Origin of the sequence: Pseudoalteromonas sp. TAE56 (assembly GCF_000497955.1) — a bacterium.
Lineage (GTDB): Bacteria > Pseudomonadota > Gammaproteobacteria > Enterobacterales > Alteromonadaceae > Pseudoalteromonas.
The window spans coordinates 1-57,671 of record NZ_AUTN01000066.1 but is presented as its reverse complement, the minus strand read 5'-3'; the positions used below and the strand labels follow the sequence as shown (position 1 = coordinate 57,671).

Genomic DNA, 57,671 nt, shown 5'->3' with positions numbered 1-57,671 from the left:
TTTTGTTTAACTCTTCAAGCTCTTTTTTATTTACCGCGACATCCGTTACATCATACAAAATAATACAAATATGGCTAACTTCGCCCATCGTATTTGTAAGAGGGATAAATGTCGCATTTTGATACATGTAATCAGCTTTACCAGTAATAGGTCGATAATTTTTAAACCTAAAAATGTATGGCTGCTGCTCCCAAATCGTAAAAGAGCGGTTTTTTAAAACAAAAACCGATTCTGATTTACTTCTAAACCATTTTTCGTCTATTGCTGGAAATAAATCAAATAGGTCTTTATCTTTTACTGCGCTTGGTAGAAGCCCTGAATGGTTTTCCATAAAACCATTCCATACACACACCTTATAATCTCTATCAAGTACTACAAGGCCTACATCAACGGTATTAAACATATCCATAAGCCAATGGATCTCATTCATTTCTAAATCTGCAGCCATAACTTAATCTTCTAATAGGTAAGCAACTTTATACTTCAAAGTTTTAAGTGAATCTTCAGTAAATAACAGCATGAGGTCGCAATTTATATCATGGTTTTCAATACCGTAACTAATCTCTATAGCAAGGGTGCGTTGCCAACGTGACTTGTTTGATTTAACCAGCTCAGACACATCTCTGTGTTGGCCAAGTACTATTGGGTGCCCTTGGCTAAATGACATATCGAGCTGTTTTGAAAGACCCGTTAAAATAGCGCCTATCAAAATATTACTAATATCCATAAGCAGCTCAAGTTCAATTTTATCGTTTAACTCGCCGTCATAATTCATCAAAGAAGCTATTTCTTTAAAGCTTGAATCATTTAAAAGTAATAACGCCTCGCCCGAAATGCCACCACCAATAAAGCCCTGACACACACCCGATGTAGCTGCATTATTATCTATAGACTGCAGCGCCATATCGAGTTCATTAACTTCCAAAATATTCACATTAGGAATTGGTAGCTCTACAAACACATTAAGAAGGCGTGCAAGTAAATCCCCAGCCTGTCCCATAGCAACGTTAGTGAGCTCTTGGTATATATCCCGAACATCAGGGTCGACTTGCTCTCCTAGCGAATGAGAGAGACGCTCACGCATGGCTTTATCTTTAATCCCATGGTGTTCAATTATGCTGGCTAGTTTTTCGGGGGAACATGGTTTTTGAATGAAATCGATAGCACCAAGTTCAAGCACTCTTTGATGTGCACTTGGCTGTATATCACCAGAGACAACAACAGTGAGTATGTTTAGCCCCTGTTCTTTCATAGCGATTAATACTTCATACCCATCCATTTCAGGCATGTTTAAATCGAGAAAAAGTATTTCTGGTTCAATTAACTTTATTTGCTTTATGCAATCAACGCCGTCGAGTGCAAATTCAACTTTAATATCCCAATCTTCAGGTAATGAACGAGCTAGCTGACGCCTAGCTAATTTTGAGTCATCACATATTAGTACCGATGTTGACATATTATCTCTCTGTTTCTAAACCAGTAATGAGCATTAAAATCATTTTATGATGGTTTTTATTTTTATTATTGAAGATATATTTTGTAACTTCATGTTAATCAAAGTTTAGCACAGTTACAATTTTTATATTGCAGAACTAATCCCAACTTCATTAGGGCGGTATAATCTCTTGGTTACTATAGCGCAGTATAATACACTGACGCCCATTGCGTTAATTTAAAAGGAAATACCTTATGTTACGTTCACTTACCTTTGCTTTGAGCGCATTTTGCTCTGTGGCTATTGCAGCAGATTACCCAGAAAACACGCTAGACATAGGAAAAGTATCTGCACAAGGCAAACCAGTCACTTTATTAGGCAAAGGGATCTCTGTTGGAGATAGCGCGCCAAATTTCAAAGTAGTTGATGACAACTTCATCCCTGTAACGCTTGAGGATTACAAAGGCCAAGCTGTATTGATAAGTGTAGTGCCAAGTCTTGATACAGGTATTTGTAGCCTGCAAACTAAGCATTTTAATGAAAAAGTAGCCTCGCAATTTCCAAGTGTTGTAATGCTAACAATTAGTGCTGATTTACCATTTGCTCAAAAGCGTTTTTGCAAAGCTGAAAATATTGATAAAATCACTACGTTATCAGATTCTGTTTGGCGCGATTTTGGCCAAAAATACGGATTAATTATTAAAGATATGGGCTTATTAACGCGAACTGTATTTATTTTAGATGAAAGCCATAACGTCATTTATAAACAATTAGTTAGTAGCCTTTCAACTGAACCAGAATACAACAGCGTAATTGAGAAACTTAAAACGTTGTAAAGCCGATTAAATAGCACTGATTAAGCAATGCTAAACAGCCTTAAAACAAAAAACCGCCAATTGGCGGTTTTTTAATGTGCTTTTATAATTAACCTAAAAGCTCACCAAGTTGTGAACTTACAGCTTCAACAGCTTGTGTACCATCTAGTTTGTGGTATTGAGTATTACCAGCAGCAGCTTCTGCTTGGTAGTAATCAACTAATGGCATAGTTTGCTCGTGATAAATACCTAAACGTTTACGTACTGTTTCTTCAGTATCATCAGCGCGAACAATTAAGTCTTCCCCAGTTTCGTTGTCTTTACCTTCCACTTTTGGTGGATTATATACAATATGGTAAACACGACCAGAACCAGGATGAACGCGACGTCCGCCCATACGTTCAACAATCACTTCGTCAGCCACGTCAAATTCAATAACGTGATCAACCACTACGCCATTTTCTTTCATCGCATCAGCTTGAGGAATTGTGCGTGGGAAGCCATCAAGTAAAAAACCTTTCTCACAATCAGCTTTAGTAATACGCTCTTTTACTAAACCAATAATAATATCGTCAGAAATTAGTTGACCAGCATCCATTACTTTTTTTGCTTCTAAGCCTAATGGCGTGCCCTCTTTAATTGCTGCACGTAACATGTCGCCAGTAGAAATTTGTGGAATACCGTATTTGTCCATTAAAAACTGAGCTTGAGTACCTTTACCTGCACCCGGCGCGCCCAAAAGAATAATGCGCATATTATTGTCCCCTAGTATGGATATTTATTTTAAAGCCTGAATTCTTCCACAAGCGCCGCCGATACTCAAGCAACTTATACTAATTGATGAGTTGTTGATGTATTTACAGCGCATTAAAAAAGGGAACATACGTTCCCTTTTATTTAAAGTATATAATTTATACTTTTATTAACTAAATAGTTAACTGACTACTTGCTTAGTTCAAGCATTAGTTTGTTTAGGCGAGTAACAAATCCTGTTGGATCTTTAAGTGTACCGCGCTCTGCAAGTAATGCTTGGTCTAATAAAACATGTGACCACTGTGAAAATTTATCTTCATCTTGTTCGTCATTCAAATGCTTAACAAGTTGATGCTCTGGGTTTAGCTCAAACACAGGCTTTGCTTCAGGGGCTGCTTGACCAACAGATTCCATTAGCTTTTGCATTTGTGAGCTCATGTCGTTGTCGTCGCTTACAACACATGCTGGAGAATCTGTTAAGCGGTGCGTAAAGCGCACTTCTTTAACGTCATCACCTAGTGCTGTTTTAATACGCTCAACAAGGCCTGCCATTTCTTTTTCAGACTCTTCTTGTGCTTTTTTAGTTTCTTCGTCGTCCAGCTTACCTAAATCTAAATCACCACGTGTGATTGACTGTAGTTGCTTATCAGCAAATTCAGTTAAGTGGCTCATCATCCACTCGTCAACACGGTCACTTAGTAACAATACTTCAATCCCTTTTTTGCGGAAAATCTCTAAATGAGGTGAATTTTTCGCAGAAGTAAATGTATCAGCTACTACATAGTAAATTTTGTCTTGGTCTTCGTTCATGCGCTCAACATATTGCTCAAGCGACACATCTTGCGTTTCTGAATCAGTATGAGTAGACGAAAAACGTAGTAGCTTACATACAGCTTCTTTATTTGCCGCATCTTCAGCTGGGCCTTCTTTCATTACTTGGCCAAACTCATTCCAAAATACTTGGTAATCGTCAGCTTTGTTTTTAGCCATACGCTCAAGCATTTTAATAATGCGCGATGTACACCCTTTACGAATAGCTTGCGTTACTTTGTTGTCTTGTAGAATTTCACGAGATACGTTTAGAGGTAAATCGTTTGAATCTAGTAAACCTTTCACAAAACGAAGGTAGCTTGGCATGAACTGCTCAGCATCATCCATTACAAATACACGTTGTACGTAAAGCTTTAAGCCACTTTGACGTTCACGGTTCCATAAATCGAAAGGTGCTTTTTTAGGGATGTATAAAAGGCTCGTGTATTCAGTTTTACCTTCAACCTTATTATGTGCCCAGCTAAGTGGATCTTCCCAGTCGTGGCTTACGTGCTTGTAAAACTCTTTGTATTCTTCATCAGAAAGCTCTGACTTATCACGCGTCCACAATGCAGTTGCACGGTTAATGCTTTCCCACTCACCTGGTACTGCTGGAATTTTTTCGCCGTCTTCGCCTTCAGACTCTGGTACTTCTGCTTTAAACATTTGTACCGGTGTTGAAATATGGTCTGAGTATTTAGTAACAATGCCGCGCAGGCGGTAATCGTCAGCAAATTCTTTTTCTTCATCACGAAGATGTAAAATAATGTCGGTACCACGGCCTTCTTTTTCAATTTCTTGAAGCGTGTATTCGCCTTCACCTTGAGATTCCCACTCGTAAGCAGTTGTTTCACCCGCTTTACGTGTACGAACAGTTACTAAATCGGCAACAATAAATGCTGAGTAAAAACCAACACCAAATTGACCAATTAACTGTGAATCTTTACTTTGATCACCCGTTAAGTTTTTGAAAAATTCAGCAGTACCCGACTTTGCAATAGTACCCAATGAGCTAATTACTTCATCACGTGTCATACCAATACCATTATCAGAAATGGTAATTGTATTTGCTTCTTTATCTGCGCTAATACGAACACGTAAATCGGCATCACCTTGGTAAAGGTCGCCTTGAGATAGCGCTAAAAAGCGTAACTTGTCTGCTGCATCTGATGCGTTTGACACAAGTTCGCGTAAAAATATTTCTTTATTAGAATAAAGAGAATGAATCATTAAGTTTAATAATTGTTTTACTTCTGTTTGAAAGCCTAATGTTTCTTTTTGTGCTGCAGTCATTTATATATCTCCAATTTGCAAAGTGTCTGCGTTATGCACTTAATATGGGGTGAGGTGTTAGAACTTCAAGGGAAAAATCAAAAAAAGGTGAAACGAAAAAATAGAATATCTCGTTTATCTAAAATGGGTGCGGACAATTAATATGAATCTTTTCACCTGTTGTTGGATGTTCAAAATATAAATCGCTGGCATGTAATTGTAAGCGTCCTGCCATGTACTCACTTTGTGCACTTTTATATAAATCACAGCCTAAAATTGGATGCCCTATAAACTGGCTGTGTATTCGTAATTGATGGGTACGTCCGGTAACGGGCGTAAATTGCACTAAGGTTCTGCACGGCTGTTTAAGCCGCTCAAGCACACTGTATTCACTCACCGCTACTTTGCCCATCGTTTGGCAAATTTTAACTCGCGGAAAAAGCAGTTTATCTTTTGCTATTGGCGCAGTAATTGACCCCACATCAACAGCTAAGCACCCTTCAAGCATCGCTACATAACGCTTTTGAATAGTGCGCGCCTGAAACTGTTTATTAAGATGCTTTGATGCTTTGGCGTTTAATCCAACAATCATAATGCCCGATGTACCCAAATCTAATCGATGCGGTAACTTTGCCTCAGCAAATGCGGCTGTTAACTCTTTTTGACCATGTACTAAACGGTAATGTACTGAGTCCCAGTTAAGGGGGTTTTTACCAGACAAACTTAATAACCCACTGGGTTTATTGATCAATAAAATATCGTCATCTTGATATAATATTTCAATAAACCCGTCGCATTTAGGCGCTACAAAGTCATCAACTATAATGTGTGGTGCTGAAGGTGTTTGCGATGTTGAGTTAGCCATTAAGTTAATCATTAAATTAGTCACTATCTTTTGAATGAAGTGCTTTTAAAGCCAATACTTGCTCACGTAAATCGTCTGCTACTACTTTGTCAGCAGCAATCGGGGTGCCTACTGCAACCGACACCAAAGACCATTTTAATCGTGGTAGTTGCCACTTAGCTTTTCGGCTAAACATACTTCCCCACAAGCCCCCTAAATGCACAGGAATAACGTGCACAGGTGAGCGCTCAATAATGCGCTCGATTCCACGGCGAAAAATATCGATAGAGCCGTCACTGGTTAGTTTTCCTTCAGGGAAAATACCAACAAGTTCGCCTTTATTAAGCGCAGCAGCCACTTCGTCAAACGCTTTTTTAAACGCTTCTGGATTGGTTTTTTCACTGTTAATGGGAATAGCTTTGGCCATTTTAAATAACCAATGTAGGGCTGACGAATAATAAATAGGGGCAAATACCATAAATCGGATAGGCCTTGGTGATGCTGCTAAAATAAACATCCAATCGACAAAGCTCACGTGATTACACACTATAACGGCAGCGCCTTCATCTGGAATATTACTTTCACCTTTTGTACGCACTCTGTACATACAAATAGCTAAAATATATATAATAAATCGTAAAAAGAACTCTGGTACTTTGGTATAAATATAAACAGATATAAGCAAGTTTAGCCCAGCAAGTAACAGTAGCAACTCTGAAATACTCCACTGAAAAACAGACAACGTTACAATACTTAAAACAGCACTGCCCACCATAAACAGTGCATTTAATACATTGTTAGCCGCTATAACTCGTGAGCGACTCGACTCTTCAGTACGCTGTTGAATAAGCGCATACAGCGGTACAGTGTAAAAACCAGAGCCAATACCAATGCCTGCCATCCATACAAAATGCCACAACATGTCGCCTGTTTTTAATAACTGCTCAAGCGTCAATAATTCAAGGTTTTGAGGTAAATAAGAGCTAATAGCGCTCTCTTGGCTCAGTAAGTATAAAAACAAGGTAATTAAAATAGCGCCAAAAGGCACAATTCCTAATTCTATTCGAGAGCGAGAAAGCTTTTCACATAATAACGAACCAATAGCAATACTTAGTGAAAACACAACAAGCGCGCTAGTTACAACCAGTTCATCGCCGCCCATTGTGTGTTTTACATAATTTGGTAGGGACGTTAAAATAATTGCGCCAATTAACCAAAACCAACTGATCCCGAGGACTGATTTACCAACCGATTCTGTTTGCGAATTAAGTGCTGAAAATACGTTTTTCGTGGATGAAAATATATTATAGGTAAATTTTAAGTTAGGCTCGTTTGCCTCACTAATGGGTATAAAGCGACTGCTCACATAACCCATAACAGCCAGTACTAATACGGCAATACTTATAAGCGTAGGCCCTACTGATTGAGTAATATAATAGGTGCCAAAAATTGTACCAATTAATATTGCTACAAACGTGCCTGATTCAACCAAGCCATTCGCTTTTGTTAATTCGTTAGGGGCTACGTGCTGCGGTAAAATAGTGTATTTTAATGGACCAAAAAACGTACTTTGTACGCCCATTAAAAATACGGTGGCTAACATCAGCCAAACATACTGCGTTAAAATAGAGACAGCCCCTACAACCATAATAGGGATTTCACATAGCTTTACGATTCTGATTAGTTTGGATTTTTCTGTTTTTTCAGCTAGCTGCCCCGCCATCCCTGAAAATAAAAAGAAAGGTAGGATAAATAACCCAGCAGCAATATTTGAATAAAGTGCGCCATCAGCAAGCGTTGCAGCCTGGAATATCAATAAAATAAGCACTGATTGCTTATACACGTTATCGTTTATCGCTGAGAAAAACTGCGTAATAAAAAGCGGTAAAAAACGCTTACTACCCAGTAATGTACCTTGGTAGGGTTGATTATCTTTCATTGTATTCCTTACTAATTAGAGACATAGCCCAAAAATATATTATACCAATTTGTTTAATTAAATGATCTATTTTGAGGGCGAAAAAACGTGTTGATAGCTAGGCAACAAATTCGCTATTTAGTTGTTCTAAATGGGAATTTTTTAACGCAGGTAGCGACACGTTTAGCCCCGTAAAATGATTAAGTATTATTGCGGATTGGTATTTGATTGTTTCTAAGCTTACCTTAAAAACAAAAAAGCCTACATGATTTAATCATGCAGGCCTTTATAATATCTTTTCAAATAGTAACTTAGAGCTAGGGCCTGCTGACCTTTCGTGGTTGAATTTGCAGCAGTATGTTTGGTTTTTAGGCAAGGCAGAGCTTGTGTAGTGTGGTTATTCCCCATAAATAGGCGATAACGCAGCATAAATACCAAACATGCGCTGCCCTTTGGGTTCTTTCTAGGGACGATTAACTCTTTGTTGCTCGATTTTTACTTAGCCCACTAGGTTACAAACCTCGCGCCGCGATTAAACCGCCCCTAGATTGAACAAATTTCAACCCGCAAAGTTCAACACGCCCTAGTCTTGTGTAACTAAACGCCTGCCGCTAAAAGCATGCATAAGCGTTCTACCATCTACTAAATCAAGCTCGCCCCCCACAGGAATACCGTGAGCGATACGCGAAGCACCTACTTTATATTTATGACAAAGCTGAGCAATATAATGAGCTGTAGTATCGCCTTCAACGGTAGGGTTAGTCGCTAAAATAACCTCATTAATACCGCCTTGAGCAAGTTTTTGCTCTAAAACGTCTAAGCCAATTTCTTTAGGGCCGATACCGTCAATTGGCGATAAATGACCCATTAAAACAAAGTATAGCCCTAAATACTGACCTGTTTGCTCAATGGCAAGCACATCAGTAGGCGATTCAACAACACATAATATGCCGCTGTCTTGGCGTTTTGTACTTAAACAAATATCGCACTGAGCTTGTTCGCAAAAAGTACGACAAGACTGACAATGCCCTATGGCTGTCATTGCTTTAGTCAATGCATTGCCCAGCTGAGTGCCTCCTTTTCGGTCGCGCTCAAGCAAGTGAAAAGCAATACGTTGCGCTGACTTTGGACCAATGCCCGGTTGACAGCGCAGTGCTTCTATAAGCTGATTTAAACTATCTGAAAGTTGCATTATTTACTTAAAACGGCATTTTCATACCTGGTGGTAATTGCATACCGCCAGTTACTTTACCCATGCGCTCTTGTGTTTCTTCAGCAACACGGCGTACAGCATCGTTACATGCTGCTGCAAGTAAGTCTTCAATCATGTCTTTGTCGTCTTCCATAAGGCTTTCATCAAGCTGAACACGACGTACATTGTGGTTACCAAGCATGGTTACTTTCACTAAACCGGCACCGGCTTCGCCAACAACTTCTAATGTTGCGATTTCGTCTTGGGCTTTTTGCATGCGATCTTGCATTTGCTGCGCTTGCTTCATCATGTTGCCCATTCCACCTTTAAACATAACTTTCTCTCTTTCTTTTAATACATTAATTAACATGAACATAAGGGCGATTGTAAGTAATTACAATGCCTGAATACTGTTTTCGTCAATTTCGGCGCTAAATACTTGCTGAAATTGTACTATGTTTTCATCAGATGTGATCACATCGATTGCTTGTTGATGACGACCTGCATCAATTTTTTGCTGAATAAGATAAGGAGAGTCAATAACTCCCTTAGCAAAATTAATACTTAACGACACGTTATGCTCATAAATACTCGACAATGCGGCATCTAATCTTTGGCGAAGCATCGGTGTATCTAAATGCTTTTGTGATTCATCAACGTCTATATGTAAACTGTTGCCTTGCTTGGTAAATATTGAATGCAATGCAAATTGGCGCATACGACCACCCAGTCCCATACGTTTAATTAAATAAGCCCATTCATCTTGTTGATGTGCAAATCTAATTTCACTAATTGGGCTTTGAAAATCATCAGGGGCAGGAATACTTACTTCCTCTGGCACTATTTCAGGCGCTTTTTGAGGGTTTATTTGCTCAAGTAATTCTGGCGCAAGATTTTCAGTAATTGTTTGGTGCTTTGCTTTAAAATCAATCTTACTAGTTGGCTTTATGTTGGAGTGATTATGTGCCTGAGTTTGGCCCCCTGTTACTGGGAGCTCATGCTTTTTTTCACTCTCACCTTCGCTATCAGTTGCCCAAGGAGGGATATCGCCAGACCCAGTACTTGAAGGGCTATTAAGCTCACTTGCACTTGTATCTGCACTACCTTGATGAACACTTTGGGCTTTAGGCATTCTTGGATGCTGTTCTGGCTTTTTAGCAGGCGCTTGGCTTGGCTGCACTGCTACATTATTTGCAGATGTACTTGTACTCTTGCCTGATAACCTACCCGCACCCGATATGTTTCTGTCACGTAAAATACGAGCAATGGCAGATTGCGCCTGCGCTTCTTGTTCAGCTATTGGCGTACTTGCATTGTGATTTGCTAAGGGCTCTGGTGAAGACTCTGAGTTTGCAGTAGGTGCAGGTTTAAAACCCTGATCTACAGCGCTACTCATTATATCGTCAAACTGCGAAGCTAACGTTTGCTCAGCATCACTATGTTGCATGTAAGCTTCATCTTCACTTTGGCGCTGGGCTTGAGCATCCGAAACAACATTGGTTTGTGGTTGTTCATTAGCTGAAGCCTGTTGTTCAAAAGCGTTTTCACTTTGTTGAACCGGTTGCTCTACTGCAACTTGGGCAGGCTCATTATTACTTTGTACGACATCATTATTCGATGTCTGAGCAGCAACATTTGGTAAAGGCCCTATCTCAAGGGATTTAGGCTGCTCTGTATTGCTAACTGGCTTAGTATTATTTACAGGGGCACTACTTTGGCTAGCTACAGTGTTTTGCGATGTTTTATTTTTATTTAATATATCTCGCAGTGCATTTGCGCGGCCTTGTTTATTTGGGGCCGGCTCTTCGTTTACTGTGTGTACAGTTTGTTGAGCGTCTGTAGGCTTAAATGCTAATAATCTTAGCATTATCATTTCAAAACCTAAACGAGGCTCTGGTGCCCATTGTAAATCTTTTTTACCATTTAACAGTAACTGATAATAAATTTGAATTTGTTGTGGGCTCGTATGTTGTGCAACATGAGCAATATAATCTACATTTTTTTCATCTAGCCCTGCCGCTTCTGGCACTAACTGGGTTAGTTGGGTCAAATGCGTAAGTGCAATTAAATCATCAAGCAATGCAACATAATTAGGATTACGACTTGCCACCTGTGCAATCTCATCCATTAGCGCAGCGCCATCTTGTGCAAGTAATGCTGCAAGCAAACTTTGGCTATAATGAGTATCCATTAAACCAAGCATTGTTTGTACTGCTTGATTATTAATATCACCATTTGTTTGTGCAATAGCTTGGTCAGTTAAGCTAAGCGCATCACGCATACTGCCATCAGCGGCTTTTGAAATAATGCTAAGTGCATCAGTGTCAAAGCTAAGCTGCTCTTGAGTAAGTACGTGTTCAAGCTGTGTTTTAATTTCACTTTGCGACAAGGCATTTAGGTTGAATTGTAAACAGCGAGATAAAATAGTAACTGGTAGTTTTTGAGGATCGGTCGTCGCCAATAAAAATTTCACATGCTCTGGTGGCTCTTCAAGCGTTTTCAAAAGCGCATTAAAGCTGTGCTTAGAAAGCATGTGAACTTCATCGATTAGGTATACTTTATAACGTCCACGTGTTGGTGCATATTGAACGTTATCGAGTATTTCGCGGGTGTCTTCTACTTTTGTACGAGAAGCCGCATCTATTTCGAGTAAGTCAATGTAGCGCCCTGCTTCTATATCTAAACAGCTGCTACATTGGCCACACGGATTTGCAGATATACCTTCGTCGCAATTTAAGCTTTTAGCAAAAATACGCGCAATAGTGGTTTTACCTACACCGCGGGTTCCAGTGAATAAATAAGCGTGATGCAGTCTATTTTGTGTAAGCGCATTTACAAGCGCTTGCTTAACATGAGACTGCCCAACCAATTCATGAAAGGTTTGAGGACGCCATTTTCTCGCTAGAACCTGATAACTCATCGATTACTCGCCTTCGAATTCAACCAATTTTAGGATTTTAATACCCATTTTTTTGATGCGCTGCTCGCCACCAAGTTCTGGTAGTGATACAACAAATGCAGCATCTGTGGCTTTGCCACCTAGTTTATGAACTAATTTAGCGGTGGCTTCAATTGTGCCGCCAGTTGCTAATAAGTCATCAACTAATAATACTTTATCGCCAGGTACAATTGCATCAACATGCAGCTCTAGCGTGTCTTCACCGTACTCAAGTAAGTAATCTTGACGAATAACTTCGCGTGGTAACTTACCTGGTTTACGAACTGGAATAAACGGAATGCCTAATGCGTAAGACAGTGGCGCACCAAAAATAAAGCCACGTGATTCTGTGCCAATTATTTTAGTAAAACCCTGATCTTTATATTCTGCGATAAACGCGTCAATAGTTGCTTTAAAGGCTTCTGGATTTGCCATTAAAGTGGTTACATCGCGAAACATGATGCCCGGCTTTGGATAATCAGCAATTGTAGTTATGCTGTTTTTGATAATTGCTGGTGTTACTTGAGTCATAATTTTAACTGCTCAATTGTTTATATTACAAAGCAGGTGATTATAACCTTAACTAACCTTTAATTGCGAGTTTGGCGTTACTATAAAAGAAGTATTAACTATGGGGGGGTAATTAAAATAAAGTGGTTCAAGGCTGAAGTAAGCAACAGCCTTAATAAACGCTATGCATTTTAAGTTAAGCTAGTGATCCAGCCTAATATTGCATTTAAACAACCAATCCCTGCAAATACAGCTAAGAAAGCAAGAAAATAAGTAGCATTGAACGGATCTTTAAAGTCTTTATCATCTGACATTGGTACAACCTTTTATTAAGCACGACAAATAAGGCTGCCATAATAGACGATGTAAAATCATCAATAAAGACCTTAATCTTGATTTTTTGTCACAATTACACCGCGTTCAACCATTACATTGAGGGTAACCAATGCGCCTTGAGCAATTTGATCTGCATTAAATTGTGGTGCATGAGCGAATACCTGTTGGCAAACGTCGTCAAATGTCGCTCCATCACTTGCCTCAATAATTGATAGCAACAAAGCAGTCATCGCATTCGTAGCCAGAAATTGAACATCATCATCTTCATCTCTATATACAACAAAATAATTAGGCTGAGGTGATGGCTCTTTTGGTTTAAAGCGATTGCTAATATTTTGAACCGGAAATTGATAACTTAAATTTCTTGCCGTTTTCGATAAATACAAAGCAGAACTAGTAAGCGCTGTTGTTTGTAATTTTTGCTCTTGCTCATCTTCGTGTGCAATCGATACATCTAGCTCTACCCACTCATAATGTGCAAGTTCTAGCATAAACACGGGATCGTATCTTTTCATTTTATAATCACTTGATAAGTAATTAATAAACTCCCCTGCTATATCTAAAAAGTACGGCGAATGACAATCATATTCGCTAAAAAATTTGCGTACAAGGACCAGCCATTGCTTGTCTGTATATAAGGTTTTTAATACCGGAAAACCTGATGATATAAAACCTTCAATGTTATTAAAAAATAGGTCGCGATAAATGGCCATACGTCTGTCTTCGATACCGCTAGGCTTTTTATTTTTTTTAGGCTCGCGAATATGCGCCATAAATTCGTTTTGTATTTCAATAAAGCTCATAACCAGGCACTCTTTTAATATTTATAAAGGCTTATATTAAGCTCGTTGTTTTAAAACAGTTGAAGTAATGTGTTTAGCTTGTAGCTCATGAATTATATCTAACTCTTTGGTTAAAATATTCATGGTAGGGATATTAAAATCGCGCTCAAGCAAGGTTGGAAATACGCCATGCACTTCATATGCTTTATCCAGTAGCTCCCACACAGGATCAATGACATCAGCACCATGTGTATCAACTATTAAGTCATCAGCCTCATTATAATGGCCTGCAACGTGCCCATAGGCAATACGATTAGAAGGCAGCCCAGTTAAAAACGATTGTGCGTTATAGCCATGATTAATCGAATTCACATAAATGTTATTCACATCCAGTAAAAGCTTGCAGTCTGCCTGCTCTAAAATGGTATTTGTAAATTCGAGCTCTGATAATTGCTGTCCAGGAGCGCCATAATAGGAAACATTTTCTATCGCAATTTGCTGCTCAAGTATGTCTTGTACTTGTTTAATACGAGGGACAACATGTGCTATAGCATCTTGTGTAAACGGAATAGGCATTAAGTCATACATATGGCCTGTACCAGAGCAGTAACTTAAGTGCTCACTGAAAATTTTTATATTGTGCTCTTCAAAAAAAACTTTTAAAGATTTAACAAATTCAACATCCAGTGGTTCGGGTGAACCGATAGACAGTGATAATCCATGACACACAAAATTATTTGCATCTGTTAATGTTCTAAATTGCTTTTTAAAGCGTCCACCTAGTTTTAACCAGTTCTCTGGCGCAACTTCCAAAAAATCTACTTGATTAGGTACGTGTTCAAGCAGTTCATCAAGCATTTCTCGTCGTAGGCCAAGGCCCACCATCCCGAAATCTGTACTCTGGATTTGTGTCATAACTACCTCTAACTTATCAAAAAAGGGCCTTAAGGCCCTTTTAGCATAACTTATTTAGAATAAGATATTAACGACCGCCACATTTACCTTCGCCGCACTTACCTTCTTTTTTAGTTTTTTTAGCATCGCCGCCGCATTTACCTTCACCACATTTGCCTTCTGTTTTAGCTTTTGCATCTTTTGCATCGCCGCCACATTTACCTTCACCACACTTGCCTTCTGTTTTAGCTTTTGCATCTTTTGCGTCGCCGCCACATTTACCTTCACCACACTTGCCTTCTGTTTTAGCTTTTGCATCGCCGCCACATTTACCTTCACCACACTTGCCTTCTGTTTTAGCTTTTGCATCTTTTGCATCGCCGCCACATTTACCTTCGCCGCACTTACCTTCTGTTTTAGCTTTTGCATCTTTTGCATCGCCGCCACATTTACCTTCACCACACTTACCTTCTTTAGCGTCTAGTTGGTAACCTGTCACTAATTGTTGAAACTCAAATGGGTTGGCTTGTACATCTGCAGATACAAAGCTTGCAGAGCCAACAACTACTGCACCTAAAGTTAACGCGATTGTATTTTTTTTAACTGTATTCATTTTGTGACTCTCTTTAATCAAGTATTGTAAATCTCAGCAATAAAAATGTATTTTAAATTGCTTGTATGCTTAAGTAGACCTGTACAAGAATAAAAACTTTCATTTATTTTCATAATATTTACTTTTGCGGTTTCTACATTAAATATGGTTGGTAATTACAGATTTATCAATGTGTGATTTACAGGTAAACTATGCGTCCAGTTTTTTATCAAAATTAATCACCTTATGAAACTTGTTTTAGCACCTATGGAAGGTGTCGTTGATTTTAAAATGCGCCAATTACTCACAGACATTGGTGGGTTCGATTTGTGCGTTACCGAGTTTGTAAGAGTGGTTGAAACATGCTTACCTGATAAAGTTTTTCATCGATTTTGCCCTGAACTACATAATAATGGATTTACGCGAGCAGGTACTCCTGTGCGTGTTCAATTACTCGGCCAAGAAGCAAATCCGTTAGCCGAAAATGCAGTAAGAGCAATTGCTTTAGGATCTCATGGGGTCGACCTTAACTTTGGTTGCCCAGCAAAAACCGTTAATCGTAGTCGAGGGGGGGCTGTACTGCTTAAAGATCCTGACCACATGTATACGATTATTAAAGCAGTCCGAGATGCTGTAGATGATAAACATGAAGTAAGTGCAAAAATTCGCTTAGGCTTTGATGACGACAGTAACAGCCAAGAAATTGTTGATGCTGTGGTAAGCGCAGGCGCAAATAGTGTAGCTATACACGCCAGAACCAAACGTGATGGTTATAACCCGCCAGCTTATTGGGAAAAAATTCCACCAATAATAAAAGATAAAAATATTGCCGTTGTTGCCAATGGTGAAATTTGGCAAGTTGAGGACGCAATGCTTTGCCAAAAACGAAGTGGATGTACTGATTTGATGCTTGGTCGTGGCGCCCTTTCGCACCCTGATTTAGCAAAAAAAATTAAAGCTCATGTAAATAATGAACAATATGATGGCCTTCAATGGGAGCATATTATTTATCACTTAATCCACTCTGCTATTCATCAAGACCCTGCAAAAGATGAAAAGTATTTTGCTTCTCGTACAAAGCAATGGCTAGGTTACCTTAAACGCCAATACCCGCAAGCGATCGATTTATTTGATGAAATCAGGCGTTTAAAAAGTAAAGAAGATGTGGCAAGCGTATTAAATAAATACGCCAAAGCACCGCAACTTGATTCAAATCATAACGGCTAACCTAAAGCCTCTAGATAATATCAGTATAACGTGAAGCCAATTTAATAAGGTTGTACTGATAATGCATCATCAAAAAAGACTAAACGATGAAATAGCACAAATTAAATTAAATATATTAACTATGCTTTCTAAATCAGCCTACCCTACACATCAGCATTTAATACAAATTTTAGATAATACAGCAAACAATGAATGGTTAGACTGTGCAGCAGAGAAGCTAGGTCCTGAGTATGCGTTTTTGATCAGTCGCATGACTAAATTAGAAGCGGCGGTCAGCCAAATAGAAATTGGGCAATATGGCTANCTGCTGCGACTGTGAAGAAAAAATACCAGCCAAATCACTTGAACTAGACCCCGCAACTCAACGGTGTACAAAGTGCGCACAATAAGCGCACTTTCAAATCATTATATAATTTGTTGTATAAAGCTAAATGATTGCCCTGGGTAGAGTATTATATCTTCAACTAAATATTGAGCGTCTTCTTGGGTGATTTCTAAGCGCTTCATAAGGTTTACCTTTGCCTGTGGCAAAGTCCACGCATGGTAATGAATGCCAATATCTGATTCCATCATTGCAAGCATCAATGTTTTATCTTTATCAGACATGTTCATATTGCTCGCCATTGCAGGTAAGTCTTGATAATCAGCCTGCCAATCAAGCCCTTCAATTAATTTTTCATCCGATAGATACTGCACTAAAAACGATTTTTTATGAGAAATAGACAATTTACTATCGAATGCAACACGATCTAATGCTTTTATATTTTCATTTAAAATAGTAACCCACTCTAGCGGTGAATGTACTTCGCCACTAAAGTAATTTAGTTTGCTCTGATACCACTGTGACCCATTTGGCAGGCCTCTCAGACCAACACTACCTCTAGGCTTGTAACTAGCTAAATAATCGCTAAAAGCTCTTATATGACTCTTAAGCGCTGGTTGAACGTCATTACTACCTATCGCACTCAATACATAGCTTTGTAGTAGTGTGAGCTCAATTTTATTCAGCTTTAAATTGCTTTGTTTAGCACTGTCTAGCGTATCTTGGGTTAACTTAAGCCAAGTAATAATATTATCCGGCGTACTTTTTGAACCCTCAAAAGCAAGCATGTTTTTTAATACGTCTACTTGAGCCGGCCAATTAAAATAGCGCTCAGGAAAGCGCTCTGCAATAACCAAGTAGTTTACTTGTGCAATTTGATTGAGATTAAGCTCCATACCCATTAGGTTCTGATAAATAGTATGACGTTTAACTAAATACGCATCAGAAAAGACCAATTGCTCTTTAGTAATCCTATCGATTTTTTTAGCGTCTGGTTGTACAAGTGCCATGTTTAAAGTTTTTAAAGCAACTTGTGCGTCTTCAAATGACTCATAAGGTTGAGGCTGCTTTGAACATGCAGCTAAAAATAAGCACAGTAGTAATGAAAAAGAGAGCTTTTTATACATAGTAGTTCCAATAAAAAAAGCCCCAGAGGGGCTTTTTATAAGTTGCTTTAGCTAATTAAAATTAAATTTTAACACCGTTGCGAGCGGCTTTATCTTTAATATATGTAGACCAACCTTTTGCAAACTTACGTGTGCGAGGGTCATCCATAGCTTTAGTAATTGCAGCATATGCTTGCTTATACTTACCTTGATAGTAATACGCTTCAGCTAAATCTGAATAAATAGTACCTTTTTTATCAGAGCCAAGCTCTAATGCTTTGTTCAAACGAACAACAGCAGCACTGAATTTTTCAGATTGTAAAAGTAATGAACCAGCTTTACGGTAAAGTTCAGCGTCGTCATCAAATTTAGCAGCTTCTTCGTAGTACTTAGCAGCTTTTTCTAGATCCTTAGAGCGATGATAGTTACTAGCAATCGCGCTAATATTCTGCTTTGTACGTTTTACTTTTTCACTCTTAACGGCCTTTTCTAGCGTTACAGCTGCTCTAAAAGGTATCTCGTTTAGAGAGTAAAAGTTAGATAAGACTTTATACTCAACTTCATTTTCAAAGTAACCGTTCTTGTAAGCAACTTCCATCGTTGCTAAACCTTTTTGATAGTCTTCGGTTTGTAGGTAATATTTACCTAAGCTAACCCAAGCTTTTTTATCATCAGGCCATACACGAACAATCTCTTCGCCAATCTTAACCATGTTTGCATAATCTTTAAGTTCAAAGTATGCACCCAGTTTTAATTGGTAAGGACCTTTATTAGGTTCTTTTTGAAGTTTAATTGCCTTATCTGCTGGTTCAAAAACATCACGAAATTGCTCTAACTGATAGTTAGCTTGGGCAATACGCGTGTAAACCGTAGGATCTTCTTCACCGGTAAAATCCATCCAAGTAACATAAGCTTTTTTGGCTTCTTGATACTTTTCAGTACCGGCGTATAAATCGCCTAACAGTTTTAGAGTTTGTTCTTGATCAGCAAAGTTTAAAACATCAGGGGCAACTGCTTGCTTAGAGTACTTAATCGCTTCGTCATACTTTTCTTTTTGAGCGTACATGCTACCTAAGTAACGATTTACGGTCGCTTTATCAAAGTCATTCGAAGGTTCAATCTCTCTAAGCAAAACAATTGCTTCATCAACTTTTTCTTCGTTGTACAAGTCAAATGCTTTAATTACCTTTTTACCAGTACGCTCGCCCATGATTTTAGTTTTTGCTTTTTTACGCTCTTCAATCTTTGCGTAATCTGGCGCTGCTAAAACAGATGCACTTAAAGTAGCACCCGACACAGACATAAGAATCGCAAGAGCAGTTACTTTAGAAAAATTTCTCATTACTCGCCTCCTTAGTTGCCTTGGTTAAGTTTAAAGTCTAATTGAACTTGTAAACCTGGTTGTTTCTGTGGTTTTCCGTCAATGATCTTAGGACGGTACTTCCACTTACGCAGTGCGCGTTTAGCTTCACGGTCAAAGATACGTTTTGGATCTGCGTCAATTACTTCAACGTCAGTTACTCCACCTAACTCATCAATTGTGAATGAAAGTTGTACCCAACCTTCTTTGCCATCACGTGCTGCTTGCGTTGGATATTTTGGTTCTATACGAACGATAGGTGTCGCATCACCATCTCGTCCAAATGCACCAGGACCACTTAGTCCACCAGCTGAACTACCAACATCAATGCTACCCATGTTAAATGACATAGCACCAGGGTTTGGATTATTATTTTCCGGCTGTGGCGGCTGCGGTTTAGGCGGCTGCTTTGGCGGTGGTGGAGGAGGAGGCGGTACACGCTTCCTCTCCTGCACCTTAGATTCAGGCGGATTCGTCATTATTTCGACTATGATCTGCTCTTTTTGTTCCGTATTACGGTCAGCCCCACCAGAGATGAGGAAGGCCATGAAGTAGAACAAGCCGAAAGTAACTGCCCCACCTGCAATCAGTGAAAACAGAAAACGAATCATTACTGATCTCCAGCTATTGAAATTCTAAGGTTGTCACCCGTCGCTTTAATCTGGTCCATAACTTTAACCACTGTGCCGTGTTTAGCTTCTTTATCAGCTTGTATAATCACAACTTCAGTAGGTTGTTCTGCTAATAAACTTTCGATTTTTGCTGAAATACGTTCAACATCAATTTGTTGTTTATCAACCCAGATTTCGCCGTTACTACGAATAGCAATAAAAATGTTAGCATTTTTTTGCTTAGTAGCTTGGGCAGCTTTTGGTTTATTGACCTCGATACCAGCCTCTTTAACGAACGATGTAGTTACGATAAAGAAAATAAGCATGATAAATACGATGTCAAGCATTGGCGTCATATCAACCGCTGCTTCTTCTTCTTCACGAAAACGTTGTTTACGTGCCATATTTAATTCTCTCTCTAGTGATGAGGCATACTATCAATAAGTTTGGCTTTCACCATTTTAGCTTTTGTCTCAAGACGTGAGCTAAAAAATACTCCAGATAGTGCCGCAACCATTCCAGCCATTGTTGGGATTGTTGCCATTGAAATACCTGATGCCATTAAGCGTGCATTACCCGTACCCTGGTTGGCCATGGTTTCAAAAACCGAGATCATACCAGTAACAGTACCAAGTAAGCCTATTAAAGGACAAACAGCTACTAATGTCTTAATCAACAACATACGCTGATCTAATTTTTCAGACGCTTCAGAAATCCATGCTTCACGGATTCTGTGTGCGTACCAAGACGTAGTGTCTTGGCGGGCATCCCACTTTGCTACAATTTCTTTCGCTGTGCGAGGAAACTCTGCAAGTAGAAACCAATAGCGCTCAATCATTAAAACCCACATCAGAAAGAGTGCTATCGCGACCACGTATAAAACCTGGCCGCCTGTGCCAACAAAATCCCTGATAGATTCCCATATCTCCATCAGGACTAGCATTAGGCTTTCTCCTTCTCCGCGTGAGTAGCAACGATACCCGCGCTTTGCTCATCAAGGATGTGTAATACCGACTTACTACGACCAGCTACAAGAGCATGAAGTAGAATTAGTGGTAATGCAGCAATTAGACCTAGCGCTGTAGTTACAAGTGCTAGAGAGATGTTACCTGCCATGATCTTCGGATCACCCGTACCGAACAATGTGATTGTTTGGAACGTTAAGATCATACCGATTACTGTACCTAGTAGACCTAGTAATGGTGCGATTGCAGCAAGAATCTTAATTATGTTGATACCAGCTTCGATGCGCGGCGTTTCACGTAGAATCGCTTCATCAAGTTTAAGCTCAAGGTTTTCAACATCTTGGTTCTTGTTGTCATGGTACACTTTAAGAATACGACCCAGTGGGTTATTTGTATTCGGTGTAGCAACATTTTTAAGCTGGCTCTTAATCTTACTAGTAGTAAGTGTAAGGTCAACAAAGCGAATTAGAGTAATTAGCATACCTAAAGCTAGTAAAGCTGTAATGATATAACCAACTACGCCACCTTGATGGAAGTATTCCATAAGTGTCGCTTTTTGAGTGTTGATACGTAAGATAGCACCACGAGTCGGATCGATATAAACACCAGCGTAGTTATCTGGTGATGTATTTTCAAGATCAGTGATACCGTCTAAGATATAGCTATCAGGCTGTTTACCTAGAGGCTGAATAGACTTAGTTTCTGGTGAATAAATTAAGTAACCATCGTCTGTAACTAAGTTAAAGTTACCGATACGCGTTACTTTCTTCATTGACGGGTTACCGTCAAGACCAGCAACTTCAGTTTCAAAAGTTGAAACTTTAGCTGATTCAGTCATTTCTGTTTGAAGTGAAATCCAAAGCTCTTCAAGTTCACGAACAGTTGGAAGTTCTTTAGCAGCAGCTAATGAACGTAAGATTTCTGCACGGCCAGGTTTCTCAGCACTAACTAGTGATGCTTCGATAGAACCGATAGCGTCTTGAGCTGCACGACGTACAACACCAAACATCTCACCCAAAGTACCTTGAGCACTTTGAAGAGCAGCTTCTTTTTCAGCTAACGTGTTTTCATTTTGTGCATATTGCTTAGTTAAGCTTTCACCACGAGACTTCTCAGAAGCAAGTTGGCTTTTAGCTTTATTAAGTAAAGATTGCTTGTCAGCACGATCTGATAAGAACTCTTGTTCACGTTTCTTATCGATTTTACCTTCAGAGATACGCTCTTGCTTTACTTGCTCAAGTATTTTATCTAGAGCTCCAGTATTTGCATGTGCATTTAACGCGGTACCTGCAGAAACAGTTAGTACTGCGGCAACAGCAAAACCTTTAAATAGTTTCTTCATTATTGATTACTCCGCGCCAAAGATAGGTAGTTTAACAAGTTCTAATGTCGCTTGCTTACGCGCCATACGAATAACTTCTTTAACAGGTTTTAGGTATTCTTCACCTAATTCTTTCCACTGTTTAGTGTTGTTATCCCACACCCAAGCATGTTTCAAGTCAAAAGACTGAGCAACGTAAGTAATACGACCTAACTGACCGATATCAACGTTAATACTTTTGCCATCAACTTCTAGTGTACCTTGTGAAGCAGATACAAGTGAGCTGTATGCTGTTTCAATAGTGTAAGCTTCAAGTACTTGACGGAATTTTTCAGACGTCGTTACAGACGCAGAAACCATGATTTCACGTAGTCTTTCAACACGTGCTAAACGCGTTTCTAGATTAAATGGAACGTCCGCTTTGATGAATTGCTCAAGCGTATCGATCATGCGATACATCAAAGGCACAACGTTTTGTTTCGTGTTATCAATCGTAGCGATTTGACGATCAAACGATTCAATAGACGCGTTTTGGCTATCAACCAAGCGCGACACGTGATCGTTATACACTTTCATTAGTTCAGTCTCATCAACAACGCTACGGTACTCAGCGATTAGCTCCTGAGTTTGACCATATACATTGTCAATTTTAGTTTGAGACTTAACCGCAGCCTTTTGAATTTGTTGACCTGCTTTTTGCACGTCATTCAAAGGATCTGCAATCACATTGCTGCTTGCAAATGCAAATGCGCCAACCAACGCAGTTGCTACAAGACTCTTTCTGATTTTAACAGACATAGTTCCCAACCAATTAAGTAATGTTACTTTTATAATTTAATTATCCTCCGAAGAGAACAACCCTGATATCTTTTAATAGATATCAACCTTCCAATAATGCTAAATGCAATTAGCGCTGTCAACTTGATGTTTACTAATCTCTGCAAATAAATAGCTAAGTTAATGCTTAAACAAAAGTACTAGCACACAACTGTTAACATTATTGCAACTAAGCTTTTGCTTAATATTTCGATTAAAGCCTTTTGAGGGGTGTATTTATTCGCATTGTACTGACATAAAACAACATTATTGCAACATTTAGCCAAAGCTGAATTCGCACTGAAAAAAAACAAAAAAAAATATAGATAGATATAACAAAAGTTATTTTTTAAACGATTTCAGCACATTTTATCTCCCCAATAACACTTCATCTGAAAAAACAAACCATTTGTCGCACAAAAAAACAACACTGGATAATCTCTAATACCGCCCACCTTGCTTTATGCACGCAATACCTAAAGCCATTTATAAAACGTGTTTCCCATAAATAGTAATAATAAGTTTCTTTTAGCAAGGCCTGAAATAGCCAAATAGCTTTCGATAATTAGACGAGTTACATTTACCGCTTTAGAGTGCTCATTAATACTATTTAACAGTTAAATTTATTTAGTAACAAAGTTAATCACAAAAAGTTGCTCAACTTTAATAATAATGGACTATAAATGATGCCTAACGCTTCCATAATAAGCTATCAGAGGCCTATAGAGGCTCCCTTGCCCATTTATAGTTAAAGTACAAAACTTCAACCTGATTGCACTAGCAAGACTTACACTAAAATTTACACAGATTGTTATTTGGCATCATTTTTATGTATATAAGTATCGGATCAGTTGGATAAATTGTAAGGGATGTTTTAAATGCGATAGAAAGTGGTTCGATTGTATAAGTTATTCAGATAATTGAATTTTGGGTTTGTATTAAAATAGAAAATTTAAGAATATATGAAATTTGTGTTCAAGGATTTAAAAAGAAGGATTTTATTAATTATGTACATAGAGAGGAATTATGGTGAAACAGAGACCTGCTTCACCAAGATGAACTAGAGTTCACATAATAAATTATGCTGCTTCTACGTTCTCAGCTTCAGGGCCTTTTTGACCTTGTTTGATGCTGAATGTCACTGCTTGACCTTCGCTAAGAGTGCGAAAACCAGAACCAGTGATTGCGCTGAAATGTACAAACACGTCAGGACCATTTTCTTGTTCAATGAAACCAAAGCCTTTAGCTTCGTTGAAAAACTTTACTTTACCAGTAACCGACATACTAAATTTTCCTGTAAGTCAATAATTAAAATTCAGCCATATTATTATGGCAATATCCTCCCTGAGTCAATGCTCAAAAATATGGAGGTACAGTACAGGAACAAGTAATAACCTAACCGGTAACCTTAAACGCAGCACAATATCCGTAAATTCAATACATAAAAACTCAAAGCAAGGTAAGATTAACACATTATATTTTTTTTCGCTCTATTAATTGGGAATTATTTATTAAAAATATAAATTTGTTTCAAATCGCCTTTAACTGACTAATTTCCAAGCAAAAACTATAAAGTATTATTGTAATATATATTGCTATAAACGCGTATAAAAGCCCTCTACAACAGCAATACTGTCAAATAACGCTTCAATAACATCAAAAATACAAACAAAAAAGCCGCTTTAAAAATTAAGCGGCTTTTGGTTTAAATATAAAATATTAACTATTTAACAGACCAATCAATAGTATCTTCTGCTTTTATAGGCACAACTTCAGAGTCGCCTAGGGTATAACTTGCAGGTACGTCCCATGGTTTTCTTTGTAATGTTATTGTATCGGCATTACGCGGCAACTCATAAAAGTCAGGACCAAAGTGGCTTGCAAATCCTTCAAGCATGTCCAAAGCTCCTGCGTCTTCGAATGCTTCAGCGTATAACTCAATAGCGGCATGAGCCGTATATGCACCAGCACAACCACAAGCAGCTTCTTTTTTATCTTTATAATGTGGTGCAGAATCAGTTCCTAAGAAAAACTTTTTATTTCCACTTATAGCTGCGGCCATTAATGCTTGCTGGTGAATGTTACGTTTGAGGATTGGCAAACAGTAATAATGTGGGCGAATTCCACCCGCTAACATATGATTACGATTATAAAGCAAATGATGAGCTGTAATTGTTGCTGCTACATTGCTAGGTGCATTAACTACAAACTCTACTGCATCTTTAGTTGTAATATGCTCTAGTACAATTTTAAGTTCAGGAAAGTCACTTACCACATCCCCTAAAATCGTCTCTAAAAATACTTTTTCACGGTCAAAAATATCAATTGATGAATCAGTAACTTCTCCGTGTACTAACAGCAACATACCTACTTCTTGCATTGCTTTTAAAACCGGGTAAATATTTTTGACTGATGTAACACCCGAATCAGAATTGGTTGTAGCGCCAGCAGGATACAGCTTTGCAGCTACTATTTTACCCGTTGCTTTTGCTTTCTTTATTTCATCTGGTGTCGTTTTATCAGTAAGGTAAAGTACCATTAAAGGCTCAAAGGCACCTTGTGGGCCTGCTGCCATAATACGTTCTCGATAAGAAAGAGCGGTATCAGTACATGTTGCCGGCGGAACAAGGTTTGGCATAATAACAGCGCGACCCATGTATCTGCTAATGTCTCGTACAGTATCCTTTAGCTGGTCGCCATCACGTAAATGTACATGCCAGTCATCTGGGCGAGTGATAGTAAGGGTTGTTACAGAGTTTGTATTATTGCTTGTCATTACTTTGTTCCAAGGCTGAATTTATCCGATCATAGGCATATGATGTTTTCGAGTAAAGATTTTATTAAAAATAATGCATATGTTGATGACATTATCGAGTTGTGTGATTAAAGCTTAATACTCCAATTCAATTGGGATTAGCCATTGTTATTACTTACAATTAATTAAAGTCATTCGTCATAATAATTTACAGCCAATTAAAACCACTCATCGCTTTATTTTGTACAAAATCCAAGATTAGGTTAACTTAGCTACGTATTTAAAAATAAAAAGAATAATATAAATTGCCTATGTCTTACAAAAATAATGCCTCAAGAGCACTTGAGATAAAAACTGATCAACTGAGTATTATCAATCAATTTTCATCAAGCTTATTGCAACTAGACACACTAGACGAGCTATTTGAGTATGTTACAACGCACGTTGTTAACCGTTTAGGATTTGTTGATTGCGTTATTTACCTTGCCGATAACAATGCTTATACATTAAATCAAGTTGCCTCGATGGGTATTGCTCACGCCCGTGACAAATATCAAGCCGAACGTAAAGTAATACGTTTTAGTGAGGGAATTACTGGGGCTGTAGCCACAACTGGTAAAGCCGTAGTAATCGATGATGTAACAAAAGATAGCCGTTATATCGCAGATGAGCGCCCTGCCCAATCAGAACTATGCGTCCCTCTTATATATAAAGAACAAGTTTTAGGTGTTATTGATTGTGAGCACCCTATTAAAGGCTACTTTACAAACGCACATCTTGAAATTCTTACAACAGTTGCCCACTTACTCAGTGCTAAAATTAACCAGGTAAATACGGTAAATAACTTACAAAAAACAGTTGAGCAACTTAACAACGCACAAAAATTAGAAAATAGCTTATTACAAATAGCCAACCTAACCTACAAAGCTAACGACTTAGATACCTTCTTTGAAGCCTTGCATTCAATTATCAATAACTTACTTCGTGCTGATAACTTTTTTATCGCTTTATATGACAAAAAAGTAGATATACTTGACCTTGTTTATATAGTCGAAGAAGGCATAAACACCAAAACACATCAAAAAATATCTAAAGAACAGCTAAAAGACACTGCTTCATATTACCTACTGCAAACAGAGCAAACCTTATTACTCAATAAAGATGCCTTTCAAAGTCATATAGATAACGGTGATTTTAAAATGGTAGGCAGACAATCAGAGTCTTGGTTGGGTGTTCCATTTAAAACAAGTGATCGTATAAGCGGTGTTATTGTTGTACAAAGCTACGATAAAACACTGCAATACAACGAACACGACAGCGCTCTTCTAACTTACGTAAGTCGCCAAATAAGTATGGCAATTGATAGACAACTAGCCCGACAAGAGCTCGAGCATAAAGCATTGCATGACGAGCTTACCGGCCTTGCTAACCGCTCATTACTCATTGAGAGAATAAAGCATGCTATTTTACGTTTAACGCGTGCTAAAAAAAGTACTAGCCATGCCCTGCTGTATCTAGATTTTGATCGTTTTAAAAGTATAAATGATTCGCTAGGGCATGAAGTCGGAGACCATTTTCTTATAAAAATATGCGACTTAATTAAAAGTACAGTACGAAGCACGGATACATTTGCTCGTTTAGGCGGTGATGAGTTTGCTATTTTCATGGAAAATATCACACATAAAAACCAAGTTAATGAAGCTTTAAACAGAATTAAAAGCGCATTATCAAAACCTCTTAATGTAGATAGCCACTTACTTCAAGCTTCTACTAGTATTGGTATTGCCTATACCGACAACATAAACGATAAAGCTTATATATTACTGCAACAAGCTGATGCTGCTATGTATGAAGCAAAATCCACCGGGCGTGGACAAGTTAAGTTTTTTAATAACACGATGCGTAAAAAACTTAAAACCCATGCCGATATCGAAAACGACTTGCAACACGGTATAGAACACAACGAATTTGAACTCTATTTTCAGCCAATTTTTACAATTACCACAAGTGAAGTTATCGGATTTGAAGCACTTGTGCGCTGGCATCATCCAAAAAAAGGATTTGTACCACCTAATGACTTTATACCGATAGCTGAAACTACAGGGCAAATTATAAATCTTGATTTACATTTACTTGATTTAGCCGCTCAGCAGATTTCTAATTGGCACCAGCAAGGTCATCGCTTTTTGAAAGTAACGGTTAATGTATCGTCACGACATTTTGCAAGCCTCGATTTTGTAGCGCAAATACATTCTATTTATAATAAATACCAATTACCTCTGGGTTCTTTATGTTTAGAAATTACCGAATCAGGCTTAATAGAAAATCTAGAACTCGCCACTCAAATAATAGAAGGTCTTTCACCTTTAAAAGTAAAATTGTGCCTTGATGATTTTGGAACGGGTTATTCAGCACTGGGCTACTTGCACCAACTGCCTATTCATATTTTAAAAATAGATAAAAGCTTTATTGACCACCTACAAGATTCCACCAACCCACTTGTTGAAGCCATTTTATCACTTGCGCAATCATTAAAACTTGAAGTTGTTGCTGAAGGGATAGAAACACTTGAACAATTAGCCATTTTACAATCCACCGCGTGCGACTATGGCCAAGGTTTTTTAAAGTCAAAACCGGTCACAGCCAAAGAAGCCATATTACTTATTAATAAGCCTTTATAAAAAGAGCCAGCGAGTTGGTCGCTGGCTTAGGTATTACGTATATACTCATCCATTAAACTAAAGCTAAAAAGCAAAATGACTTTAGTTTTTAAACCACAACCTAAAGTAACCATTCCCCACCCCACACAGTTATTTATATAGTCAAAATTCACACTGAGGTGAAGCACACCGCAATCGATATACTTAAAATACAACATGAAGCAAACTCATCTAAAACTCATCAAACCAGTTTTTGAATGACTTTTATCGTTACTAATTCTAATATTTTCGCGATTCATAGCAACAAACTGCAATAAACCACAATAAATCGCAAACTTTTAGCCATCTAGACGTTGAAACGTTTTTTGTATAGGCGTAGTATGTGGTTAATCTGAGCTGAACTCACTTTTCCCATGAGAATTTTTAAAGATGATTGGTATTAAACATTTAAAAACCATAGCAACCCTAAAAGAAACAGGATCTTTGGTTAATACAGCACGAGAGTTATTTTTGACACAGTCTGCTTTATCTCATCAAATCAAAGATTTAGAGAATAAATTAGATTGCCAATTATTTGAGCGTAAAACTCAACCAGTCCGCTTTACCCCTCAGGGAATGCTATTACTTGAGTTAGCTCACGAAATATTACCAAAAATGGAAGCGACTAAATGCCGTTTGAAAGAAAGCTTAAATCAGCCTATTTCTCAACTGCGTTTAAGTGTGGAATGCCATGCATGTTTTCATTGGTTATTGCCTACTATTAAAGAATTTAATAACTTTTGGCCTGATATAAAAATTGATTACGAGCGCGGCTTTAGTTACGACGCTATTCCTGACTTACTAAGCGATGAGCTCGATTTAGTTTTAACATCTGACATACGTGAACCCGACACATTAGAGTACGCGCACTTATTTGATTTTAAATTGAAGCTTATTGTGGCACCGGATCATGAACTTGCTAAAAAAGCGTATGTAACAGCGCTTGATTTAAAAAACGAAACTATTATTTCATACCCTATCCCGCGTGAACGCCAAGATATATTTAAGCATTTCATTCAAAATGCACGTTTTGACGGTACGTTAAAAACGGTTGATCAAGGATTACTTATTTTTCAACTAGTAAGTGCCGGCATGGGCGTTGCCGCTTTACCTGATTGGCTAGTTACACCTTATGAAAGCCAAGGCTTAATTAAATCAATTCCTTTGGGCGCTCTTGGCCTTACTCGTCCTATGTATTTAGCGATGAAAAAAGACATGAAAGATAACCCTGTTTATCGTCACTTTTTAAATACGTGTAAGCTAAATAACGGTCGATAATCATCAATATAATGAGTAATATCGCTGTAATTAACTCTACAGCGTTTAACTCTTATGTTTGTTATTAAAAAAATGATTGGTGGCTTACTTATGCCACTGCCTCTATTTGGTTTATTTGCGTGCCTGATGCTCCTACTCGCATTTAAAGGCCGCAAATCAGCTCTCTTCTCATCTACTTTAAGCTTAATTGTATTACTTGCATTGAGCACTCCCTTTATCGCCAATTTAATTATTCAAAATAATGAACCTGCGTCGCTTGCATTTAATACCCTAAAGCATCCAAAAATAGACAAAATAGTTGTACTAGGTTGCGATATAAACCCAAACCCAGCACTCAGTGCTAATAATCAATTAGGTAATTGTGCGCTAACGCGCTTAGTCGAAGGTGTAAAACTGGCAAAGCACTACCCTAATGCAGAGCTTATAGTGTCAGGCGGGGGTTATAAAAATACCACTAATAGCGGGCTTATGTATCAAACGGCAATTAGTTTAGGTGTTAATAAGAGCCGTATATTCCAAAACCCAAAAGCAATGGATACAGGTGAAGAAGCTAAGTTACTGGCATCAAAATTAGTCGACTTTAAGGTTGCACTAGTAACATCTGTACTGCACATGCCACGCGCAAAAGACTTATTTAATGCTCAAGGTATTGAAGTCATAACCGCAGCCACTGATTATCATAATTTTGCTGCACTTCCATGGAGCAAACAGTTTATTCCCAATGCTCATGCCTTACTTGTGGTTACGCAATACAGTCACGAAGTAGTAGGAAACACATGGATAAGTTTGCGCCGCTGGATAGATCCAGAGGCACTGTAGCTCATTTCGTCTAACTAACCTGAACTCTAGATAATAAATCTATCTCAAGTAGAGTTCAGGTTAACTAATAGATAGCCTAGTTAAACTGGGTTATCTATGTCTATAAATGTCACATCAAAACCATGCTCTTGAGCAAGTAACTCACCCAGAGCTTTTACACCATAGCGCTCTGTTGCATGATGCCCTGCGGCAAAAAAATCAATGTTTTGCTCACGAGAACTATGAATTGTTTGCTCCGATGCCTCACCCGTTAAATAAGCATCAATGCCTTGCTCTGCAGCTAAATCAATATACCCTTGCCCACCACCAGTACACAGTGCAATGGTTTCAATTTTAGCTGAACGTACTAAACTTGTGAGTGGGGTTCGATTTAGCACTTTTGCAATTTTATCTGCAAAATCTTCACCACTTAATGGTGTTTTTAAACGCCCTTTCATTGCTACGCTATTTGAAGTTGGCTCTAGCCCTGTTTCAATTTCAATATCCAATAACTTTGCAAGTTGCGCGTTATTGCCAACTGCTGGATGAATATCGAGTGGTAAGTGATAGCCAAATAAATTAATATCGTGTGCTAATAACGCACCTATACGACGCTTTTTCATTCCCGTTATTGGTTGGGATTCCCCTTTCCAAAAAAATCCATGGTGAACTAAAATAGCATCTGCTTGTTGCTCAATGGCAGCATCTATTAATGCTTGACTTGCGGTTACACCCGTCACAATTTTTTTAATTTCGTTTTTACCTTCAACTTGTAAGCCATTTGGGCAAAAATCTTTAATTAATTGAGGTTTTAAAATGTCATTTAGGAGTTGGTTAAATTCTCTACGTTGCATATAACTTACCTTACTTAGCACTGAATTTTGTGCAAATTTTGGCGTTTATAGCCCTAAAATGGAAGGAAAATCGCAAAAAATTGAAAAACTGTTTTAAAATAGGTATAAATACCTCTTCTTTATCTGTGTTCACAACGTATAGGGTCTCTGATGAGCAAACTAGACAAAACAGAAGTGTTATCTGCCTTTGAAGCAGCGTACGAAACTGCCAATGGTAAAAAACCTGAAATCACAACTAAACCTGGTTGGTACAGCATTGATGGCGGTAAAAATTTACGCCTAGCTGACGTAGCAGAGCTTACTAAAAAGTTAAACTCTGGTAAAACAACTAAAACGAAAAAACCAAAAGCAGCTGCGCCTGTTAAAGCACAGAAAAAAGCGCCATTCACTGTTGTTACCGAAAACGAAGAAGGTTACACAGCGGAAGAACTTTGGATTGTAATTTTAGCTCGTAAAGATCATGACTGTCGCTTACCGCGCGGTGTTGTTTAATCAACATTTATGATTTTTAAAAGAAACCGCGTTAAGCGGTTTTTTTATGTGCGCGATTTGCTAAAAAATATCTAAAAATTATATTAATTATCGTCTTCCAACCTTAATTGCACATTTAATCAAAAAAAATAGAGCCTTATAAGTTGAGTAAGACTAAAAAAAGCGGCTATGTAGCCGCTTTCAAAAGATCAAAATAAATTATAACTTTTCGAAGTAAAGTGGTTCGCGCTCTTTTTTACCCATTTCACTCATTGTCTCTGCATTGAATAAGCGACCATTGATCATGGTGTAATCTACTTTATCCGAATCTCGAATATTTTTAAGCGGATCGCCATCTATAACCATTAAATCTGCCAGTTTGCCCACTTCAAGCGAGCCTACGTTTTTATCAAGCCCTAAATACTTAGCCGGATCAATTGTCGATGCACGTATAGCTTCAAGTGATGTCATTCCGCCTTGTGCAAACATCCACATCTCCCAGTGTGCACCTAAGCCTTCACGCTGACCGTGAGCACCTAAGTTAACTAATACACCTAGGTCTTGCAGCTCAGCAGCAACGCGTGCGTTATTAAAGTGATTATAGTGATGATCGGGCGCTTTAATGCGGCGCATAGAGCGTGGTAATAATTGGTTTTTAGGCACAAATTTACTTAAACGCGGATGATTCCACACATCAGTTTTATCGTACCAGTAATTTTCACCCCAAATGCCACCATAAGCCACTACAAGTGTTGGTGTATAGCCAACATCACTTTGCGACCATAACTGCTTTATATCGTCGTATATGTTCTCTACAGGGATTGAATGCTCGATACCTGTGTGTCCATCTACAATCATACTTAAGTTATGTTGTAATAATGATCCACCTTCTGGTACTACCATCATTTCAAGCATCCGGCCTGCTTCAATAACTTGTTGGCGCTGCTCACGACGTGGTTGGTTATACGATTTAACACTAAACGCCCCTACTTTTTTAAGGCGCTCTAAATGAAATTTAGCATCGTCTAACGAGTCAATATGCGACGTATAACCTGGCATATTTGCGCCATATAAAATAGTACCGGTTGAGAAAATACGCGGGCCAACAATCATGCCTGCCTTTTGCATTTCGCTTGCGGTAAATATTTCTGAGGTATCGTTTGATGGATCGTGAATTGTAGTAACACCTAGCGCTAAACCTGCAAAGTTTTTCCAGTTTTGCTCAGGTATAATTTCGTCACTTGCTTGCGAGCCATGTGCATGAGCATCAACAATACCAGGCATAATAGTTTTACCTGTTACATCAATAACCTCAGCACCTTTAGGAATGCTTATATCGCTGGCTGTACCAATAGCTTTAATATGCTTGCCATCAGTAATAATGACACCATTTTCAATAACCTTTTCGCCGTCCATAGTTATAATTTTTGCACCAGTGAGCGCAATCATACCTTTAGGCTCTGCCATTTTTTTACTGAAACCGATATTATCGCCACTTTTCACTTTAAAGTCGGCATCTTCGGCTTTGTTAATGGCAAACATCCCCTCAAGGCTTGCATGATAAAGCTCAGGCCCTAATGTCCAATAAAGCGTGTTGCTCTTAGCGCTCCAACTAATGTTTTCACCAGCACGTACCGATAACTGCTCTATTGGAAATTGACTGTCTTTAGGCCCAATATTAATTGTTTTACCACTTTGAACAAACGGCGTTACAAATACTTTAAATCGCTCAGCAAAAGCCAGATATTGCCCATCTGGTGATACTCTAAATTCAGTCGCATGCTCTGACTCGTATAGTTTGCGAACTTTTTTACTTTCAAGCTCAACTACACTAAGCGTTGGTTTTGGCCAAGGACTCATTATAAAAACGCGATCGTTTGCATCTCCAAATTGTGGTTGATAACCACTTTTTGAAATAAGCTCACTTTTACCGCCTTTTGCGCTTACGCTATAAACCCCCGGATTAAGTGACCACTTAGGGTTTAAAATACTGCCCCCCGTGGCTTTTCGATAAACAACCGTTTTCCCATCTGGACTAAACGTAGGCTCTACGTACTTGCCAGGCTCTTTAGTTATTGTATCGCCACGACCACTGCGCGCAGACACAACCCTTACAGACCCTTGTTTGTTGTCATCCCATGTGGTGTAAACTATTTTTTTACCATCGCGAGAGTACTGTGGAAATAATTCGTAATGATCAGTTTGCTTTGTTAAACGCTTAATTTTACCCGACTCTAAATCGCGTTTATAAATATGCCCAAGCGCTTCAAAAATTGCCGTTTCGCCATCTGGGCTTACTTGCACATTACGCAGCATTTTTACATCAAATTCATCAGTATCTAAGTTTTGTGTAAAGCGCACTGCTTTTTGAATTTTTTTAGTGGTTTGCACTTTAAAAGGAATGGTTTTTACAGATTTGTCTGCAACATCTAGCTTGTGAATTGTACCACCAGCCCAAAATACTAACTCTTCGTTATCGGGGGTCCATGCAATAGTTGGGTATACACCATGAATAGCCCATGTTTCTTGCATATCTCGCTCAAGCTTATCGTAAAGCTTAGTGTGCTCACCGCTAGTTAAGTCATATAAATACAAGCTAGTTTGAAAGTCATCACGCTTTATATAAGCAAGCTTTTTACCATCTGGTGATGGTGTAGGCCTAATAGCACCGCCCATCGTATCGATTATGGTTTCAATTTCACCCGTTTCACGGTCGTAGCGCTTAATTTTATAAATGCCCGCTACAGAATCCTTTGAATAATGAAAGGTTTTACCGGGTGTTGCATCATGCGAAAAGTATACATAACGACCATCAGGTGAAAACATTGGCTCACCTAAATCTTTTTGATCGTTCTCGCGTTTTGTAAGCTGTACGCCCTTGCCACCCGCTTTGTGATACAACCACACTTCACCTGCTCCCAATGAGCGGCTAGCTGTAAAGTGTTTACGCGCAACTAAGTAGTCGCCATCAGGACTCCATGCAGGACTATTTAGTAATCTAAAGGTTTCATCGGTAACAGCGTGTTGATTTTCACCATTTAAGTCCATTATCCAAATGTTATCGCCACCACCTTGGTCGGAGGTAAACGCAATACTTTTGCCGTTAGGACTAAAGCGTGGTTGCATTTGCCATGCAATATCAGAGGTGAGCTTTGTGGCTGTACCACCACTCATTGGCATAGTATAAATATCGCCAAGTAAGTCAAACACCACGGTTTTACCATCAGGGCTAATATCTATATTCATCCATGTGCCCTGATCAACGCTAATTGCAGCGTCAACAAATTGCCCCTTAGGTGAATCTACTTGCCATTTTTGTTCGTCTTTTTCAGCGGCATTTACCTGCCCTATCGCTAATGACACCGACAGCGCCAATACTGTATGAAGCATTTTTTTCATGCGTTTCTCGCTTGTTATTGTTGCAGTAAAAACTATTTCACATGATTGCAACAAAAACAAACGCAACTTGCCAGCGTTATATGATAAAGCGCGGTTTATGTAGGTTTAATGCCAAACAATAGGGTCAAATTGATAGTAATTAACGAGCATACTGTAAATTTCAGGATCGTATCGGCGAAGCTCTGCGGGTTTTTCGAGGAAGGTTTCGGTGAGTACAGCAAAAAACTCAGCTTCGTTAGTCGCACCATAGCTGTGAATAACATGCGGCATGCTATAGGCAACATGGCTTTTTAACTGGGTGAAAGCACGGCTAAATACTCGGCCCCACTCTTTGTAATCTGCTGAGCTTTTTAAAATGGGCGTACCCGTTGTTTTACCTGTTTCTTGATCGAGTTGATGCGCAAACTCATGAAATACCAAGTTATGTCCATCGCTTGGTAAACGATTACCCTCAAGTACATCATGCCAGCTTAAAACGAGCGTGCCGCCAGGCCATGACTCGCCTAGTCTTACCGTATTATGGTAACTCACAAGTCCTGCACTATCGCGAGTTGATTGCGCAGCGTAATAAGCACTTGGATATAATAAAATTTCTTTTACATTTCTATATAACGGCCACGGTTTATTAAGTACTAATACACACGCATCGGCGGCAACAATTAACTTCATTGCAGACGTTAGCCTTAAGCCATCACAACCGACAAAGCGTTTTTCGTTTAAAAACCACGTAATATGTCGCTCTAATTTTTCTCTGTCGGCGTCGGTCATTTTTTTATAGATGGGCATGCAACGCAGTAAAATATCTTTTTGCTGCGAATTTAAAGCAAAGTCTTTATATTTACTGCGCCATAATCGGTTTTGAATTGATGGCCAACGCCAGAAAATCACCACAAAAAGAATTAAAACAACAATTAACAGTCCATTTATCATGGGGATTTCCTGAGCTAAGGTATGGTATATAAATATGTCCAGCACACGTGTTTTTCAAGCATACAAGGTTATGTATTTGAATATAAAGTAATTCACATCGCATTGCTTATAGATTACTTATAAATTGTTTACTGCTTTGCACTGCCGTTACTGATGTGTTTAAAGTTAATTTTTGCAAAAGGTATCAAATGTACCTTGCAATGTGCTTATAAATTTCGCTACGTGCAAACCATCCATTAATGAATGGTGTACATCGATAGCTAAAGGCATTGTGCCTGTGTGTTTATCAAACTGACCAAATACAAATTTAGGAATGCCTAAACTCTGCCCTTCACTAAATGCATGCGAAAACGCACTAAAATTCAGCCACGGCAAAACAGATATATGAATTAAATCAGCCTGCCCTTCTGTTTGAGCAAATGCATCAGAAAATAACGGCTGTAATTTCGCTTTTTTGCTTACGCCACTTGCATGATTTGCAAACTCTTTAAACTCGCCTGTGCTGTTAAAATAACTAAAAACAAACGTATCGTTTTCAGACAACTCAACCACACTTGCGCGAACACTATTAAGTAACCATGGTTGATTATCTATTATACGTAGCATTATTGAATCGTACTCATGGCACGCTTTTAAGGTGCAATATACATACGCTTGAAAAAAAGAAAATTGATTGGTTTTGCAATAGTCGTAAAGTGCTTGAGCATCTAAACGCACACACACATTAAAGTAAGGCTGAGAAAAGTGTTTAAATAATTCAAAGTGTTGCTTTCTAGGCCAATTATCTAAATCGATAGGCTGCATGAGAGAAGTTGAGGGAGTCATAATTTGCCGCACAAAATTAAAAATAAAGTGTACCGCTGTTCAGTAACAATTGCATCAGGGTCTGTTGATCTTTCAAGGTTAAATCCGCAAAGATCAACACCCCTTAACTTACAGATAAACAAAAGGTGTGCAATTGCACACCCTTATATAAATTAGAACTTAGATCACAGACCGTTTTTAATGATCTCTTGCGCTAATTCGTCAGCAATTAAATGCGTTGATTTTTGCTCTTTTTCGCTACGGGCAAAGATTTCAGTTAACGTATTAAAAATACCTTCAACATGTTTATTAGACGCTGCTGCACTGTAACCTTCTGGCGCTGTTTCGTAATAAACATTAATAATACCACCAGCGTTAATTACGTAATCTGGTGCATATAAAATGCCTTTTTCACGAATAACTTCACCGTGGCGAGACTCTGCCAGCTGATTATTAGCACAGCCTGCAATAATAGTCGCTTTTAAACGCGGTATCGTTAAATCGTTAATAGTTGCACCTAATGCACACGGTGCATAAACATCAACATCTAAGTCGTAAATTTCATCAATGCCAACCGCAGTCGCGCCAAAATCATTAACTACGCGATCAATTGCAACTTGGTTAATATCTGTTACAAACAACTCAGCGCCCGCATCAGCTAAATGCTTACATAAACCATAAGCAACAGCACCTAAACCTTGAACAGCCACTTTCACACCTGCAAAATCTTGATGACCACGTTGATGCTGTAGCGCTGCTTTAATTCCTAAAAACGTACCGTATGCTGTAAATGGCGATGGGTTACCACTTTTACCTTCAAGGCCCAGTACGTAATTAGTTTCTTTATTCATAATAGCTACATCAGCACATGTGATGTTTACATCTTCTGCTGAGTAATAACTGCCATTTAATCGCTCTAATTGGCGGCCAAATGCACGGAATAATTGCTCAGATTTAATTTCTTTCGCATTACCTATAATTACAGATTTACCGCCACCAAATGGTAAGCGCGCAACTGCATTTTTATAAGTCATGCCTTTTGATAAACGTAGCACGTCGTAAACAGCATCTTCGTCGTTCGCATAATCCCACATTCTACATCCGCCAACAGCAGGACCTAGGTTGGTATTATGTACAGCAATAATTGCTTTTAAACCCGATTCTTCATCAGAACAAAAAACCACTTGTTCATGGTTATCAAATTCAACTCGATTAAACACAGCCACTTAAAATACTCCGAAATAGTTAACCCGTGAGAGGGTATGCGCGCTGGAAATTGCCGAGACTTTATCACTTCATATTCGAGTTCGCTATACTCGCAGAAGATAAAACCAATGAAAACATCAAGCTTAAATTAAATAACCGGATTAAAACTATTGTATAGATAAAAAATTCACAAAATCGTCATTTGTAAGTTTTAAAAACTATAAATAGAACAACCACACCAACTTACGTTTACGTGAACGTAATACAACTATTGCGTGTAAAGTTTAATATACAAGTGCTGCTTGCCCGCCACGTACTGCTGCCTATAGGTTTCCAGTAAAAAGTGAGCTTTTTCGCAAACTGGTCAGAGCTGTAAACTTGGTAATGACTCTATTTAAAAAAACAAAAAAGCGAGCACTAGGCTCGCTTTTTAAAAATACAAAACGTACGTTATTTTAGCTTGCTATCAAGCTCTTCTATTTTAGCTTTCCAGATTGCAGGGCCTTGTGTATGCGCATTGGCGCCTTCACTGTCTACTGCAACGGTCACTGGCATATCTTCTACTTCAAATTCATAAATAGCTTCCATACCTAAATCTTCAAAAGCAACTACGCGTGCTTTTTTAATCGCTTTAGATACTAAGTAAGCTGCGCCGCCTACAGCCATCAAATAAACAGATTTATGCTCTTTAATAGACTCAACAGTTGCAGGTCCACGTTCAGCTTTACCAATCATGCCTACAATGCCTGTTTTTTCTAGCATCATATCGGTAAATTTATCCATACGAGTAGCTGTTGTAGGGCCTGCAGGACCTACTGCTTCATCGCGTACCGCGTCTACTGGTCCAACGTAATAAATAAATTTATTATCAAAGTCTACGCCTTTTGGTAAACCTTCACCTGAATTGATCATATCTTGCAGACGTTTATGCGCTGCATCACGACCTGTTAAAATAGTGCCCGAAAGTAAAACGGTTTCGCCCATTTTCCATTCTTGAACATCTTTTTTAGTCAGTGTATTTAAGTCAACACGACGTGTTCCTTCGCCCACTTCAAATGTTACTTGTGGCCAATCTTCTAGCTTAGGTGCTTTTAAATTAGCAGGGCCAGAACCGTCAAGTGTAAAATGTACATGGCGAGTTGCCGCACAGTTAGGGATCATTACTACAGGTTTTGAAGCCGCATGCGTTGGTGCTGTTTTAATTTTAACATCAACAACCGTTGTTAAACCGCCTAAGCCTTGTGCGCCAATACCTAATTTATTAGCACGGTCAAAAATTTCTAAACGTAGCTTTTCTTCAGTCGTTTCTGCGCCGCGCTCCATTAGTTCATGGATATCAACCGGGTCCATTAACGACTCTTTAGCCATTACTGCCGCTTTTTCAGCCGTACCACCAATACCTATTCCTAGCATGCCTGGCGGACACCAACCAGCACCCATTGTTGGTAGTGTTTTTTCTACCCATTCAGCAACATCATCTGACGGGTTTAACATAACCATTTTACTTTTGTTTTCAGAGCCGCCGCCTTTAGCCGCAACCATTACTTCTACTTTACCGCCCGCTACTAAATCAATATGCACAACCGAAGGCGTATTATCTTTCGTGTTTTTACGCGTGCCAGCAGGGTCTGCAACAATAGATGCACGTAAAGGGTTATCTGGATTCAAATATGCACGACGAGTACCTTCATCAACCATTTGTTGAACGGTTAAATCTGTTTTATCCCACTTAACATCCATACCTACTTTAACAAAACAGGTAATAATACCGGTATCTTGGCAAAGTGGACGCTTGCCTTCAGCCGACATGCGTGAGTTAATTAAAATTTGTGCAATGGCGTCTTTAGCCGCTTTACTTTGTTCTTTGTTGTAAGCTTTTTCGAGAGCTTGAACAAAATCAAGTGGGTGATAGAACGAAATATATTGCAATGCATCTTCAATGCTATCAATAAAGTCTTGCTGACAAATTGTACTCATAGTGGTTCCTTAAGTTACCGTTACGCGTTGTCGCGTAATCTAAATCAAACCGGTGACGGTGGTTTGCACTGTTTTTTACAGCTTAGTGCTGCCAAAAAATTTGACTTATGATACCCTCCCAGCCCGTTTCGAGCCAGTTCTTAAAGGGGCAGTAAATGCTAAACAATAAAAAAAATTGTATTAAATTAGGCATAACACAAAACTGCATTGACGTTTTTGCGCATTTTTCACATTTGCCTTATGCAATTCTATTAGATTCTGCAAATAGTAATCATATAAACAGCCGTTTTGATATTATTGCCATTGAGCCGCAAAGTACCCTTGAAGTAAAAAATAATAAAAGCTTTTTAAATAATATAGAAAGTAGTGATAACTGCTTTGAAATTATGAACAATGAGCTTTCACATCTTGATAAAACAAAAGCCGGTTACGATTTACCCTTTAACGGCGGCTGGCTTGGCTACTTTGGCTACGACCTAGGCCGTACAATTGAAAACATCCCCACTCATGCTATTGAAGACATTAACCTTCCCCAAATGGCTATTGGCCTTTACTTAGATGCCCTTATTTACGACAAGCAGCAACAAAGCTGGTTTTATGTATCGCAGCCAAACACCGATCGATTAGCGCTTTATCAGCAATACTTAAATACACACGTTAACTCCCGAGTTAATACGCAGTCCTTTGCCCTAAACAGCGACTGGCAATCAAATATGAGCGAAACGGAATACGCTGCAAAGTTTGCCCAAATTGAGGAGTATTTAAAAAGTGGCGATTGTTACCAAATTAATTTAGCGCAGCGCTTTAACGCTCAGTTTGAAGGCTCCCCTTGGGCAGCTTATATTAAACTGCGTGAGGCAAATAAAGCGCCGTTTTCAAGCTTTATAAATCACCCTCAAGGGGCTATTTTATCAATTTCTCCTGAGCGCTTTATATCTGTAAACAATAACGTTGTAGAAACCAAGCCAATTAAAGGCACACTGCCGCGAAAAGCAGATGCACTAGAGGATCAACAACAAGCGAAAATACTCGCAGCATCAGCTAAAGATCGCGCTGAAAATGTAATGATTGTTGATTTACTGCGTAACGACTTAGGCAAAGTGGCAAAACCTGGCAGCGTTCACGTCCCTTCCCTTTTTGCTATTGAAAGCTTTCCGGCAGTGCATCATTTAGTAAGCACGGTAACCTCAGAACTTGATGAAGGTAAAACAGCGGTCGATCAGCTAAAAGCGGCTTTCCCGGGTGGCTCAATCACCGGTGCGCCCAAAATTAGAGCGATGGAAATAATTGAAGAATTAGAACCGCATCGCCGCAGCATTTATTGTGGTTCAATTGGTTATTTAAGTGCATGTGGAAATATGGATACGAGTATCACTATTCGCACCTTGGTGTGCCACAAAGCGCAAATTTACTGCTGGGCAGGTGGCGGAATAGTCGCTGATTCTAAAGTCGAATTGGAATATCAAGAAACTTACGATAAAGTAAATAAAATCCTCCCTTTATTAAAACAGTAGGTCGTTTTGAATAGTGAACACATTATGGCGCGGTTTCTGTTAAGCCCTACAGCTGCGCCAAATCAGTTAAAAGACACACGTAAAAAACGCGCTAGCGCTGTTATGCTACCCATTATTGATATAGATAACCATGCACATATTTTACTGTGTAAACGCCCTACTTATTTACACCATCACCCTGGGGAGATTTGTTTGCCCGGAGGCAAGTTTGAAGTAAGCGACATTACCCTTCGCACCACAGCACTTCGCGAACTAAAAGAAGAGCTAAATATTGCCCAAAGCAACGTTAATGTATTAGGTCACTTACCTGAGTATTCAACCTTAACGGGTTTTAGTATTAGCCCCTATGTGGGTTTACTCAAAAAAAACACCACCTGGGAAAATGACTATAATGAAGTACAAGCGAGCTTTTTGCTCTCTGTCACTGAATTAAATAACGAAGCTAACTGGCAACCCTTACCTTTTCAACGATTTGGGAAAACGGTTATTTTGCAAGGTTTTAAAACGCCGCATGGTTTACTTTGGGGTGCGACGGCAAGCATTATAAAAAACTTTACAAAACAACTCGCCTTACCAGTTTAAATCTTCGTTATTAGTAGTTACACAATCACAATTCCACGTTATCATGCTCGACCGTTCAAAGAGCAGCTTCGTGCTGATAAAACAAAGTAGAGACACACACATTATGATCAGTGCATTTGATATGTTTAGTATTGGTATTGGCCCTTCGTCATCACACACCGTTGGCCCAATGCGCGCATCACGCTTATTTGTTAATGACCTACAAGAACAACAATTATTAGCAAATGTTACCGATATTAAAGTAGAGCTTTATGGCTCTCTTGGTCAAACAGGTGTTGGCCATGGCTCGGGTAAAGCCGTAATTCTTGGTTTAGCCGGTTACGATCCTGAAACAATTGATGCCGATTTAGTCGACGACATTTTAGCAACCATTGAAAAAGATCAGGTTATTTATCTAAACAAAACACACAAAGCTAAGTTTCCAAAACAAGGTGCTATTGTTTTTCATCGTCGTAAAACACTGCCTAAGCATTCTAATGCAATGGAAATTATCGCCTCAAACAACGGCGAAAAAGTTTACAGCAAAGTATATTACTCTATTGGCGGTGGCTTCATTGTTACCGACGAAGAGTTTGAAAACGAAAAACAGGCGGCCCTCGATATTAGAGAAGAAAATCCAGCCCCCTTCCCATTTGGTAGCGCAAAAGAACTACTAGAGATGTGTAAAGAGTCTGGGTTTAGTGTTTCTACCTTGATGATGAAAAACGAAAAAACACTGCGCACTGAAGACGAAGTAAAAGACACATTGTTCCATATTTGGAAAGTAATGATGGCTTGTATTGACCGTGGTATGCGCACCGAAGGTATTTTACCTGGCGGCTTAAAAGTAAAGCGCCGTGCGCCCAGCTTATACTTAAAACTAAATATAGAGGTCAGTAACGACCCGCTTCGTGCAATGGACTGGGTTGATTTATTTGCCCTTGCCGTAAACGAAGAAAATGCGGCAGGTGGCCGTGTAGTTACCGCACCAACTAATGGTGCTGCGGGTATTTTACCAGCTGTGCTTATGTACTATCACACATTTGTGAAAGAAGTAGACCGCGATATAGCCACGCGTTATTTATTAACCGCTGCTGCTATTGGTATTTTATATAAAAAGAATGCCTCTATATCGGGTGCCGAAGTAGGTTGCCAAGGTGAAGTGGGCGTTGCGTGCTCTATGGCTGCAGGCGCATTAACAGAAATTGTTGGTGGCAATGTTGTGCAAGTAGAAAACGCAGCAGAAATTGGTATGGAACATAATTTAGGCCTAACGTGCGACCCTGTTGGTGGCTTAGTACAGGTGCCGTGTATTGAACGTAATGCAATGGGCGCTATTAAAGCAATTAACGCTTCACGTTTAGCTATACGTGGCAGTGGCGAGCAAAAGGTATCACTTGATAAAGTGATTAAAACCATGCTTGAAACTGGTAACGATATGAAAACTAAATATAAAGAAACCGCTCGCGGTGGATTGGCTGTTAATATTATCGAATGTTAATCAGCTCGCTATAAAAAGAAGAAGCCGCCTATTTTTAAAATAGGCGGCTTTTTTATTATTCGTTTAATGTAGTGACATTATTTAACGGGTAACTCTATATCTGCAAATAACTTATCTACGTCATCTTGGTTACGTAATAAGCTTGCTCGCTCTACTCGCTCTTTAGTTAAGTGCGGTGCAAAACGTTCGATAAAATCATACATATAAGTACGTAAAAAGCTGCCCTTTCTAAAACCAATTTTGGTCGTACTAGCTTCAAATAAGTGGCTTGCATCAATACACACTAAATCGGTATCGCTTACTTGATCTATCGCCATTGAAGCAACAACACCAACTCCTAAACCCAGTCGTACGTATGTTTTTATAACATCAGCATCGGTTGCGGTAAATACAATGTGTGGTTCAAGCCCGTGTGCGCTAAACGCTTTATCTAACTCTGAGCGGCCCGTAAAACCAAATACATATGTAATAAGTGGATATTGAGCAATATCAGCCACAGTTAAACTATTTGCCTTTTTAGCGAGCGGATGGTCTTTAGCGACAACAATACTGCGATTCCAATGGTAGCAAGGCAGCATAACTAAATCTGAATACAAATGCAGTGCTTCTGTTGCAATAGCAAAATCGGCATCACCGCGTGCTGCAGCATCCGATATTTGCTGTGGAGTACCTTGGTGCATATGAAGCGATACCGCAGGGTATTTTTTCATAAACCCTTGAATTACGTTAGGCAAAGCATAACGAGCTTGGGTATGTGTTGTAGCAATATTTAACTTACCTTGATCAGGTAGCGTATGCTCATTAGCAACGGCTTTAATACCTTCTACTTTAGAGAGTATTTCACGAGAAATATTAATAATATCTTCGCCGGCACCGGTTACATGCGTTAAATGCTTACCACTGCGACCAAAAATTTGCACACCCAACTCATCTTCTAACATGCGTACTTGTTTAGAAATTCCTGGCTGCGAGGTAAATAAACTCTCAGCAGTCGCTGAAACATTTAATTTATGATTTTGTACTTCTACGATGTATCTGAGTTGTTGTAATTTCATGGCTGCAAATTTTAACGTTATTATTCATATTATTTATAAAGGCAATACCGCTTAAAACCAAGTGTTATTTACGTAAAATAGCACTTTAGGTCTTTAGGTGTGCAATTATCTGATTAGAGCTCAAGGCTAGCATAATAAATATGCTTCAGGTAGCGATGATTATTCAGCTTTAGTTTATAAGCCCTTAGGCTTACTGCAGTTTATAAAGAGCTCAACCTATCAATTTTTTGGTATATTTTTTAAGTTAATCGGCGCAAAGCTACCCTGTTAACGTATATTTAATGTAAGATTAAATAATTAGGTTATATATCCGAGAATTACACCATGATCGTTTCTATTATAATAGTGCTTATAGTTGCATTGATTGTGATTGCACTTTGGGTAAGTGCTGTACAACAACACAAAGAAAAACAAGAGGCAGAACGCCGTAAAGAGCTTACAAAACAAAAAGCTATAATAGAAGAAACAGAAGAGGCACTAATGAATAGTGCTAACATCCCCCTTTCTGAAAATTTAATTCGTACGTTACAGCGCCGTATTTACGAAGCCTTAAATACAATGGTTACTAACTCGCAAACATCTAAAGCACTTAAAAGCCGCTTAAGTGAAGCAAAAACGCATTTATCTAATCCAGTTCAAGATAATAGCAGTGAAGCTTTAACGCTACCGAGTAATGACAAACAACTTGTAGGCCTAATTCAAGGCATTAAAAAATTACGCTCAATTTTACGCTCTGAACACAGCAAAGGTCGTATTGATAGCCAAGTTTTTGTTTTAGAAGATAAACGTCTCGAAAAACTACAACTGCGTATTAATATTGAAAGCCAAATAAAACGTGGCTTATCTGCCCGCTCAGCGAGTATGGTTGGCTCTGCAAGACAGTACTTTGAAAAAGCGCAGGCAACACTCAGCGCAGTTACCTACTCTGATGAATATGTAACAACAAAACGGCTAGAAGTTGAGGGTTACTTAGAGGCAATTAGTGTTGAACTGCGAGCTTCTAATGCAAGCGCACTTAAAAAGAAAACAGAGGAAGAGCAAGACGACTTAGATATACTGTTTGCTCCTAAAAAGAAATGGTAGTGCTTTTATAAAAGCATTAAAAAAGCCTGCACAAATTAAAATTTGTGCAGGCTTTTTTGTATTTTTTGTTAGCTATTAAGACAAAAATGCAAACTTGAAAACAAACAAGGCTGTTAATATCCAAACACTAACACTGACTTGATCTTGCTTGCCGCACAAAACTTTAACCGCCGTATAAGATATAAAACCAAGTGCAATACCGTGCGCAATCGAAAACGTTAATGGTGTCATTAGTAATACCACAGTAACAGGAATTGCATCGGTCATATCATCCCAGTTTACAAACTTTAAATTTTGCAGCATCAGAACAGCTACATATAAAATAGCGCCTGCCGTAGCATAAGCCGGTACCATTTGTGCAAGCGGTGCAAAAAACATCATTAGTAAAAAGCAAATGCCTACAACTACAGCTGTTAAGCCAGTACGTCCGCCAACAGATACACCAGCAACCGATTCTATATACGATGTGGTCGTAGACGTACCTAGCATCGCACCTGCAATTGTTGCTGAGCTGTCAGCACTTAATGCGCGCCCTAAACGAGGCATGTTACCTTTTTCATCAGCTAAACCTGCTTTTTGAGTTACCGCAACTAATGTACCCGAAGTATCAAAAAGATCGACAAACAAGAAAGCAAAAATAACACTCATCATTGATATATCAAAAGCGGCTGCAAAATCTAGCTGCATAAAAGTAGGCATTATTGATGGTGGCATAGCCATAACACCGTGATATTCAACAAGCCCCAAACTTAAAGCAATGCCAGTCACTAATAAAATACTAATAAGCACGCCACTTTTAAAATCGCGGTATAAAAGCGCTGCAATTACAAAAAAGCTTAATATAGCCAATAACGGTCCTGGAGAAGTAATGTCGCCCAACTGTACTAATGTTGCCGGGCTTGAGACAATAATGCCTGCATTTTTAAGGGCAATTAATGCTAAAAAAGCACCTATACCCGTTGCGATTGCTCGCTTGAGCACCAGAGGTATGGCATTAATAATCCACTCTCTGACTTTAAATAAGCTTAAAAACAAAAATATACAACCGGACATAAATACAGCCCCTAACGCGGCTTGCCAGGTATAACCCATTCCTAATACGACACCATACGTAAAAAAGGCATTTAGTCCCATACCAGGCGCTAATGCTAATGGATAGTTAGCCCATAAACCCATTATAAAACAGCCTATCGCAGCTGCTATACATGTCGCTACAAATGCAGCCCCTTGATCCATCCCAGCCTCTGCGAGCATAGCCGGGTTTACAAATACAATGTATACCATAGTTATAAAGGTAGTTAGGCCAGCAACGCATTCGCGTTTAACTGTTGAATTATTTTCGCTCAGTTTAAATAAGGCTTCGAACATAATAAACTTGTGATAGTAAAAAGTGGCGAGATTTTAACATAAAAATTATCTTTTACAGGACATTTTACCTTGCTATATACTAAACTGTTAGAGTAGTTAAAATAATAAATGAACCAATATGCTTAAAACAACACCTTGTGAGCAAGACTTAGAGCAACAGCTAGATAATATTTTAGGTTTTGTTACTCAACCCGAAAATACCTCTGTGCCCGTTGATAATAAAAAAGATGAGCAAAGTACGTTAAATAAAGCCCTATATTATTTAAAAAATAATCAAGCTCCATTGGCTGCAAAATGGATGCGACTTGCTGCAATGGCGGGAAACCATAGAGCACAGTTTTATTTAGGTTTATTCTTTGTGAAAGGTGAAGGCGTGCCACAAAGTGTATTTCATGCTGTAGCTTGGTTAAGCTTAGCAAGTAGCCAAGGGTACGCCCCTGCCACTGCAGCGGTTACAGATATACGCAAACATATCGAAACTAAGCGATTTAAAGATGCTCAATGTTATGCGGCAAGTTTGTACGAACAAATCCACCAACTCCAGTTTTCTCATATGATCCCTCGCACGAGTGAAAACACATAAGCTAACTATGATAGAAGTACTGTATGCAGTGTAAAAAAATACTGTATATGGTTACAAAGATAATCCTATACAGTATAAAACCCCAAAATGAAGACACTGCTCAAAAATTTATTTTTAGAATACCCTCTCAAAAATAATTCCATAACAATCTGATTAATAAAGAATTATAAATTAAAAAAATAAAAACAATGATCAAAAGCTGAATAACTGTACAAATAAATAGCATAAAAGGCTTGCACGAAAGCACTGTATAAACTACTGTATATGAATACTGTATAAAAACCCAGTGAGTGAAATTATGTTACAGCCTATTACCGTAAGAACAGTTAAAAGTTACCAACAAGATGAGCAAAGCGATTGCGTGAATTTGATTCAAATTGAAGATGAAATTTCAGCGACCTTTGAGCTTTTAAAAGTATTACACCAATACAATAGCTCTAATGCATGGACGTTACTAATTGCTCCAGATCATGTACCTAGCAAAGCTTTACTTGACTCATGCTCTATTGATACAAGTAAATTACTTGTTATTAGACAAAAGCACCTAGTAAATTTAGAGTATGTATTAAATTCTGCATTACATAACGGAAACTTTGCAGCGGTAATTACCTGGACCGATATAGTTAATAACCAACTACTTACGAATCTATCGTTCGATTTAAGTAAAACGAATACAAAACTATACTGTTTTACTAAAAAGTCTCAAACAACAGAGATATCACTCGCCCAATAAGCTTGTTAAACTAATGTTTTAGACTTTGTATTATTATTATGACTTCACTCAATACCACATTATGTTTTTGCAGCAGTGGGCACAATTATGCCGATTGCTGTGAGCCGCTTCACTTATCTGTTAAGCAAGCTGACACTCCTGAACAACTTATGCGCTCACGATTCAGTGCTTATGTTATTAAAAATGCAGAATATGTTTATCAAACCTACGCAAAAGAAAAACAAGCTGAAAATCCGGTTAAAGAAATCAATGATTTTGCTAACAGCTGTCGATTTATAAATCTTGATGTAATTGGGTCAAGCCATGATGGAGATACCGGCACTGTAGAATTTAAAGCCCAATATTTTTATCAAAACTTATTTTGTGAGCTTCACGAAAAATCGCAGTTTATTAAAGAAAATACTCAATGGTGTTATTTAGATGGCACTATATATCCTGTTGAAGATATTAAAGTGGGCAGAAATGATGACTGCCCATGTGGTAGCAATAAAAAGTACAAAAAATGTCATAGCGTGTAATAAATAATCTTATTTAATATTTATCACCTACAAGGTGTTTTTAAGTGGCAAAGTGATTTATTAGCTAGCTAAACTTAAAAACACACTTGGTTACGCCCTTGCATTTTGGACTCATACATTTTTTCATCTGCGATCTGCAAGGTGTTTTTGTTATTTACGTACGGTTGTAGGGTTGCACCGCCAATACTAATAGTCACAAAGTCATATTCTGAATATCTGTGTAATATTCCTAAATCGACCACATTTTGTTTAATTTTATCAGCAACACAAATTGCACCTTCAGTGCTTGTATGCGGTAGAACAACTACAAACTCTTCGCCGCCGTAACGCGCAACAAAATCGGTTGGCCTTTGCAAACTATTAGTAATAGTTTGTGCAACAAGGTTTAAAACCGTATCGCCTTGCACATGACCATAAAGATCGTTGTATTGCTTAAAGTAGTCTATATCGATGAGTAATAGTGCATAGTCGACTTTTTCTCGTAAGGCGCTTCGTTCCATTTTAGAAAAATGCGCATCAAAATAACGACGATTGAATACCTTTGTTAAATCATCTAGAAATACTTTTTGATTGAGTAAGTCATGTTGCAGTTTCATCGTAATATGGGCGCGCACTCTTCTATATAAAGTTTCCGAGTTAGTTGGTTTCTTTATAAAATCTACAGCCCCTGCTTCCCAGCACTCTTCTTCTTGATTTTCAGATGAGGTTACAAAAATAACGGGGATATCTTGTGTTTCAGATATATTTTTTAATTTTAGACATGTTTCAATACCACTCATTCCTTCCATATTAATATCGAGTAGTATTATATCTGGCGGATTATGTTTACAAATTTCAATCGCATCCTCACCACAGCTCGTTGTTGTTACACTAAAATGCTCTGATAATATTTTTTTTAATACAATTAAGCTTAATAGCTGATCGTCAACGACAAGTACCTTAGAGCTCTTTAAGCTTAATTTCAATTGGTGGTCAGAGTAATTTATCGGCATGGTACAACTGTTTTGTTTTTTTAATTAAACACACCCTATATCACTACATTTTGTTATGCAAATGTTAATAAAGTAAAATTCTACTTATTAGTTATTAATAAAAATGATTTAAGGTGAATCTTTAATGCATAAAAACAAAAAATGAGCCACTTGGGCTCATTTTAAAACTTCGAACACTTAATTAAATTAAGTGTTATTCGTCATCATCTAAATCTAACTGTTGACGTTGAGCAGGTCGAGCTAAAATCTCTACATAGAAAGAGGTCAAACCTTGCTTTTCAATTTCGCCAATTTGGTTACTTAATTCAGCAACGTGCACAACTTGCGCATCTTCAGCTGTGTTACCAAACTTACAGTCAAATGCCCAATAGTCAGCATCTTCAGGTAGCGTTTTATTACGCTCTCTTTTCAAATATTTTTTCACTTCGTGCTTTGCAGCATCAACCATACGAGGGTATTTGATTTTCTCGTGATTTAGCGTGAATGTTTTCTTCATTACGTTCCTAATTACCTTGGTTTAATGATAATGGCATTTCATGTCATACCATTTGACGCCATTATAGCAATTGCATTTAATTTTTGGATGCTTTTTTTTCATTAAATCAATTATTAGCAAATATATAAAGCAGACCCGTTATAAAGCATATATTAACTGATGATTATTACAATCATATATCACACCGCAATAAGCTGAAGTGGTTGATGTATTGCATCATTATTAAGGCTGTCGTAAAAAGCAGCTGCATCTATAGGAGGATTAGCAAGTTGCGTTTGTTCGCTTTTAATTCTTCTTCTGACAGCAAGCTCACAGTTATCTATTATATTAAGTGGAATATGCTTATCATCATTTCTAATCGCAAGTGGTTCAGGGTTTAAGCATTGCCTTAGCTTAATACTTGTCATACCGCAGCGTTCCCCTTCTTGAGATATTAATGATGCATTAAACTGTCCAACCAACATATTGTATTCATCAGGGGCTAAAAGTTGCTTTGGACCTGCGCCAAATTGCTTTCTTAACGCCTCTTCTTCTATAACTAAATTATCTATTTCAGTTTTTGGTAAATGAAATTGACTAAAGTCGAGTGCGTCATGTGACAGCATCGCTAATAATAGTGCAAATTCGCCACGGCGATTTTCATGCACACTATTATTGAGTCTACTGTTTAACTGACTCTCTGTGATTAACAAATCATCTATTTGCATAGTCTTTAGCCGATTGTGGTAACTGATAGATATTTATCGGCTTTATTTCAATTTTCTTTAGCTTTTTTCTTTACTTAAATACGCAATTTGCTATTATCAGCGCCGTTGCATTGGAGGGGTTCCCGAGCGGCCAAAGGGATCAGACTGTAAATCTGACGGCTCAGCCTTCGCTGGTTCGAATCCAGCTCCCTCCACCACTTTTCTTACCGCTAAGTTAAGTGGGGCCAAATGCAATAAAATTAGTGTGGAGGGGTTCCCGAGCGGCCAAAGGGATCAGACTGTAAATCTGACGGCTCAGCCTTCGCTGGTTCGAATCCAGCTCCCTCCACCACTTCTCTACTATTCCTATATTCCTATATTCCTATATTCCTATATTCCTATATTCCTATATTCCTATATTCCTATATTCAGCAGTATCAAAATACCCACTGCAAACTCATACCATTTTGTTTTAACCAATTAGAGGATGCTTTGTAATCGGGGAAAAACGCCTCTACTCGTTGCCAAAAAGCTTTGCTATGGTTCAAATACTTTAGATGAGCAAGTTCATGAACAATCACATAATCTATAGCATGATAAGGAGCACCGATAAGATGCAAATTAAAAGTGAGTTCTCGCTTGCTATTACAACTCCCCCACTTTCGTTTATAAACACCTATTTTTAAATCATTTGGCAACTCTTCACCCATTTGAGTACAGAAATACGCTAAACGCATCTCTATGTATGCAATAAGCTGCTCTTTTAAATAAGTCTCTAATAGCTGTCGATAATTTTGATAAGTGTTTTTAACTCGAGGAGATATTGTGATAAGTAAGTGGTCATCATACGGGGTTACTTTGGAATCTTGGCCTGAGTCCAGTTTCAAACAAATAGTTTCTGAAAAAACCCTGATTTTTTTAGATTCAAAGGGGTACTGCTTAGTGTCATCAATTGACGATTGTTTTTTTAATTGTTCTGCAACCCACTCTTGTTTGTCAAATAACCAAGTATCAATGTGTTTTTTTGCGACAAAATGTGGCGCATACACAGTTACCTTCTGACTATGCACTTTTATTGCGACTGTTTTGCGTCTAGTACTCTTTTTCAATTGATATTCAAACACGACCTAAACTCTAAATATTGCATCCGTTTATATAATCCATATTACCATCAATTTTAAACTCTTAAGCATAAAGTCGCACTTAACTCCTAATCCGCTTTATTATAATAAGCTATAGATTGAGCCGTCTGTTTTCTTTGAATTGAAAGTTAAATCACTTTATTTACTTCAATAACAAAACAATAAATAAATTTGCTTAAAATTCGTCACTTTATAGCGCGATTAGAAATAACGGTTCATTTATTAGTAAATTAGATTAAACTTGTAAAATAAAGATTATATTTCGAGCCGTTATGCTATCAGCTTTCTTCATTACAGACCAAGATCCAAGCCTAATACTTAATGGGGTATACGACCCTCTTCTAGTCTCAATGTCTGTATTAATAGCCATTTTTGCTGCTTTTTTTACTACTAAGCTCATTGATTTAGCAAAAGAGACTAAATTCCCTCGTTATCAACGTTTAGCAAATATAACCGCAGCAACTGTATTTTCTTCTGGTATTTGGAGTATGCACTTTATAGGTATGTTAGCTTTTTCGCTATGTACTAATATAAGCTACGATCCAACAATCACACTACTCTCTTTTCTTCCTGCTTTATTAGCATGTCAGTATGCGGTATCAATACTTGTAAATAGTGATGGAAACTTTAGAGTGCTCAGCATTTGCTCCATCTTGCTAGGGGCTGGTATTGGTACAATGCATTACAGCGGTATGGCTGCAATGGAGCTTTCCCCAATGTTGCGCTATGACCCACTGACCTTTGGCCTTTCAATTTTAGTTGCCGTCGCTCTTTCGTTTATAGCATTATATAGTCGCTTTAATCTTGATAAGTTCTTTCCAAAGCTATCACACCTACAAAACCGAGCCATCAGCGCTATAATATTAGGCCTTGCTGTGGCTGCTATGCATTACATGGGAATGGCATCTACACGCTTTGTTGCAACATCTCCTCTTTTATATGACGACGCAAATGCTTCTGCTGGGCTCACTTTTGTAGCCATCGCGGTTGCAACTGCAACGATTGCCATTACAAGCGTAGTAGCGGTACTTAATGGCATGGTTCGATACCGTATGCTGCTCGAAGAAAAGTCAGCAGACGAGTCTCGCTTAAACGCAATTTTAGGCACAGCCATTGATGGAATTGTAACGATTGATCATACAGGCATTATTTTAAGTTTTAACGAATCAGCCAGTAAAATTTTTGGCTGGCACGAAAATGAAGTACAAAATCATAATATTAAAAAGCTAATGGATGATGCTATCGCGATGCATCACGATAGCTACCTTTCTAAAGCTAAAAATATTGATTTAGGTAAAGTAATCGGTGTTAACCGTGAAATTTTTGCAAAGCATAAAAATGGCCACTTATTCCCGATTCGTTTGGGGATTGGAGAAGTTAATCAGCCAGGGCAAAATCCTCTATACGTAGGCTTCATAACAGACTTATCAGAGCAACGAGCTTTACAAAAAAGCCTAGAGGAAAAAGAACAAAAATACCGCTCTTTAATGGATAACATGCCAGGTGTGGCTTTTAGGTGTAAATTTGATGATAACTGGACCATGCTTTTTATCAGCCCGAGCATCAACGAGTTAACGGGTTATAACCCTAATGAATTTACTGAACATTGCATTGAATTTAACGATCTAGTTTTAAAATCAGACCAGAAACCTATTGTAGATGCCGTCACAAAAGCCGTAGAAGAAAAACGTCAGTATTCAATCGAATACAGAATTCGCCACAGAAGCGGTAAAATCTTATGGCTTTTAGATAAAGGCAGCATCGACTTTGATACCCAAGGCCAAGCAAAGTGGATTGATGGTGTTTTAGTTGATATTACAGAACGCAAAGAATATGAAGAAAAACTAGAGCAAGCTAAATTTAAAGCTGAAGAAGCTGCTTATGCAAAGCAATCTTTTATGGCTAATATGAGCCATGAAATACGCACCCCAATGAATTCTATAATAGGTTTCAGCGATCTATTAATGGATACCCCACTTGATCAAGAACAACAAAAACATTTAGTGACCGTAAATAATGCAGCGCGTTCATTACTTAGATTATTAAATGAAATTCTCGATTCCGCAAAACTAGAGCGCGGTAAGCTCACTATTGAGCCAATACACTTTAGTTTAAAGCCAGTAATAGACAGTATTATTTCTACTTTTTGGTTAGAAGCTAAAAAGAAAGATTTAGAACTTAAACTTCATATTAAAGAATCAGTAAGTGCTACTTATTACGGTGACCCAGATCGACTCAGGCAAGTACTTACTAATTTAATTGGTAATGCTATTAAGTTTACCGAAAAAGGCTCTGTTACCGTAACTGTTGCTATAACACAAAATCAGCATCTGTTTTTTGAAGTGCAAGATACCGGTATTGGTATTGCAAAAGATCGTATTCAAGCAGTGTTTCAACCTTTCGAACAAGCCGATGGTACTACTACTCGCCGCTTTGGTGGTACAGGTCTTGGTACTACCATAAGCAAACAACTTGTAGAGCTTATGGGCGGAACAATAAACTTAGTAAGTGAACTAGGTAAAGGCACCTGCTTTTACTTTTCATTGCCGCTTACTTTAGGTGACGAAACTAAAATAGATCATTTTGATGGTCTACACACCCAACTGCCTGCACTTAGGGTGTTAGTAGTTGACGATATAGAGCAAAATACAGAACTACTTTCTTTACTCCTGTCACGCGATCAGCATGCAGTTACCAAGGCATCTAACGGACTTGAAGCGATTAAAGTATTTGAAGAACAAGACTTTGATGTCATTTTAATGGATATACATATGCCATTGTGTGATGGCATAGAGGCAACACAAAAAATAAGAGCAATAGAAAATCAAAGACAAATTAAATACACGCCAATTATCGCGCTCACAGCCAGTGTATTACAACAAGATAAGCTTACGGCTAAAAAAGCAGGCATGAATGGCTTTGCAAATAAACCCGTCGATATAAATCAGCTAAACCAAGAAATAGCACAAGTGCTTGGTCTTGGTATTGCAAAAGAAATGGTTATATCGCAAAGCGATCCTAAAGCGCAGCATATAGATTTTGAAAAAGGGTTAGCCCTTTGGGGTTCTAAATGTAAGCAACTTACAGAGATTACTAAATTTATTAGTGACAGTAATAAACGGTTCGAAACATTATTCAGTGATAAATTATCAAACATAAAAGATGTCGATAGCACCATTCACACACTTAAAGGTGTTGCTGGTAACTTAGGCCTAATAACATTAATGAAGTTATTAACCGATTTAGAGCAAAAACAAAGTGACGCTAAAGTTATTAGTACTTTAGACGATATAAAAAACGAGCTACTTGTCATCTCACAATTGCTATCATCTAATACTTGCGATAAGCCAAGTAGTAAGCCTGAAGATAATAGTTCTGACACGCTATCAATTGATGAAATTAAGTCACTGTGTAAGACGCTTTATCAAGATGCACAAAATGCAGAATTAAATGATGAGCTACTAGCAAAACTGCAACGCGGCATACCTTCAATCTATAAAAATGAAGTTGATGCTATAGCCGAGGCCTTTGATGAATTTGATTTTGATAAAGCACACGTAATACTAGAAACCTTACTTGAAAAACTAACAAACAATGAGTATTAATTAATGGATTTTACAACAGATAGGCCACGAGTATTAATTGTTGACGATGAGCCTGCAAATCTAAAAGTAATGCGCGAAGTGTTAGGTAATCAATATCGTATGTCGTTTGCTAAATCGGGTGATGCCGCATTGGCACTACTTGAAAAAGAACTACCAAAGCTAATTTTGCTCGACATAATGATGCCAGATATGAATGGGTTTGAAGTCTGCCAGCGGGTAAAAAACAATCCTAAAACGTCTCATATCCCCATTATTTTTGTGACAGCTTTGGGGGACGAAAATGATGAATTTAAAGGTTTTGAACTTGGTGCCGTAGATTATATTACTAAGCCAATAAGCCCTGCTATTGTAAGAGCTAGAGTTAAAACTCACTTATCGCTAGTGCAAGCTGAGCAATTAAAACAAGCACATGTAGATTTAGTACAACGCCTAGGCCGTGCTGCTGAATATAAAGATACTGACACTGGCGAACATATAGTGCGTATGAGCCAATACAGCAAAGTATTAGCATTAGCGCTAGGTATGGATGAGCAAAGTGCAGAGCTTTTACGTCAAGCCGCCCCAATGCACGATGTTGGGAAAATAGGTATCCCTGATGCTATCTTACTAAAGCCAGGAAAGTTAACTTCTGAAGAGTTTGAACATATGAAGAAACACGCCATAATTGGTGCACAAATATTAGCAAATTCTTCATCGCCATTATTACAACTCGCTCATAAACTTGCTATTGAACACCACGAAAAATGGGATGGTTCAGGCTATCCTAACGGGATCAAAGGCGAAGAAATATCAATTGAAGGTAGAATTGTTGCCGTTGCTGACGTTTTTGATGCTCTGACTTCAAAACGCCCTTATAAAGAGGCATGGAGTGTAGAGAAAACAGTTTTGCATATGCAAGAGCAAGCAGGAGCTCATTTTGATCCCGCTCTAATCGAACTATTTGTAAAAAATTTAGACGATATTCTTGCTATAAAAAATGCAAATCAAGAAAGCTAATTCTTTTTAGCGCTGTGAGAACCAAGCTCAACATTTGGGTAATAAGACTTTATATAACGATAGTCATGTGACGTAATTTCATGGCTATTACCACTCTCATCTTTAAAGTACATAGAAAACGTTACACCATGATCTGCTAAAACTGCTTTTACATTTAAACCCTCAAGATGATTGAGCCATTGAATAAATTGATCCCCTGAGGCCAAAAAAGCAATCCCTTTACTACGCCCCTCACCTTCAAAAAGTGCTAAACGAGTTGTTGAACTAGTATCTTCAAGTGTTAAAGGGCCGCGTCCGTCCTCATCCCAAAAGGCAAGCTCGGGTACTACACTAAAACCTAAAACACGCTCATACCACTTAACGGCACCAACCAAGTTATCAACATTTAAATGGCAATGATCAATCCCAGATAACTTAGGTATGCTTGTATTATTCACGTCACTCGCCTATTTCTGACTTTAATTGCTCTAAAAATTCATGCATGTACGTTGTACGCCTATTCGCTTCTGCTTTAGCTGATGGCGTATTCATGCTGTCGGCAATATGTAATAGCTTTATGAAGAAGTGATCAAGCGTGTATTTTTTATCATCAGCCTCACGTTCAACACAAAAAGGGTCTTCTGGATTGTACAATAGCCGAGAAATTGATCCGCCTACTTTCATGCAGCGACTCACCCCAATAGCGCCCAATGCATCCATTCTGTCAGCATCTTGTACTATTTGCGCCTCAACTGTTTTAATTTTTATATTTGCGCTGAAGCTATGCGCCGCAATAGCATGATGAATCTCATCAAAAAGTGACTCGTCATAATTAATAGATTTTAAAAATTCCAATGCCTTATCGGCTG

Annotated in this window: 52 protein-coding genes, 2 tRNA genes and 1 pseudogene (1 of these 55 running past the window's edge); 18 read left to right on the top strand and 37 right to left on the bottom strand. The window is 38.4% G+C overall.

Translation table 11 applies throughout. The annotated features are described in order from the left end of the window. Both L656_RS0104700 and L656_RS0104695 read right to left on the bottom strand, forming a co-directional pair. Positions 1-448: the beginning of a sensor domain-containing diguanylate cyclase gene (locus L656_RS0104700; RefSeq protein WP_024592692.1), read on the bottom strand. 524 nt of this gene lie to the left of the window's left edge; the window shows 448 of its 972 coding nt (coding positions 1-448); its start codon is at positions 446-448; its stop codon lies off the left edge, out of view. A gap of 3 nt (positions 449-451) precedes the next feature. Then, entirely contained in the window at positions 452-1,456 is a 1,005-nt protein-coding gene (locus L656_RS0104695; RefSeq protein WP_007584074.1) for a response regulator, read from the bottom strand. A 233-nt stretch (positions 1,457-1,689) separates the two neighbouring features. Between L656_RS0104695 and tpx the strand changes: the two genes are divergently transcribed. Continuing rightward, positions 1,690-2,271: a thiol peroxidase gene (tpx, locus tag L656_RS0104690; protein ID WP_024598337.1), complete on the top strand. Its 582-nt coding sequence runs from the start codon at positions 1,690-1,692 to the stop codon at positions 2,269-2,271. Between the two features lie 88 nt (positions 2,272-2,359). Here tpx and adk read toward each other — a convergent pair whose 3' ends face one another. From adk to L656_RS0104630, 12 genes are all read right to left on the bottom strand, one after another. Then, the gene (adk, locus tag L656_RS0104685) at positions 2,360-3,004 is read right to left on the bottom strand and encodes an adenylate kinase (RefSeq protein ID WP_010553395.1); all 645 of its coding nucleotides are present in this window, start codon (positions 3,002-3,004) and stop codon (positions 2,360-2,362) included. A 188-nt stretch (positions 3,005-3,192) separates the two neighbouring features. Next, positions 3,193-5,106: a molecular chaperone HtpG gene (gene htpG / locus L656_RS0104680; RefSeq protein ID WP_024592695.1), complete on the bottom strand. Its 1,914-nt coding sequence runs from the start codon at positions 5,104-5,106 to the stop codon at positions 3,193-3,195. Positions 5,107-5,224: 118 nt separating this feature from the next. Then, complete coding sequence (locus L656_RS0104675; protein WP_024598336.1) at positions 5,225-5,962, bottom strand: RluA family pseudouridine synthase; 738 nt, start codon at positions 5,960-5,962, stop codon at positions 5,225-5,227. A gap of 4 nt (positions 5,963-5,966) precedes the next feature. After that, positions 5,967-7,868, bottom strand: a complete 1,902-nt coding sequence (locus L656_RS0104670; protein ID WP_024598335.1) for an MFS transporter — start codon at positions 7,866-7,868, stop codon at positions 5,967-5,969. A 562-nt stretch (positions 7,869-8,430) separates the two neighbouring features. Continuing rightward, on the bottom strand, positions 8,431-9,039 hold the full coding sequence (recR, locus tag L656_RS0104665; RefSeq protein WP_008165968.1) for a recombination mediator RecR: 609 nt from the start codon (positions 9,037-9,039) through the stop codon (positions 8,431-8,433). 7 nt (positions 9,040-9,046) lie between these two features. After that, positions 9,047-9,373, bottom strand: a complete 327-nt coding sequence (locus L656_RS0104660) for a YbaB/EbfC family nucleoid-associated protein (RefSeq protein WP_002962306.1) — start codon at positions 9,371-9,373, stop codon at positions 9,047-9,049. A 60-nt stretch (positions 9,374-9,433) separates the two neighbouring features. Further along, complete coding sequence (gene dnaX / locus L656_RS0104655; protein ID WP_024598334.1) at positions 9,434-11,959, bottom strand: DNA polymerase III subunit gamma/tau; 2,526 nt, start codon at positions 11,957-11,959, stop codon at positions 9,434-9,436. 3 nt (positions 11,960-11,962) lie between these two features. Further along, on the bottom strand, positions 11,963-12,508 hold the full coding sequence (apt, locus tag L656_RS0104650; RefSeq protein WP_010553391.1) for an adenine phosphoribosyltransferase: 546 nt from the start codon (positions 12,506-12,508) through the stop codon (positions 11,963-11,965). Positions 12,509-12,678: 170 nt separating this feature from the next. Then, on the bottom strand, positions 12,679-12,801 hold the full coding sequence (locus tag L656_RS1000000123600) for a hypothetical protein (protein ID WP_002962301.1): 123 nt from the start codon (positions 12,799-12,801) through the stop codon (positions 12,679-12,681). A gap of 72 nt (positions 12,802-12,873) precedes the next feature. Further along, complete coding sequence (locus L656_RS0104640; protein ID WP_024598333.1) at positions 12,874-13,626, bottom strand: HvfC family RiPP maturation protein; 753 nt, start codon at positions 13,624-13,626, stop codon at positions 12,874-12,876. A gap of 36 nt (positions 13,627-13,662) precedes the next feature. Further along, the gene (locus L656_RS0104635; RefSeq protein WP_024598332.1) at positions 13,663-14,520 is read right to left on the bottom strand and encodes an HvfB family MNIO-type RiPP peptide maturase; all 858 of its coding nucleotides are present in this window, start codon (positions 14,518-14,520) and stop codon (positions 13,663-13,665) included. 67 nt (positions 14,521-14,587) lie between these two features. After that, positions 14,588-15,112, bottom strand: a complete 525-nt coding sequence (locus L656_RS0104630; protein WP_024598331.1) for an HvfA family oxazolone/thioamide-modified RiPP metallophore — start codon at positions 15,110-15,112, stop codon at positions 14,588-14,590. Positions 15,113-15,337: 225 nt separating this feature from the next. On the opposite strand from L656_RS0104630, the gene L656_RS0104625 reads away from it, so the two are divergent. Further along, the gene (locus L656_RS0104625) at positions 15,338-16,318 is read left to right on the top strand and encodes a tRNA-dihydrouridine synthase (protein WP_007583877.1); all 981 of its coding nucleotides are present in this window, start codon (positions 15,338-15,340) and stop codon (positions 16,316-16,318) included. A 61-nt stretch (positions 16,319-16,379) separates the two neighbouring features. After that, positions 16,380-16,707, top strand: a pseudogene (locus tag L656_RS01000000121925) (TraR/DksA C4-type zinc finger protein). A gap of 16 nt (positions 16,708-16,723) precedes the next feature. Here L656_RS01000000121925 and L656_RS0104615 read toward each other — a convergent pair. The 9 genes from L656_RS0104615 to pyrC form a co-directional block, all read right to left on the bottom strand. Next, positions 16,724-17,767 carry a hypothetical protein gene (locus tag L656_RS0104615; RefSeq protein WP_024593940.1) on the bottom strand — a complete coding sequence of 348 codons (1,044 nt, stop codon included), beginning with the start codon at positions 17,765-17,767 and terminating at the stop codon, positions 16,724-16,726. A gap of 61 nt (positions 17,768-17,828) precedes the next feature. Next, positions 17,829-19,088 carry a tetratricopeptide repeat protein gene (locus L656_RS0104610; protein ID WP_024598330.1) on the bottom strand — a complete coding sequence of 420 codons (1,260 nt, stop codon included), beginning with the start codon at positions 19,086-19,088 and terminating at the stop codon, positions 17,829-17,831. An 11-nt stretch (positions 19,089-19,099) separates the two neighbouring features. Then, the gene (locus L656_RS0104605) at positions 19,100-19,717 is read right to left on the bottom strand and encodes an energy transducer TonB (protein WP_007583869.1); all 618 of its coding nucleotides are present in this window, start codon (positions 19,715-19,717) and stop codon (positions 19,100-19,102) included. After that, positions 19,717-20,121, bottom strand: coding sequence for an ExbD/TolR family protein (locus L656_RS0104600; protein ID WP_007583867.1), 405 nt, complete (start codon positions 20,119-20,121; stop codon positions 19,717-19,719). The genes L656_RS0104605 and L656_RS0104600 overlap by 1 nt, the downstream gene beginning before the upstream one ends. Before the next feature lie 14 nt (positions 20,122-20,135). Further along, positions 20,136-20,660 carry a MotA/TolQ/ExbB proton channel family protein gene (locus L656_RS0104595; protein ID WP_002961709.1) on the bottom strand — a complete coding sequence of 175 codons (525 nt, stop codon included), beginning with the start codon at positions 20,658-20,660 and terminating at the stop codon, positions 20,136-20,138. Then, a complete protein-coding gene (locus L656_RS0104590) occupies positions 20,660-22,024 on the bottom strand; it encodes a MotA/TolQ/ExbB proton channel family protein (protein WP_007583865.1) in 1,365 nt (454 codons plus the stop codon). The genes L656_RS0104595 and L656_RS0104590 overlap by 1 nt, the downstream gene beginning before the upstream one ends. A 6-nt stretch (positions 22,025-22,030) precedes the next feature. Further along, positions 22,031-22,801 (bottom strand): DUF3450 domain-containing protein, encoded by a 771-nt coding sequence (locus L656_RS0104585; protein ID WP_024598329.1) that lies wholly within the window; start codon positions 22,799-22,801, stop codon positions 22,031-22,033. A gap of 1,097 nt (positions 22,802-23,898) precedes the next feature. Continuing rightward, complete coding sequence (locus L656_RS0104580; RefSeq protein WP_002961702.1) at positions 23,899-24,102, bottom strand: cold-shock protein; 204 nt, start codon at positions 24,100-24,102, stop codon at positions 23,899-23,901. Positions 24,103-24,542: 440 nt separating this feature from the next. Continuing rightward, positions 24,543-25,595 (bottom strand): dihydroorotase, encoded by a 1,053-nt coding sequence (gene pyrC / locus L656_RS0104575; RefSeq protein WP_024598328.1) that lies wholly within the window; start codon positions 25,593-25,595, stop codon positions 24,543-24,545. A 290-nt stretch (positions 25,596-25,885) separates the two neighbouring features. On the opposite strand from pyrC, the gene L656_RS0104570 reads away from it, so the two are divergent. From L656_RS0104570 to L656_RS0104560, 3 genes are all read left to right on the top strand, one after another. Beyond that, on the top strand, positions 25,886-28,255 hold the full coding sequence (locus L656_RS0104570; protein WP_024598327.1) for a GGDEF domain-containing protein: 2,370 nt from the start codon (positions 25,886-25,888) through the stop codon (positions 28,253-28,255). A gap of 408 nt (positions 28,256-28,663) precedes the next feature. Continuing rightward, on the top strand, positions 28,664-29,551 hold the full coding sequence (locus L656_RS0104565) for a LysR family transcriptional regulator (protein WP_002961689.1): 888 nt from the start codon (positions 28,664-28,666) through the stop codon (positions 29,549-29,551). A gap of 54 nt (positions 29,552-29,605) precedes the next feature. After that, positions 29,606-30,370, top strand: coding sequence for a YdcF family protein (locus L656_RS0104560; protein WP_024598326.1), 765 nt, complete (start codon positions 29,606-29,608; stop codon positions 30,368-30,370). An 80-nt stretch (positions 30,371-30,450) separates the two neighbouring features. Here L656_RS0104560 and L656_RS0104555 read toward each other — a convergent pair whose 3' ends face one another. Further along, positions 30,451-31,203: a Nif3-like dinuclear metal center hexameric protein gene (locus L656_RS0104555; protein WP_024598325.1), complete on the bottom strand. Its 753-nt coding sequence runs from the start codon at positions 31,201-31,203 to the stop codon at positions 30,451-30,453. A 150-nt stretch (positions 31,204-31,353) separates the two neighbouring features. On the opposite strand from L656_RS0104555, the gene L656_RS0104550 reads away from it, so the two are divergent. After that, complete coding sequence (locus tag L656_RS0104550; RefSeq protein ID WP_002961684.1) at positions 31,354-31,695, top strand: hypothetical protein; 342 nt, start codon at positions 31,354-31,356, stop codon at positions 31,693-31,695. A 198-nt stretch (positions 31,696-31,893) separates the two neighbouring features. Here L656_RS0104550 and L656_RS0104545 read toward each other — a convergent pair whose 3' ends face one another. The 5 genes from L656_RS0104545 to L656_RS0104515 form a co-directional block, all read right to left on the bottom strand. Then, entirely contained in the window at positions 31,894-35,073 is a 3,180-nt protein-coding gene (locus L656_RS0104545; protein WP_024598324.1) for an amidohydrolase family protein, read from the bottom strand. Positions 35,074-35,178: 105 nt separating this feature from the next. Next, the gene (locus L656_RS0104535) at positions 35,179-36,003 is read right to left on the bottom strand and encodes a M90 family metallopeptidase (RefSeq protein ID WP_024598323.1); all 825 of its coding nucleotides are present in this window, start codon (positions 36,001-36,003) and stop codon (positions 35,179-35,181) included. Positions 36,004-36,168: 165 nt separating this feature from the next. After that, on the bottom strand, positions 36,169-36,807 hold the full coding sequence (locus L656_RS0104530; RefSeq protein WP_024598322.1) for a CatA-like O-acetyltransferase: 639 nt from the start codon (positions 36,805-36,807) through the stop codon (positions 36,169-36,171). 185 nt (positions 36,808-36,992) lie between these two features. Then, positions 36,993-38,033 (bottom strand): Leu/Phe/Val dehydrogenase, encoded by a 1,041-nt coding sequence (locus tag L656_RS0104525; RefSeq protein WP_024598321.1) that lies wholly within the window; start codon positions 38,031-38,033, stop codon positions 36,993-36,995. A 430-nt stretch (positions 38,034-38,463) separates the two neighbouring features. Beyond that, positions 38,464-39,990 (bottom strand): fumarate hydratase, encoded by a 1,527-nt coding sequence (locus tag L656_RS0104515; protein ID WP_007583843.1) that lies wholly within the window; start codon positions 39,988-39,990, stop codon positions 38,464-38,466. Between the two features lie 155 nt (positions 39,991-40,145). Between L656_RS0104515 and pabB the strand changes: the two genes are divergently transcribed. From pabB to L656_RS0104500, 3 genes are all read left to right on the top strand, one after another. Continuing rightward, on the top strand, positions 40,146-41,504 hold the full coding sequence (gene pabB, locus L656_RS0104510; protein WP_024598320.1) for an aminodeoxychorismate synthase component I: 1,359 nt from the start codon (positions 40,146-40,148) through the stop codon (positions 41,502-41,504). Between the two features lie 6 nt (positions 41,505-41,510). Further along, complete coding sequence (locus L656_RS0104505) at positions 41,511-42,086, top strand: NUDIX hydrolase (RefSeq protein ID WP_024590991.1); 576 nt, start codon at positions 41,511-41,513, stop codon at positions 42,084-42,086. A gap of 103 nt (positions 42,087-42,189) precedes the next feature. Then, positions 42,190-43,566: an L-serine ammonia-lyase gene (locus tag L656_RS0104500; protein ID WP_010555091.1), complete on the top strand. Its 1,377-nt coding sequence runs from the start codon at positions 42,190-42,192 to the stop codon at positions 43,564-43,566. Positions 43,567-43,643: 77 nt separating this feature from the next. Here L656_RS0104500 and cysB read toward each other — a convergent pair whose 3' ends face one another. Continuing rightward, the gene (gene cysB, locus L656_RS0104495; protein ID WP_002961670.1) at positions 43,644-44,621 is read right to left on the bottom strand and encodes an HTH-type transcriptional regulator CysB; all 978 of its coding nucleotides are present in this window, start codon (positions 44,619-44,621) and stop codon (positions 43,644-43,646) included. 324 nt (positions 44,622-44,945) lie between these two features. On the opposite strand from cysB, the gene L656_RS0104490 reads away from it, so the two are divergent. After that, positions 44,946-45,704 carry a hypothetical protein gene (locus L656_RS0104490; protein WP_007583833.1) on the top strand — a complete coding sequence of 253 codons (759 nt, stop codon included), beginning with the start codon at positions 44,946-44,948 and terminating at the stop codon, positions 45,702-45,704. Positions 45,705-45,779: 75 nt separating this feature from the next. Here the strand turns inward: L656_RS0104490 and L656_RS0104480 are convergent, their stop codons facing one another. Continuing rightward, positions 45,780-47,072 (bottom strand): NCS2 family permease, encoded by a 1,293-nt coding sequence (locus L656_RS0104480; protein WP_024598319.1) that lies wholly within the window; start codon positions 47,070-47,072, stop codon positions 45,780-45,782. A 118-nt stretch (positions 47,073-47,190) separates the two neighbouring features. Between L656_RS0104480 and L656_RS0104475 the strand changes: the two genes are divergently transcribed. The 3 genes from L656_RS0104475 (at position 47,191) to L656_RS0104465 (ending at position 48,906) form a co-directional block, all read left to right on the top strand. After that, positions 47,191-47,655: a tetratricopeptide repeat protein gene (locus L656_RS0104475; RefSeq protein WP_007583707.1), complete on the top strand. Its 465-nt coding sequence runs from the start codon at positions 47,191-47,193 to the stop codon at positions 47,653-47,655. 298 nt (positions 47,656-47,953) lie between these two features. Then, positions 47,954-48,388, top strand: coding sequence for a SulA-like leucine-rich domain-containing protein (locus tag L656_RS0104470; RefSeq protein WP_007583705.1), 435 nt, complete (start codon positions 47,954-47,956; stop codon positions 48,386-48,388). 38 nt (positions 48,389-48,426) lie between these two features. Further along, on the top strand, positions 48,427-48,906 hold the full coding sequence (locus tag L656_RS0104465; protein ID WP_024598318.1) for a YchJ family protein: 480 nt from the start codon (positions 48,427-48,429) through the stop codon (positions 48,904-48,906). Between the two features lie 74 nt (positions 48,907-48,980). Here L656_RS0104465 and L656_RS0104460 read toward each other — a convergent pair whose 3' ends face one another. The 3 genes from L656_RS0104460 to L656_RS0104450 form a co-directional block, all read right to left on the bottom strand. Then, positions 48,981-49,898: a GGDEF domain-containing response regulator gene (locus L656_RS0104460; protein WP_024598317.1), complete on the bottom strand. Its 918-nt coding sequence runs from the start codon at positions 49,896-49,898 to the stop codon at positions 48,981-48,983. 193 nt (positions 49,899-50,091) lie between these two features. After that, positions 50,092-50,394 (bottom strand): DUF6172 family protein, encoded by a 303-nt coding sequence (locus L656_RS0104455; RefSeq protein ID WP_002961433.1) that lies wholly within the window; start codon positions 50,392-50,394, stop codon positions 50,092-50,094. Between the two features lie 179 nt (positions 50,395-50,573). Next, positions 50,574-51,101, bottom strand: coding sequence for a VC2046/SO_2500 family protein (locus L656_RS0104450; RefSeq protein WP_024598316.1), 528 nt, complete (start codon positions 51,099-51,101; stop codon positions 50,574-50,576). Between the two features lie 112 nt (positions 51,102-51,213). On the opposite strand from L656_RS0104450, the gene L656_RS0104445 reads away from it, so the two are divergent. After that, positions 51,214-51,298: transfer RNA gene (locus L656_RS0104445), tRNA-Tyr, on the top strand. 49 nt (positions 51,299-51,347) lie between these two features. Continuing rightward, positions 51,348-51,432, top strand: a tRNA-Tyr gene (locus tag L656_RS0104440). Positions 51,433-51,517: 85 nt separating this feature from the next. Here the strand turns inward: L656_RS0104440 and L656_RS0104435 are convergent. After that, the gene (locus tag L656_RS0104435; protein WP_024598315.1) at positions 51,518-52,204 is read right to left on the bottom strand and encodes a M48 family metallopeptidase; all 687 of its coding nucleotides are present in this window, start codon (positions 52,202-52,204) and stop codon (positions 51,518-51,520) included. Between the two features lie 290 nt (positions 52,205-52,494). On the opposite strand from L656_RS0104435, the gene L656_RS0104430 reads away from it, so the two are divergent. Together L656_RS0104430 and L656_RS0104425 are read left to right on the top strand one after the other, a co-directional pair. Beyond that, positions 52,495-55,827 carry an MHYT domain-containing protein gene (locus L656_RS0104430; protein WP_024598314.1) on the top strand — a complete coding sequence of 1,111 codons (3,333 nt, stop codon included), beginning with the start codon at positions 52,495-52,497 and terminating at the stop codon, positions 55,825-55,827. 3 nt (positions 55,828-55,830) lie between these two features. Continuing rightward, positions 55,831-56,823 carry a response regulator gene (locus L656_RS0104425; protein WP_024598313.1) on the top strand — a complete coding sequence of 331 codons (993 nt, stop codon included), beginning with the start codon at positions 55,831-55,833 and terminating at the stop codon, positions 56,821-56,823. Here L656_RS0104425 and L656_RS0104420 read toward each other — a convergent pair. Together L656_RS0104420 and L656_RS01000000121920 are read right to left on the bottom strand one after the other, a co-directional pair. Beyond that, positions 56,820-57,260, bottom strand: a complete 441-nt coding sequence (locus tag L656_RS0104420; RefSeq protein WP_024598312.1) for a VOC family protein — start codon at positions 57,258-57,260, stop codon at positions 56,820-56,822. The genes L656_RS0104425 and L656_RS0104420 overlap by 4 nt on opposite strands. A gap of 1 nt (position 57,261) precedes the next feature. Continuing rightward, positions 57,262-57,671: hypothetical protein (locus tag L656_RS01000000121920; RefSeq protein ID WP_024598311.1), on the bottom strand; the 410-nt coding region annotated here is incomplete at its 5' end.

What these genes read in the sequence shown, in the direction of transcription:
- L656_RS0104615 (WP_024593940.1), bottom strand. Translation starts at nt 17,767, where the DNA reads ATGTATAAAAAGCTCTCTTTTTCATTACTACTGTGCTTATTTTTAGCT.
- L656_RS0104630 (WP_024598331.1), bottom strand. Translation starts at nt 15,112, where the DNA reads ATGAATACAGTTAAAAAAAATACAATCGCGTTAACTTTAGGTGCAGTA.
- L656_RS0104600 (WP_007583867.1), bottom strand. Translation starts at nt 20,121, where the DNA reads ATGGCACGTAAACAACGTTTTCGTGAAGAAGAAGAAGCAGCGGTTGAT.
- L656_RS0104590 (WP_007583865.1), bottom strand. Translation starts at nt 22,024, where the DNA reads ATGAAGAAACTATTTAAAGGTTTTGCTGTTGCCGCAGTACTAACTGTT.
- L656_RS0104605 (WP_007583869.1), bottom strand. Translation starts at nt 19,717, where the DNA reads ATGATTCGTTTTCTGTTTTCACTGATTGCAGGTGGGGCAGTTACTTTC.
- L656_RS0104480 (WP_024598319.1), bottom strand. Translation starts at nt 47,072, where the DNA reads ATGTTCGAAGCCTTATTTAAACTGAGCGAAAATAATTCAACAGTTAAA.
- L656_RS0104585 (WP_024598329.1), bottom strand. Translation starts at nt 22,801, where the DNA reads ATGTCTGTTAAAATCAGAAAGAGTCTTGTAGCAACTGCGTTGGTTGGC.
- L656_RS0104470 (WP_007583705.1), top strand. Translation starts at nt 47,954, where the DNA reads ATGTTACAGCCTATTACCGTAAGAACAGTTAAAAGTTACCAACAAGAT.
- L656_RS0104640 (WP_024598333.1), bottom strand. Translation starts at nt 13,626, where the DNA reads ATGAGCTTTATTGAAATACAAAACGAATTTATGGCGCATATTCGCGAG.
- L656_RS0104550 (WP_002961684.1), top strand. Translation starts at nt 31,354, where the DNA reads ATGAGCAAACTAGACAAAACAGAAGTGTTATCTGCCTTTGAAGCAGCG.
- htpG (WP_024592695.1), bottom strand. Translation starts at nt 5,106, where the DNA reads ATGACTGCAGCACAAAAAGAAACATTAGGCTTTCAAACAGAAGTAAAA.
- cysB (WP_002961670.1), bottom strand. Translation starts at nt 44,621, where the DNA reads ATGAAATTACAACAACTCAGATACATCGTAGAAGTACAAAATCATAAA.
- L656_RS0104530 (WP_024598322.1), bottom strand. Translation starts at nt 36,807, where the DNA reads ATGCAGCCTATCGATTTAGATAATTGGCCTAGAAAGCAACACTTTGAA.
- L656_RS0104570 (WP_024598327.1), top strand. Translation starts at nt 25,886, where the DNA reads ATGTCTTACAAAAATAATGCCTCAAGAGCACTTGAGATAAAAACTGAT.
- L656_RS0104695 (WP_007584074.1), bottom strand. Translation starts at nt 1,456, where the DNA reads ATGTCAACATCGGTACTAATATGTGATGACTCAAAATTAGCTAGGCGT.
- L656_RS0104595 (WP_002961709.1), bottom strand. Translation starts at nt 20,660, where the DNA reads ATGCTAGTCCTGATGGAGATATGGGAATCTATCAGGGATTTTGTTGGC.
- L656_RS0104560 (WP_024598326.1), top strand. Translation starts at nt 29,606, where the DNA reads ATGTTTGTTATTAAAAAAATGATTGGTGGCTTACTTATGCCACTGCCT.
- L656_RS1000000123600 (WP_002962301.1), bottom strand. Translation starts at nt 12,801, where the DNA reads ATGTCAGATGATAAAGACTTTAAAGATCCGTTCAATGCTACTTATTTT.
- L656_RS0104465 (WP_024598318.1), top strand. Translation starts at nt 48,427, where the DNA reads ATGACTTCACTCAATACCACATTATGTTTTTGCAGCAGTGGGCACAAT.
- L656_RS0104490 (WP_007583833.1), top strand. Translation starts at nt 44,946, where the DNA reads ATGATCGTTTCTATTATAATAGTGCTTATAGTTGCATTGATTGTGATT.
- L656_RS0104565 (WP_002961689.1), top strand. Translation starts at nt 28,664, where the DNA reads ATGATTGGTATTAAACATTTAAAAACCATAGCAACCCTAAAAGAAACA.
- L656_RS0104460 (WP_024598317.1), bottom strand. Translation starts at nt 49,898, where the DNA reads ATGCCGATAAATTACTCTGACCACCAATTGAAATTAAGCTTAAAGAGC.
- L656_RS0104515 (WP_007583843.1), bottom strand. Translation starts at nt 39,990, where the DNA reads ATGAGTACAATTTGTCAGCAAGACTTTATTGATAGCATTGAAGATGCA.
- L656_RS0104675 (WP_024598336.1), bottom strand. Translation starts at nt 5,962, where the DNA reads ATGATTAACTTAATGGCTAACTCAACATCGCAAACACCTTCAGCACCA.
- L656_RS0104660 (WP_002962306.1), bottom strand. Translation starts at nt 9,373, where the DNA reads ATGTTTAAAGGTGGAATGGGCAACATGATGAAGCAAGCGCAGCAAATG.
- L656_RS0104635 (WP_024598332.1), bottom strand. Translation starts at nt 14,520, where the DNA reads ATGACACAAATCCAGAGTACAGATTTCGGGATGGTGGGCCTTGGCCTA.
- pyrC (WP_024598328.1), bottom strand. Translation starts at nt 25,595, where the DNA reads ATGACAAGCAATAATACAAACTCTGTAACAACCCTTACTATCACTCGC.
- recR (WP_008165968.1), bottom strand. Translation starts at nt 9,039, where the DNA reads ATGCAACTTTCAGATAGTTTAAATCAGCTTATAGAAGCACTGCGCTGT.
- L656_RS0104625 (WP_007583877.1), top strand. Translation starts at nt 15,338, where the DNA reads ATGAAACTTGTTTTAGCACCTATGGAAGGTGTCGTTGATTTTAAAATG.
- L656_RS0104545 (WP_024598324.1), bottom strand. Translation starts at nt 35,073, where the DNA reads ATGAAAAAAATGCTTCATACAGTATTGGCGCTGTCGGTGTCATTAGCG.
- L656_RS0104670 (WP_024598335.1), bottom strand. Translation starts at nt 7,868, where the DNA reads ATGAAAGATAATCAACCCTACCAAGGTACATTACTGGGTAGTAAGCGT.
- adk (WP_010553395.1), bottom strand. Translation starts at nt 3,004, where the DNA reads ATGCGCATTATTCTTTTGGGCGCGCCGGGTGCAGGTAAAGGTACTCAA.
- L656_RS0104455 (WP_002961433.1), bottom strand. Translation starts at nt 50,394, where the DNA reads ATGAAGAAAACATTCACGCTAAATCACGAGAAAATCAAATACCCTCGT.
- apt (WP_010553391.1), bottom strand. Translation starts at nt 12,508, where the DNA reads ATGACTCAAGTAACACCAGCAATTATCAAAAACAGCATAACTACAATT.
- L656_RS0104425 (WP_024598313.1), top strand. Translation starts at nt 55,831, where the DNA reads ATGGATTTTACAACAGATAGGCCACGAGTATTAATTGTTGACGATGAG.
- L656_RS0104430 (WP_024598314.1), top strand. Translation starts at nt 52,495, where the DNA reads ATGCTATCAGCTTTCTTCATTACAGACCAAGATCCAAGCCTAATACTT.
- pabB (WP_024598320.1), top strand. Translation starts at nt 40,146, where the DNA reads ATGCTAAACAATAAAAAAAATTGTATTAAATTAGGCATAACACAAAAC.
- L656_RS0104535 (WP_024598323.1), bottom strand. Translation starts at nt 36,003, where the DNA reads ATGATAAATGGACTGTTAATTGTTGTTTTAATTCTTTTTGTGGTGATT.
- L656_RS0104580 (WP_002961702.1), bottom strand. Translation starts at nt 24,102, where the DNA reads ATGTCGGTTACTGGTAAAGTAAAGTTTTTCAACGAAGCTAAAGGCTTT.
- L656_RS0104450 (WP_024598316.1), bottom strand. Translation starts at nt 51,101, where the DNA reads ATGCAAATAGATGATTTGTTAATCACAGAGAGTCAGTTAAACAGTAGA.
- dnaX (WP_024598334.1), bottom strand. Translation starts at nt 11,959, where the DNA reads ATGAGTTATCAGGTTCTAGCGAGAAAATGGCGTCCTCAAACCTTTCAT.
- L656_RS0104555 (WP_024598325.1), bottom strand. Translation starts at nt 31,203, where the DNA reads ATGCAACGTAGAGAATTTAACCAACTCCTAAATGACATTTTAAAACCT.
- L656_RS0104500 (WP_010555091.1), top strand. Translation starts at nt 42,190, where the DNA reads ATGATCAGTGCATTTGATATGTTTAGTATTGGTATTGGCCCTTCGTCA.
- tpx (WP_024598337.1), top strand. Translation starts at nt 1,690, where the DNA reads ATGTTACGTTCACTTACCTTTGCTTTGAGCGCATTTTGCTCTGTGGCT.
- L656_RS0104610 (WP_024598330.1), bottom strand. Translation starts at nt 19,088, where the DNA reads ATGAGAAATTTTTCTAAAGTAACTGCTCTTGCGATTCTTATGTCTGTG.
- L656_RS0104475 (WP_007583707.1), top strand. Translation starts at nt 47,191, where the DNA reads ATGCTTAAAACAACACCTTGTGAGCAAGACTTAGAGCAACAGCTAGAT.